Here is a 54,417-nt window from a genome sequence, read left to right on the forward strand (position 1 = left end):
CTTGCTTGTTCGGTGGTGTGAGGGGCTTAGATTAATATCTAGTAATAGAAAAACGATCTAATTCTATCTCGATGTGAATAGTATTATTGATACAGAAAATACTGAAACTTTAGAAAAAACAATTCTTTTTAATTTAATGAAAAATTTAGCATATATTCATATGCCTAATGTTTTTTCCTTTGAACATTCTTCTCTTCATAATAAAAGAATAAAACCTAATAAAGAAGTTAAATTCAACGTTTCTTTAAATAAAAATCATAAAACAAAAGGTTTTTTGCTTAAGATACAAAACGATGAACAGCAACATTCAAATTTATTTATTTATGAAATTTTTAAAAATGAACAAAATCCAGATGATCCAGAACAATTCGAGTTAATTGGAAAAATTTTAATTTCTGAAAAAGATAAAATAAATCCAAATTTATTCAATCATTTCAGTATTAGTGTTTTACAAAAAAAGAGAATATTTATTCAAAAAACTTCTTTTTTTGGAGCTATAAATAGAATAAATCCATTAGTTTAAAATTTAATTAGATATAATTTAACTTTAAATTAATTTTTTATTCTTAAATTTTAATATATAAAAAATTAATTTTAATAATATAAATTGATCATTATGTTATAATAATCTTACTTAAAATTAAATAAAAAATATTAAAAAATAAAAAATATTAAAAAATAAAAAATATTAAAAAATAAAAAATATTATAAAAAAATATGGAATAATATTAATTATTTCCGTATTTTTTTTAATATTTAAATTTTTACTTATAATAAATTTCTTAAAAAAATAGAAAAGTGAATTGGAAAAAAAATGAATTTATTAAAAAATTTAAGTTCAAAAAGAATTAATAAAAAAAAATTTATTGTTTGTGTTGAAATTCCTAAAGGAAGTAAAAAAAAATATGAATTGGATAAGGAAACAGGTTTTTTAATATTAGATCGTTTTTTAACAACGTCTTTTTGTTATCCTGCTAATTATGGTTTTATTCCTTTTACTTATTGTGAAGATAAAGATCCTTTAGATGTTTTTATTTTAAGTCAAGAAGTTTTAGATCCTATGGTTTTGGTAGAATGTAGAGCTATTGCAGTTATTCAGATGATTGATAATAATGAATTAGATGAAAAAATAATTGCTGTTCCTATTGCAGATTTATCTACTATAAATTATAATAATGTGAAAGATATTCCTTCTTATTTGATTTCTGAAATAAAACATTTTTTATTACATTATAAAGATTTAGAAAATAAAAAAGTTGTAATAAAAAAAATAGATTCCGCAGAAGAAGCAGAATTAACAATTGAAAGATCTTTAATAAAATATAAAGAATTACATTCCCATTCTTGATTTACTTACTAAAGTAAAATAATAAGGAATTTTTTTAAAATTATTGAAATAATAAATAATTATAAATTATGTTAATTATTTATTATTAATTATTTCAATAAATTAAATTAATTTTTATTATTTTTTTATTATTATTAATAAATATCAATGGGAAAAAATTAAAATGCATAAAACTATTTTTAAAAATAAAAAAGTTTTTTATAATTATTTTCTAGACAAAAAATATTTATCAGGAATTCAATTATTTGGAAATGAAGTTAAATCTATTCGTTTAGGAAAAGTTAATTTAGAACATTCTTATATTCAAATTGAAGGTAGTGAAATTTTTATTTTAAATATGTTTATAGAAAAATATATTTTTTGTAATTTTTTTGATTTTGATGAAAAGAGAAAAAAAAAACTTTTATTAAAAAAAAAAGAAATTTTACAAATTAAAAATAATATTCAAAAAAAAGGTTTTAGTGTTGTTCCTACTAAAATTTTATCTGTTCGTAATTTACTAAAATTAGAAATTTATTTAGCAAAAGGAAAAAAGAAATATGATAAAAGAATGTCATTAAGAAAAAAAGAAGACGAAAGAAGAATAAAAAAAACTTTTTTCTAAATTTAAATTTTAACTTTTTTCTTTTATATATTTCTTATTATTTTTTGGATAAATTTTTTAAAATTAATTTATTTTTTTAAAATTTTTAAATTTTTTTATTTATTTCATATTTGTAGATTTATTGAATTTATATTTTATATTTTAAAGTAGTTTATATCTCTGTACATTATAAACATTATTAATTGATACCATTTATGAAGTATTTTATCTTGAAAACCTATTGAAATTCTGCTTTTTCTTTTGTCTCCTGATGAGGATGATGAAAAAAAACTATTTACTACTTGTCTACTTTCGTGATTGTTTTCATAAAGTTTTGCTTTTTTTGCTGCCATTTCAAATAATAAAGCACCTACAATTGCAAATGCTAAAGCTAATAAAATAAAAATTAATTTTTGTCTTAAAAAGTACATTAATTTTTTAAATATCCCTTCTGTAATGTTATGATAAATTATTATCTATATTTTATATGATAAAGTTTTTAAAAATTATATTAAAAAAAATAATCACTGTTTATTTTAACATATTTTTATTAAAAGTTGGTTTTTAGTATATATTTTTTAATTTTTTTAATATAATTTGTGTTAACAATTTTATTATTTTTTATTTTTTTATTAATTGTTGATTGTTAAGTTAAATTAAAATTTTATTTTATTTATATTAATTTTTTATATTTATGTAATATTATGTTAATATAAGTAAAGTATAATTGTAATAAAGTATAATTGTAATGTAAATGATACAAAAAGTAATAAATTATTAAATAAATAAAAAAAGAATTTGTTTTAAATTTTTAAAATAAAAAAAATAAAAAAATAATTAATTCAAAAAATAAACTGGACACATAGAATATTATAATAAATTAAAATTTATATTTTGGGTTTTTTTATATTTTTTTTAATGCAAAAAAATATTTTTTCGTTGAATAAAAAAAGAAATATATTTATTATATAATAAAGTTTTTTTTATTAAAATTTAAATTTATTATTTTGAATTTATTTTTAAAAAATTTGATTTTTTTTTTGATATATAATAAAAATTATTATATATTTGTTATGTTATTTTTGAAAATAAATTTTTCTTTAGTATCGCTAAATTATTATTTACAATGATTAATTATTATTTAATTAATTATCTTGAATTATTAAAATAAAAATAAAATTATTAAATTATATTAATTATTTATCAATTTAAAAAAAATTTAAAAAAATTTTTTAGAATATTTATTTATTTTATGATTTTTGATTGATTAATTATTAATTGATATTAATTTTAGAAGGAAATTAAAAATGAGTATTTTATTTAAAGAATTAAATTTATTGCCTCAAACGCAACAAGCCCTAAGTGAATTAGAATTGACTAGTCCTACGCCTATTCAGTCTTTGGTTATTCCGGAGATGATTAAAGGAAATGATATTATAGCGCAATCACAAACAGGAACTGGTAAAACTTTTTCTTTTAGTATTCCTATAATTGAGAAAATAGATCATAAAATATCTAGCATTCAATCTTTAGTTTTATGCCCTACTAGAGAGTTGGCTTTGCAAGTTTTTTTAGAGATTAAAAAATTATTAAAATTTCATCCAGAAATCAGAATAGCAGTTATTTATGGTGGAGAATCTTATATTAAACAATTTCAAGCTTTAGACAAAAAACCTCATATTATTATAGCTACTCCTGGTAGAGTTATAGATTTACTAGAAAGAAAAAAAATAGATTTAAGTAAAATTTATAATTTAACTTTAGATGAAGCAGATGAGATGTTAAAAATGGGTTTTCAAGAATCTTTAGAAACTATTTTGCAAAATATACCAGAAAAAAGACAAACGGTTTTATTTTCAGCTACCTTGCCTTTTTCTATTAAGCAAATTGCAACTAAATATCAAAAAAATCCTAAAGTTATAAAAGTAAAAAGTAAGAATCTTGCTGTTAAATCAATAGATCAATTTTATTTCATGGTAAAAGAATTTGATAAAAATAAACTTTTAGTTCGTTTATTAGATTTTAAAAATCCTGATTCGGTAATTATTTTCGCTAATACTAAAAAAGATGTAGATGCTATTTGTAATTATTTATTGGAAAGAGGATTTTCTGCAGATGCAATTCACGGAGATTTAAAACAAAACCAAAGACAATGTGTTATGAATAGTTTTAGAACTAAAAATACTAAAATTTTAATTGCTACTGATGTAGCGGCAAGAGGTATAGATATTTCTGATATTACTATGATTATTAATTATGATTTACCTCACGAAACTGAAGTTTATGTACACAGAATTGGTAGAACAGGACGCGCAGGAAAGGCTGGAATAGCTTTTAGTTTTGTTAGTGTAAAGCAAATGGTTCAATTGAAAAGATTAGAACAATACTTAAAAGATAAGATCACTTTAATTTCGATACCTTCAGTAGAAGAAGTTCAAAAAGAACAAAATAATTTTTTCAAAAATAAAATTATTTCTTTATTGGAGCAAGAAAAGTATAAAAATTCTTCTGAAGATACGAATTTAAATGATATTATTGCTATTTTATTAGAAAAATTTGAGGCTAAAGATATAATTAAAAGTTTATTATCATATTTAATGCCTAAGAAAAAGAATTATGAATATATTTCTGAAGTAAAAACTTTTAATTCTCGTTTTAATAATAAATCAAATTATTATAACAATAGTTATACTACTAGCGGTAGTTATTCTAAGGGAAGAAATAATAGTTATAGTAGCAGTTATAGTAATAAATATAGTAATTATAATAATTCAAATAACAATAGAAAATCAATGACTCAATTAAGTATTAATATAGGTAAAGATGATGGTATTAATCCTTCATTATTTTTGAAGTTATTAAATGAAAAATATAATATTTATAGCAAAAATATAGGAAATATTAAACATTTTTATAAAAAGACAGTTTTTGAAATTTCTAGTAATTTAGTGAAACTAATTCAATCAAAAAATAATATTTATTATGAAAAAAAATTATTACATATAGAAGAGATAAAATAATTTTTTTAATTTTTTAAAATTTTTAATACTTTTTTAAATTTTTGTTATTTTATTATTGAAAGTTAATTTTTTATAATGGAATTTTGTTATATTTCATTAATAATTATGTTCTATTTGATATTTTATTTTTTTATTTTTGTAATATTAAAAAGTAGTTATTATCGACAAAATTCTTTTATTTTTTATTAATTTTTTTAATAAATAAATATGGAAGGATTATAATAAATATAATAAATTATGTTAACTAAGCCAGAAATTCAAAGTATTTTAAAAAAATCTTTAAATAGTTGTTCTATTGATTTTGCAGAATTATTTTTTGAAAATAGTTGGACTAATAATTTTAAAGTTATTGATAAAGAGGTTGTTGCATGTCAAAAACAAAATGTTTATGGTGTTGGTATTCGTTTATTAAAAAAGGATAAAGAATTTTATATTTATACTAATAAAGTAACTTACGAAAATATTCTTAATTTAATTAAAGAACAACAACAAATTTTTGAAAAAGAAAAAGATAGTACTCCTTTGGTTCCTTTAGGTATTTCTAAAAATTTTCAAAGTAATATTAAAAAATCTTTCGATAGTTTAACTATAGAAGAAAAAATTAAAAAAATGATTGATTTATCTCAAATTATGAAAAATTTTGATAAAAAAATAATTCAAACTATTGTTAATTGGGAAGAAAAACAACAAGAAGTATTAATTGCCAATTCTAAAGGAGTTTTTCAAAAAGATTTTCGCCCTTACATTAGAATTAGTTTTATGTCAGTAGCGCAAGAAGGAAACAATGTGCAAGAGTTTGTTGATAGTTTTGGTTTTTCTCGTGGATTAGAAATATTTGATAATATTGATTTTAAAGAAAAAGCTATAAATGTTGCTGAAAATGCTTTAATTTTGCTTCAAGCTGATGAATTAAAACCTCAGAAAATGCCAGTGGTTTTAAATAATGGCGTTGGAGGAGTTATTTTTCATGAGGCTTGTGGACATTCTTTAGAAGCTACTTCTGTTGCTAAAGGTTTATCTCCTTTTTGTGGAAAATTAAATCAGAAAATTGCTTCCGATATAGTTACTGCTTATGATGATGGAACAATTAAAGGATCTTGGGGAAGTCTTAATTTTGATGACGAAGGACAACCTACTCAAAAAAATATTTTAATAGAAAAAGGTATTTTGAAAAATTATTTAATAGATTTTCGTAATAGTCTTAAAATGAATATGTTACCAACAGGTTCCGCTCGAAGACAATCTTATAAATATTCTCCCACTTCTAGAATGAATTCTACTTATATTGCGACTGGTAAAGATACTTTTGAACAAATTATTAAAGATACTAAATATGGTTTTTATGCTCAAAATTTAGGCGGCGGTACTGTTCAACCTACTACTGGAGAATTTAATTTTATGGTTAATCTTGGTTATTTAATTGAAAATGGAAAATTAACAAAACCTATTAAAGGAATGATGTTGATTGGTAGTGGACAAGATATTCTATTAAAAATTGATAGAATTGCTAATGATTTATCTTTAAGTCAAGGTTATTGCGGTTCTGTTTCTGGTTATGTACCTGTAGATTTAGGCCAACCAACTATTAGAGTGAAAGAAATTATTGTTGGGGGAAGTAAAAAATAATGCAAACTATTATTAATTTTCAAAATAAAAACAAAAATTTAATTAATTATAAAAAATGGTTTTCCAAAAGTTTAGAAAAAAAAATAGACGCTTTAGAAATTTTATTTAATGAGAATAAAAATTTAAATATTATTTTAGAAGAAAATAAAATAAATGAATATGTAAAAAGTGATTTATTTTCTTTTATTGTTAGAGGTTTATATAAAAATAAAAAAACATCTATTTATTTGGAAAAAATTAGCGATGAAATGATTGATGAAGTTTTAGAAACTCTTAAAAAACAAATTGAAATTTTAAGTTTAAAAGAAAAAGATTTTATTTTTGATGGTTCTTCTGCTTCTTATACTTTTGTGGAACCAATTTTGTTTGATTTTGCTAAGATACCTATACAAGAAAAATACAATTTATTGTTTGATTTTAAGAAAAAATTATTCGAAAAAAGTCGTTTTTTAACGAAAATAGAAAGTATTTCTTATGAAGAAAATATTTTTCACAAAAAAATAGTTAATTCTAAAGGAGTTGATTTAGAAGAAAAAGAAAGTTATGCTTGTTTGGTAGCTGTATGTATTTTTCAAAAAGATAAAAATATAGAAGAAATAGTAAAATATTTTCCAGTTAAAAAATTTTCTTCTTTTGATATTGAAAAATATGTTGAAGAGATAATTTCTTTAGGGGAAAGGAAACTTGGTGCTTTATCATTAAAATCTGGTTCTTATCCTGTAGTTTTTTCTAATGAAATGTTTTCTAAATTATTAAGTAGTTTTTCTGATATTTTTAGTGGAAATCAAGCTTATCGAAAATTGTCGAAATTATTAGGAAAAGAAAAACAAAAAATAGCTTCTTCTAAAGTGACTATAATTGATGATCCTTTTTTTTCGGAATCATTTTTTCCAAGTGCATTCGATGATGAAGGTGTTCCTTGTCAAAATAAATATATTATTAAAGAAGGAGTTTTTCAACAGTTTATTCATAATTTAAAAACTTCTAATATTTTTAAAACTAAACCTACTGGAAATTTTTTTGATGGTTCTATTTCTATGAATAATTGTTATTTAAATAAAGGGGAAAAAACTTTTAAAGAAATGATTTCGCCTATTGATAAAGGAGTTTATATAGATTATTTAATAGGATTACATGCAGGAGTTAATTCTATTAGCGGAGATTTTAGCGTTCAAGCTAGTGGTTTTAAAATAGAAAAAGGTAAATTAACTTCTCCAATTAAAATGATTGTTGTTTCTGGTAATTTTTTTGATATTTTAACAAATTTAAAAGAAATAGCTAATGATTTTGTTTTTAAAATTTCTGGTTTTGGAAGTGCTAGTGTTTATGTTGGAGATTTGACTATCGCAGGAGAAAAATAAAATTTTTGTTTCTAAAAATTATTTTTTATTTTTTGAATATTTTTTTAAAAAATATCTTTATGTGAAATTATTTTAAATATGATAAAATATTTGTGTTTGAATTTTATTATACTATTTTCGATTAAATTTTACTTTTTATTTTTTTTTATTTATATCTTTTATAAACACTACTTTTTCGTTTTCTTTTTATAAAGTTATTAATAAATATAAAAGGATTTATTAAAAAAATATGTCTCATATAGCACTATACCGTAAATATAGACCTCAAAATTTTAATAGTATTATCGCGCATAAGATAGTTATTCGAATTTTAAAAAATTCTGTTAAATATAACAAAATACACCATTGTTATTTATTTAGCGGAGAAAAAGGAGTTGGAAAAACTACTTTAGCTAGGATTTTAGCTAAGACTATTAATTGCTTGAAATTAAATACAGAAGAATACGAATGTTGTAATAATTGTGATTCTTGTTTATCTATTAATAAAAAGAATAATTTAGATATTATAGAAATTGATGGTGCTTTTTGCAATGGTGTGGATGATATAAGAGAATTAAAAGATAAATCTTATTATAAAAGTCATTTTTTAAAATATAAAATTTATATTATTGATGAAATTCATGTTTTTTCTCATAATGCTTTTAACGCTTTATTAAAATTATTAGAAGAACCCCCTGTAAATGTAATTTTTATTTTAATTACTAGTGAAATTAGAAAAATTCCGAAAACTATCATTTCTAGAGTTCAACATTTTCATTTATTTAATATTTTGCCTGAAGAAATACAAACAAGATTAAGATATATTTCTGAAAGGGAAAAAATTTTAATTTCTGATGAATCTTTAAAAAAAATATCTTTACATTCCAATGGTAGTTTAAGAGATTCTTTAAATTTATTAGACCAAATAAGTTCTTATAAATTGGATAAAATTGAGTTAGAAGATATTGAAGATATGTTAGGTGTTGTTTCTCAACAAAAAATAAAAAATATATTTGAATTATTGTTTCAACCAGATATTAATTTGTTACTTTCATTTTTAGAAAAAAATTTAACATTTAATATTGATTTTAATGTTTTTATTAATGATTTTATTGATTTTTTTCATAATTTATTTATTAATCATTTTAAAGAAGAAAAAAAACATTTTTCTGATATTATTGATAAATTAACGTATTCTCAAAGAACAAAATTTCTTCAAATATTGTTAGAAACGCAATACCATTTGTCAAATACTAAGCACAAAAAAACATTTTTTATTATAAATTTAATACAAATTCATCAATTTATTTTTCCCTTTGGAAAAATAATAAAAAAAAACACAAAAAAACCAAAAAAAGAATCGAATATAAAAATAAAAAATAATAATGAAAATAACTTTATTCAAGCAATAAAAAGAATATTAATTGCTTCAGATGAAAATACTAGTCAAATTTTGAATCAATCATGGCATAAATTAAATAATTATCCAAACAAAGAATTATCTCTTTCTGCAAGTTTGTTATATAGATCTAGATTAGTAATGATTAGTTCTGATAAAGAAATGATTTTATCTTGTGAAAATTCTAATCATTATACAGATTTATTACATAATAATATAAGGAATGATATTAAGAAAATTTTAAATTTTAAAAAACAGTTAGTTAAAGAATATTTTGTTATTTTGCATAAAGATTGGGAAGAAATTGTTTATCCTTCTTATAAAAAATTTCTCAAAACTAAACAAATCAAAGATTTGGATTTATCTTGCTTTAGTAATAAATTTTATGAGCAAAATTCTCCTTTAATTATAGAACAAAATAAATCTGAAGTTATTAAATTAGCTAGATTTTTGTTTGGTTTTGAAAAAGTAGAAGTTTGCCGAAATTCACAAGAAGAAAATTAATTTAAAATTTGAACAAAAAGGAGCCTTATATGAATGAAGAAATGATAAAAAAAATAAAAAAAATTCGAGAAAATATCGATAAAGCTCAAAAAGAAATAGAGACTAAAGAATTTACTTCTCGAAAAGATAATGTTTTTATAGCTATGAAAGGAACTAGAAAAGTTGTCAAAATTATCATTGATGAAAAAAAAGAATTTATTAATAAATTAGAATTAATTCAAGAAAATCTTTTAATAGCTATGAATGATCTTTTGCAACAAATCGAAAATGCTTCAAAAGAATTATTTCTTAAAGCGTCAGAAAATTAATTATTTAAAATTATTTTAATTTTGATATTAATTTATTTTTATTTTATTTATTAATAAAATTGTTAATGAATAAAAACCGTTATTTTTTTAATATTTTTAGAAATTTTAACTAAAAAAAAGAAAAGAGTTATTAGTTTATTGTATGAAAAAACAAGAACATAAAAATAATTTTTCAGATGAATCAATGATAGATGTTTGTTATGACATTTTAAAAGAAAATAAATTAATTCCTATGCCTATTAAAACGCTAATACAAAAAGTTTTTCATATTAAGAAAATAGATATTAAGAATCATGAAAAATTTTCTCAATTATATTTGGATATTGTTTCTAGTGGTCGTTTTATATTTTATGGAAATGATCTTTGGGGAATCAAAAAAAATAATTTATTTTTATTGGATCAAAATAATTTTGTTACAGAAGAAAAAGAATCAGAACAAAAAATATTTCCTAATAAAGAAGATATTATTGATTTTGATGAATTTGATTTAGATAAAACAAGCGATTTAGAAGATGATTCTATTTCTAAAGATGATAAAGAAGAAAATCATTCTTCTTCTGAAGAGGAAGAGTTAGATGTTGTTATTACTTCAGATGATTTGAAAAATAATGATATTGATAGTGATGATGATTCTTTAGAATCTAATATCGATGATATTGATGATAGTGAAACTATTGAAAATTAAATTTAATAATTTTCAATATTTTTAATATTGAATTATATTTTTTTAATAAAAAAAATATTATGCATTATGATTTAATTATTCATTTAAATTGAATAAAAATATTTGTAGTTTAAATTTGTTTATTTTATTTAGATGATAAGGGGTTTTTCATTATAATGTTTATAGGATTGTATAATTATACTACTTACTTAACTTACTTGAATTTAATCTTTGGATTTTTAGGAATTACTCTTAGTTTTTATAAATATTTAATTTATGCTTCTATTTGTTTATTGATGTCAGGTATTTTTGATATGTTTGATGGTTTTGTTAGTCGTTTTAAGAAAGACAGAACTTTAAAAGAAAAAAATTATGGAATTCAAATAGATTCTTTGGCAGATATGATTAGTTTTGGTGTTTTACCAGTATTTATAGGTTTAAATTTAATGAATAATATTGATAATATAAAAATTTTTAATATTTTTTTATCTTTAAATCAATTAAAATTTATTTATTTTATTTTTGGATCATTTTATGTTCTTGCTTCTCTTATAAGATTAGCTTATTTTAATGTTTGTTCTTTTGAAAATATTAATTTAAAAACAAATGTTAGTTTTTTTGTAGGTGTTCCTGTTACTGTTTCTTCTATTGTTTTCCCTTTTATAATTTTAATAAAATTTCTATTAGGTAAAATTTTTATTGAGAGTAATTATTATATTATTGTTTGTAATTTTTTAATATATTTATTTTTTATTATTTTGTTATCTTTTTTATTTGTTTTTGAAAAAATTAAATTTAGCAAACCTAAAAATATTGTTTTTTTCTTTTTAATAACTTTTTTTTCTATTTCTTTAATATTTAGTTTATTATTTTTAAATTGAAATAATTTAAATTAGTAAGAGGATGTTATGGGTAAAAAAAAAGATTATAAAAGTAAAAATTTTTCTAATAATAATCATCAAAAAATTACTAGTTTGAAGCAATTTTTTCTATATTCGCGTTTAGAAAAAAGTTTTTTAAAAAGATTTTTATTAAAAATTTTAACATCAAGGATTTTTACTTTTATAGTTGGAATTTATTTAAAATCTTGTTTTTCTAAAATACACATAAAAAAAACTATTAAATCTAATAAAATAAATTTAAATTTATTTGAAAAAAATAATTTTAAGTCTTATAATGATTTTTTTATTCGTAAATATAAAAAAATATTTTTTTCTAAAAATACTTATGATTTTATTAGTCCAGGAGAAGGAGAAATAAGTATTTATTCTATTTCTTCTGATAGTGTTTATACAATTAAAAATACTAAATATCATTTAAGTGATATTTTAAAAAACGATTCATTAGCTTCTTCTTATAAAAATGGAAATTTAATTATTTTGAGATTAAAACCCTCAGATTATCATAGATATATTTTTGTTGACGATGGAATAATAGAATATAACGTTAAAATAAAAGGAAAATTTCATACTGTAAACCCTATCGCTTTTAAATATTTTAATGTTTTTAAAGAAAATACTCGTGAATATTCTATTTTAAAAACTAAAAACTTTTCTGAAATTATTCAGGTTGAAATAGGTGCTTTAATGGTAGGAAAAATTCATAATCATCCAATTAATAATTTTTTAAAAGGACAAGAAAAAGGTTTTTTTTCTTTTGGAGGGTCAACTATTCTTTTATTAGTTAAGAAAAATATGGTTTCGTTTGATCAAAAAATTTATAACAATACTTTAAAAAATATAGAAACTAAAGTTGATATAGGGCAAACAATAGGTAAAAAAATTTTTTATAAATCTTCTAGAAAGAACAATAAATAAAATAAATATGAATAAAAACACAAAACAAAAAAAATTTATTTTTGTTACTGGAGGAGTAGTTTCTGGTTTAGGAAAAGGAATTATCGCTGCAGCTATAGGACAAATTTTAAAAAAACGTGGATTAAAAGTTTTTATGCAAAAATTTGATCCTTATATTAATTTGGATTGTGGCACTATGAATCCTAATCAACACGGTGAAGTTTTTGTTACTTGCGACGGAGCAGAAACTGATTTAGATTTAGGTCATTATGAAAGATTTTTAGATGAAAATTTAACTAAAAAATCTAATGTTACTACTGGACAAATTTACCAAACTGTTATAAATCAAGAAAGAAAAGGAAAATTTTTAGGAAAAACTATTCAAATAATTCCTCATATAACTAATGAAATTAAAAATAATATTTTAGAAACAATGAAATATTTTGATTATGATATAGCTATTATTGAAATTGGTGGAACTGTCGGAGATATAGAATCTTTACCGTTTTTAGAATCTATTAGGCAAATTCGTCATGATTTAGGAATTCAAAATATTCTTTATATTCATAATACTTTGATACCTTATTTAAAAAATTCTAATGAAATGAAAACTAAACCTACCCAACATAGTATAAAAGAATTAAGAACATTAGGTATACAACCTCAAATTTTAATTTTAAGAAGTGAAAAACCAGTTTCTTTGGAGATGAAGAAAAAAATTTCTATTTTATGTGATGTTAAAAAAAATGCTATTTTTGAAAATATAGATGTAAATGTTTTATATAAAATTATTATTAATTTACATAAACAAAAGATAGATGATTTTATTTTAGATTATTTTCAAATTAAACAGTTACCTTTATTCGATTCAACTCAATGGAAAGATTTAATTTATAAAATTGAAAATTTAAAAAAAGAAAAAATTATTATTTCTTTAGTAGGGAAATATGTTGATTCTTGTGATGCTTATTTATCTGTGACAGAAGCTCTTAAACATTCTTCATATTATAATGATGTCCCTATAAAAATTAATTATATAGACTCAGAAAAAATAAATTCTTATAACGTGGAAAAATATTTAAAAAATTCTGATGGTATATTAGTTCCTGGTGGATTTGGAGATAGAGGAATTGAGGGAAAAATAGAAACTATTAAATTTGCTAGAACAAACAATATACCTTATTTTGGTATTTGTTTAGGAATGCAATTGGCAGTTATTGAATATGCACGTAATGTTTTGAATTTAAAACAAGCTAATTCTACAGAATTTGATCCTAATACTTCTGATCCTGTTATTGTAAAAAAAATAAAAAATAAACTTTTAGGAGGTACTTTAAGATTAGGTTTATATGAATGTCAGATAAGTAAAAATAGTAAAAGTTATGAAATTTTTAAAAAAGAATTTATTTACGAAAGACATCGTCATCGTTATGAAGTTAATCCGGAATATGTTTCTGTTTTTTCTGAAGATAATAATTTTATTTTTTCAGGAATAAATCCAGAAGAAAAATTAGTTGAAATTATAGAATTAAAAAAACATTTTTGGTTTGTAGCGGTTCAATTCCATTCGGAGTTTGAATCAAGACCTTTAAAACCACACCCTTTATTTAGAGATTTTATTTTGTATGCTCACAAATATCATCTATTAAAAAAATAATAAAAAATAAAAAAAGATATTCAGTTTTTAATTGAATATCTTTTTTATTTTTTATTAGTGATATTTTAAAATTTTTTATAAAATTATTTATATAATTTTTTTAATTAATTAATTTATTTTTTATAATTTAAGATCAGTTTTTACTAAAGTAAATACTTCTTTAATATCTGCTTCTTTTAATTTGCTATAACTAGTTTTGAAAGCAGTTTGTGCTGCAACATCATAAGTGGAAACTTCTGAATTAGTTTTAATTTCTTCAATTATTTTTTTTAAATTTTCAATTTTGTTTTTTGTAGCTTCTTTAATTAATTCAGATTGTTTTTTTGTAAGATTTTCTATTGTATTGTTGAATTTGTCAAAATTTTCTTTTACTTTTTTAACAACTTCTTTTACTTTAGTTTGATCTTTTAAATCTTCATCTGAAATTGTAACAACTTTAAGATTTTCTTCTAATTTTTTAAGCTTTTCTAAGTCTAAAGTTTTAGAAAAAGGCCACATTTCAAAAGTCCAAAGCAAAACAACTGTTAAAATCACTAAAGCTATAGCGCTGCTAGAACCAATAATAATTTTGCCTTGTTTAGAATTTAAAAAATTTTCTTTGTTCATTAAATTTTTTTCTCCTTTGGTAAAAGTTTATTAAATCTTTCATTTGCAAAGACTCAATACTATGATTATAACACAGAAATATATATTTTAATCAAAACACATTATTCTATTATTTAATTTTTTTAAAAATTTTGTGAAGAATTTTATCTGCCTTTTCGTTTGTTTCTAATTTGATCATTTTATTTTTGTTTAAAATTCTTTCTACAAAGAAAATGGATTCTTTTTTATTAATTTTTGCGTTTTCAATAGCTTCTAAAATTTCTTTATGAGTGAAATTAGAATTTGAATACCAACTTTTAACTATGTCGAATTCATATTCTGTTAAAATTTTATTTTTTAGATTTTCTAATTTTTCCATGGTTTCAGAAATTAAATGTTTTTTTTCTTTTTCTTTTTTAATTTTATTTTTTTTTTCATATATTTCTTCTATTTTTTCAAAAGTGGGATCTAAATTAAAAGTTTCTATGATTTTATTATCTTTATTTTTTGAAGATAACGAAAAAAATTTTTTTTGCATTAATTTTTCTAAAATTAATTCTATTTCATTTTTAGACAAATTAGTTTTTTTAGCTAAAATTAATGAAGAAAAAGTTTTTTTTTCGTAACAATCTAATAAAAACAGTAGAATATTTAATTCTGATAAATTTAAATTTAATTTTGAATATTCTTTAATTAAAATTTTTTCAATATTAATAAAACCTTTTTCATAAAGAATTTTTATCATTTTCATTCCTTTCTTGTGATAATGAAATTTTATTTAAAGCTTTTTGCGCTGCTCTTTGTTCAGCTGATTTTTTTGTTTTTCCTGTTCCGCTGCCTAATAATTTATTGTTTAGATAAACCTCAGCTATAAATTCTTTTTCGTGCGCTAATCCTGTTTCTTCAATTATTTTATAGTGGATAGTTTGTTTTTCAGCTTGAACTATTTCTTGTAGTTGAGTTTTGTAATCTATAATTTTTATAATTTTATTTAAACAAGGTAACACAACATAATAAAAAGTTTTTTTAACTTGTTCATAACCTAAATCTAAATAAATGGCTCCAAATAAAGCTTCGAAAGCATCTGCTATAATAGAATAGTTATGTATATATCTTTTTTGTTCTCCTTTTCCTAATAAAATATATTCTTTTAAATCTATTTCATTTGCGTAAATTAATAAAGAATCTATACATACAGCTTGTGCTCTTTTTTTTGTCATAGAACCTTCATCGTATTTATTTTTCCTATATAAATAATTTGCCATTAAAAAATTAATAACAGCATCTCCTAGAAATTCTAATCTTTCGTTATCATTATTTTGAAAAGGACTTTCATTAGCATAAGAACTATGTGTTAAAGCATTAATATATAAAGAAATATTTTTTGGTTCAATTTTTAATCTTTGAAATAATTTTTGTAAAGGCATAATTAATTTTTATTTGATTGTAGATTTTTCATAATTTTGTGTAAAAAATTTTTTTCGATTAGTGTTTTGCCTTGTAAAATAGCTTTATAGAAAGCATATTCTTTAGAATCACCATGCGCTTTAATCACAATTTTATTTAAACCTAAAAGCATAGCACCTCCAATTTCTTTGCTATCTAAATTTTTATTTAATGTTTTTAATTTTTTAGCAAATAAAAATTTGCTTATTATTTTACTTAATAAATTATTATTCATAATTTTTTTAATATATAACATATTTTGTTTTATAGCTCCTTTATAGCTTTTTAAAACCATATTACAAGTAAAAGCATCGCTTAACAAAATATCTGCTTCTGAAGTTAAAATATTTTGCGGTTCTTCGTTTCCTTTAAAATTAATACGTTTATCTTTTTCCAATAAATTATATAATTCTAATTCTTTTTGTCTACCTTTGTTTTTTTCTTTTCCTATATTTAATAATTTTACTATTGGATTTTTAATATCAAGCAATTCTTTTGCCGCTATAGAAGCACAAATAGCAAAATTTAACAAATTTTCACTTTTTACATCAATATTAGCTCCTGCGTCTAATAAAATTCTTTTTCTTTTATCTGGTGAATTAAAAATAGGAGCTAAAGCTAACCTATTCATTCCTTCTAATTTTTGTAACATTAAAAAACTAGCTAATACTAAAGCTTGAGTAGGTCCTGCAGAAATTACTCCATCTACTTTATTTTTTTGCGCTGCTTGAATAGCTAAAAACATAGAATTATTTATATTATCTCTTATTTCTTCTCTAATATTTGTTATATTTGCATCAATAAAAAAAGGTGTATGAATTATATGGAATTGTTTGTTTATTTTTGTATATATTTTTTTATTTATTTTTTCATTAAAAATTTTTTCAATTTTTTTTTTATCTCCAAATAAAAAAATATATAAGTCTTTTTCTTCAAATAAAGCTTTACAAACACCCTTTATAATAACTTCAGGAGCAAAATCTCCTCCCATGGCGTCTACAGCTAATTTAATCATTTTGATAACCATTCTTTCTTATTAAAATTAAAATATTTTTTTTCTTTTTAAAATTATAAAATTAAATTTAATTATTAACTCAATTATATTATATAATTTTTTTCAAGATCTTTTTTTACTTGTAAAATTATTTTATAGTCATACAATATATTTAAAAAATGATATTTTAAAAAACCGCTTTGTTCTTTTCTTAAAAAACTACCTGGTCCTCTTATTTTTAAATCAAATTCACTTAATTTAAAACCATTATTTTCCTTTTGAAAAATTTTAAAACGTTCATTATCTTTTTCTGATACTATAAAACAATAATTTTCTTTATTATTTCTTCCTATCCTTCCTCTTAATTGATGCAATTGGCTTAAACCAAAATATTCTGCCCCTAAAATAATAATTGTAGTTACATTTTCAATATCAATTCCTACTTCAATAATTGAAGTTGCTATCAAAATCCCCTTATTATTATTAGTAAAATTATACATAATTTTTTCTTGTTCTTCGAATTTTTTTTTACCATGCAATGAATAAAGATTTTTAATTTTGTTATTTTCTAAAAAAGAAGTTATTTTTTCGATATTGTAAATTTTTTTGCTATCTTTAATAGCTGGTACTACTATATATGTTTGTTCTTTTTTATATTGATTTTTGTTTAAAATATTGATAATTTCATTAAAATCAATTTTTTGAGTTATTATTTTACTTTGTTTTATATTTGGTTTTTCTATTAATAAAGAAGTCGATAAGAAACCTAGATAAATTGAAGCTAAAGTTTTAGGTATTGGTGTAGCTGTTAAGTATAAAATATCTGATGGAATATTTTTTGCAGTTATTTTTTTTTTAATTTCCGTTCCGAATTTATGTGTTTCATCTATAATTATTAGGCCTAAATTCGGTATATCTAAATTTGATAATATGTGTGTTCCGAAAATAATTTGTATATTATTTTTTTGAATTTCTTGTTTTATTTTTTTTAAATTTTTAGTTTTAGAACTTAAACAAAATGATTTTATTTCAGGAAAAAAATTTTTAAAATTAGAATAATGTTGTTTGGATAAAATTTCAGTTGGCGCCATCATAACAACTTGTTTTTTTTTCGCTATAACTGCTATGGCTGAAATAAAAGAAATAATTGTTTTTCCTGAACCTACATCTCCTTGTATTAATCTTTGTGTATAATGTTGTTTTTGAAAATCATCAAAAATATCATCTATTATTTCTTTTTGATTTTTAGTTAATTCAAAAGTAATTTTTTTTATTATTTTGTTTATAAATTTTTCTTTATTATTAAATATTAAAGGAATTTTAGAAATAAGATGATGTTTTTCTTCCATCCATTTTTTATTTATTTTTAAAGCTTCTTCAAATTTAAATCTAATTAAAGCTTGATTTAATGATTGTTTATTTTGGGGAATATGTAAATTTTCAAAGGCTTTTTTTCTACTTATTAAATTATATTTTTTTAAAAAATTATTATTTAAATTTTCTTTAATAATTAAGCGAGGAGAATGAAAAATTTTTTTTAAAAAATTACTTATTTTTTTATCGGGAATTTTTTTTAATTTATAAATAGGTTGTATTTGATTAGCAATATTAGTATTTAATGAAACAAAAGAAGCTATTACGCAATTTTCGTATAAATAATATTTTCCTTTTATAAAAATATTTGTTCCTAATTTTAAAAAGTTAAAAAAGAAACTATTAAAAATTAATATTTTGACTATTTTTTTATTTACTAAGATTGAAATTTTTAAATAATTTTTTTTTTCTGATTTATTTTTTAAAAATATAGGTTGATTTATTATTTTTCCTAATAAATTAACTTCTTCTTTGTGAAAAACTTTGTTTATGTCATTTAAAATAAAATTTTTGTATTTTTTAGGTTTAGTTAAAATTAATTCTTTTATATTATGTATATTGTTTTGAATTAATTTTTTATTTAAATCACAATTATTAAACATTTTATGAATTTAATTTCATTTCTTTGATATTTTAAAATTTATTTTTAATAAATATATTTATATGAAAATATAATAATTATTTTGAAATTATTTGATTTTAAAATTAAATCTAATTTTTTATTAAAACGAAATAATAAAAATTATAACACATTATTTGAAAATATTTTTTAAAATTATTTTTTTTAAAATAAAAAATTTTAATTATTTTAATTATAAAAATATATTTGATTTCCTTTTTTAATTATTAATATAATTAATATATTATTGATATAATATTGTTATATAATAATATCAATAGAACAAATTTATTTTCTTATATTTTTATTTTATAATTTATAATTAATTTTTTGCATGATAAATTTTTATTTTTTATTGTTTTTGAAAAATAAGAATAGAATATTATTGATTATCATTCTTTAAATTTTTTATTATTTAATAATTTAATTTATTTTTTTCAATATATTGATTTTTTGATTTTTTAAATTAAAAATTTATATTATTCGTTTTTAAATATTTTAAAGAGAGTGAATTTTTAATAAAAAAATATGTGTTTATTTTATTCTGTGAAAAAAATTAATTGTAAATATGATTATTTACAAAATACAAAAAAAACAATTTGCGTAAATGGTTGGATTAAAAATTGTCGTTTTCAAAAAGAAATATTTTTTATTGATTTGAATGATGGTTCCTTTATAGAAGATTTACAAGTTGTTTATAAAAATAATTCTAAAAATAATATTGATTTAAAAAAAATAAAAGAAAATTTACAAATTGGTGCAGCTGTTTGCGTAGAAGGAATTTTGGTACCTAATTTTAAAATTAAAAGTAATTTTGAATTATTATCTTCTAAAATAATTTTTTTAGAAAAAAATGTTAATGACTATCCTATTCAACCAAAAAATCATTCTAAGATTTTTTTGCGTCAAATAGCTCATTTAAGACTAAGAACAAAATTATTTGGTGCCGTTTTTAGAATAAGAAACTCAGTTTCTTTCTTTATTCATGAATTTTTTCAAAAAGAAGGTTTTTTGTATGCTCATACACCTATTATTACTACTAGCGATGGAGAAGGAGCGGGAGAATTATTTAAAGTAACTTCTTTGGATTTGGCTAAAATAAATTTAAATGAAGAAAAAAAAATTGATTATAAAAAGGATTTTTTTGCTCAACCTACTTTTTTAACTGTAACTGGACAATTAGAAGGCGAGGCTTTTGCTATGGCTTTTAGTAAAATTTATACTTTTGGTCCTACTTTTAGAGCTGAAAATTCTAATACTCCGAGACATATTTCTGAATTTTGGATGATAGAACCTGAGATGGCCTTTTGTGATTTGCAACAAAATATAATTGTTGCTCAAAATTTAATACAATATGTTATTAAATGTTGTTTAAAAAATAATAAAAAAGATTTGGAATTTTTAGAAAATACACAAGAAAATAATTTAATCAAAAAATTAGAAGAAACAGCTTATTTACCAAAATTTTTACAAATAAAATATAAAAAAGCTATTCAAATTTTATTAGATAGTAAAATTAATTTTGAAAAAAAACCTGTTTATGGTGAAGATTTATCGTTAGAACATGAAAAATTTTTAACAGAAATTTTCTTTAAACAACCAATTTTTGTTATTGATTGGCCTAAAAAAATAAAAGCTTTTTATATGAAAAATAATTTAGACAATGAAACAGTAGCTGCTATGGATTTATTATTTCCCAAGGTTGGTGAATTAATTGGCGGATCACAAAGAGAAGAAAAGTTAGAAGTTTTAGAAGAAAAAATGAAAGAATTTAATATTTCTTTTAAAGAATTACAATGGTATTTAGATCTTCGTCGTTTTGGTAGTTGTATTCATTCTGGTTTTGGTATGGGATTAGAAAGGTTTTTAGTTTATTTAACAGGGTTAGATAATATTAGAGATGTTATTGCTTTTCCTAGGACTCCTAAAAATGCTCTTTTTTAATTTCATTTTAACTAAACTTTAAGTAAAATAATTAAGGAATTTATTATGGCTATTAAGTTAAAGAATGTTTCAAAAATTTTTATCAATGGTAAGAATAAACAAAAATATTATGCTGCAAATAAAATTAATTTAGATATACCCACAGGTAAATTAGTTACTCTTTTAGGTCCTTCTGGTTGTGGAAAATCAACTATTCTTTATATGATTGCAGGATTGATGAATGTTTCTGAAGGAAAAATTTTTTTCGATGATAAAGATGTAACTAATATACCTCCTGAAAAAAGAGGAATTGGATTAGTTTTTCAAAATTATTCTTTATATCCTCATATGACAGTAAGACAAAACATTATGTTTCCTTTACAAAATATGAAAATTCCTATTTCTGATATCCAAAAAGAAGTCGAAAGAATTTCTATTTTATGCTCTATTGAAGAATATTTAGATAAAAAGCCTTCTGAAATTTCAGGAGGACAACAACAAAGAGTTGCTTTAGCAAGAGCTTTAATTAAGAAATCTAAAATATTATTATTAGATGAACCTTTATCTAATTTAGATACTAGACTTCGTTTAAAAATGAGAGAAGAAATTAGAAGAATTCAACAAAAAACTAAGATAACAGCTATTTTAGTAACTCATGATCATGAAGAAGCTATGTCTATTAGTGATCATATTTATGTAATGAATAAAGGGTGCATACAACAAAATAATGTTCCTAAAAAAATTTACGATGATCCTAAAAATTTATTTGTAGCTTCTTTCTTAGGTGTTCCTTTTATTTCTGTTTTTAATGGTAAAATAGCCAATGGTAAAATATACATTGGAGATAGTGTTATTTTTGCTAATAAAAAATTTAAAAATTCGGAATTTAATAATAAATATTGTATAAAAGAAGTGTATGTAGCAATTAGGCCTGAAGGATATTTTTTAAAAGAAAATGGAGTTTTTGAAGTAGAAGGAATAACTATAGAAAATATTGGCAGAGAATTAATTTTATTAGCTAAAAATATTAATTCTGTTTATAAAAATTTTCAAATTATTATTCCTAATAACATTACTTCTTTATTAAAATTGGAAAGCGTTAATAAAATTAAATTTAGATTTAATATTTTAGAGAATAAATTTTTTATTTTTGATAAAATTAGTGGTAATAGGATTGTTTAAAAATGTTTGAGATTATAGGTTCTAAAAATAATAAACATTGGCTTTATCTAGCTCCTGCTTTAATCATTTTATTTGTTTTTACTTTTTATCCTTTAACTAAAACGATTATTATTTCTTTTAATAGTCATTATGATAAATTTAATGATATTTTTGGTTTAGGAATAAGAAATTTGTTTAGTTTTATAAATTATAAAAATGTTTTTAACGATTATGAATTTAGGTTCGCTTTAGTAAACACTTTAATATTGGCTTTATTTTCGGTTCCTATTTCTTTGGCGTTAGCTTTGTTAATAGCTTTATCTTTAAATAGTTTAAAAAATATTTTTTTAAAAAATATATTTAAAACCGTATTTTTTTTACCTTTTTTATCTAATGCTGTTGTTATGGGAATGGTTTTTAGTGTTTTTTTTTATTATAATTTTACTTTTATTTCTAATAAACCTGATGGTTTGTTTAATAGTTTTTTATCTTTATTTGGTATTAAATCTCAAAATTGGGTAAATGCTTCTGCTTCATATAGTAATAAAATGTTTGCTTTAATTTTTTATAATGTTTGGACTAGATTATCTTTTAAAGTTTTTGTTTTTATTTTAGCTTTACAAGATATTAATAAATCTTATTATAATTCCGCCAAAATAGATGGAACTTCTAAGTGGCGTATTTTTTCCAAAATTACTTTACCTTTGATAATGCCTATTATTTTTTATCAATTTATTATAGAGATGTTATCTATTTTTAAAGAATATGAATCTGTAGTCGGTTTGTTTGGTAAGCAATCAAATTATAAAATACAAACTATTGTAGGTTATATTTATACTCAATTATATAGTTCAAGTGTTGATTCTTATTCTAAAGGAGCAGCTGCAGCTGTAATATTGTTATTGATTTCTATTTTATGTACGACTATCAGTTTTTATTTTTCGAAAAAAAGAATTGATTATTAAGGTATTAAAAAAATGAACAAAAATAAATTATTTTTTATAAAAAAATTTTTTTATAATTTTAAAATGAAAATTAAAATATTTAATTATTTGAAATTTTTTCAATATTTATTGTTAATTTTTTTTGCTGTATTTTTTATTTTCCCTTTTTATTTGATGATTGTGACATCTTTTAAAAGTATAGATGATATTGCGCAAAACAATGCATTATCTTTGCCTAAGTATGGTTGGCATTTTTCTAATTATAAAAAATCCTTCTTTGATTCTTTTCATTTTTTGAAATATTTTATTAATACTTTTAGAATGTCTTTTTTTTCTAGTTTATTAGGAACTTTATGTTGTATTTTAACTTCATTTGCTTTAAATATTTTAAATTTTAAATATAAAAAAGTTATTATTATGCTTTTGTTTTTATGTTTAATGATGACTAGTGAAACTTTAGTTTTACCTAATTATAGGACTGTGTCAAGTTTGAATTGGATTGATACAGGTAAAAGTAATAATATTATTTTTGGTACAGATTATGCTATGATTTTCCCCTATTTAGTTAATGTTGTTCATATTTTTTTATTGATGAAAAGTTTTGAACGTGTTCCAAAAGAATTATATTATACTTCTAAATTAGATGGTATAACAGAGTGGCAATATTTATGGAAAATTTTAGTACCTTTAACTAAACCTACTATTATTTTAATTTTTATTTTTAGAATAGTATCGGCGTGGACTGCTTATGCTTGGCCAGAATTAGTAGGAGCTAAATTGTTGACTAATATGATGAGAAAAGTATTTGATTCTGAAACTGGGATTGATGCTGTTAATATTCAAATGGCTGCTTCTGTTTTAATTAATTTACCTTTATTTTTTATTTTTATTTATTTTAAAAAATATATTGTCTCCGGGGATCAAAGAAGTGGTATTAAAGGATAATAAAAGAAATATTTTTATTGTTTTTTTGTTTTTTATTGTAACTATTATTATTGTTATTTTTTTTAATTTTTTAAGAATATCTAAAACTGTTAATTTTTTTGAGCAATATAATGAATTAGAAAATTATGTTGCCAAAAATTTCAATAATAAACAAAAACAAAAACAATATTTTGAAAATAAAAATAAAAAAACGAAGATTGTTTTTTGGCATAATTTTTCTGTTAAAGAACACCAAATTTTAAAAAAAATAATTGATCAATTTGAACAAGATTTTCCTAATATCGAAGTTGTAGATTCAGAAAAAGGCAATTGGGGACAAATTTATAAAAATGTTTCAAATTCTTTGTCTGTAGATAAACAACCTCATTTAGTTTGTTCTTATCCCGATCATGTAGAGTTTTATTCTAAATCCAATAAAGTAATTCCTTTAAATATTTTTATGAATCATGATCAGGATTACATTTCTTCTTTTAAAGAACAATTTTTTCCTTTTGCTTTAAATTCTATGAATTTAAAAGGAACTCAATATGAAGGTGAAAATTTTTATTATGTTCCTTTTTTAAAATCAATTGATGTACTTTTTTATAATAGTGATATTATGAAGAAAATTAAATCAGAATTGCATAATGATGATGAATTAAATGCATTAATAGATGAAAATGGAATTATTGCTTTTAATTCTGGATTTACTTGGGACAAAATGGAAAAAATTTGTCAAAAAATGAAAAATATTAAAAAAGATCAAGATTTTGTTCCTCTTTTAGTGGATAGTGAAGCAAATTTATTTTTTGCTTCTAATGAATCTAAAAATGTCAAATATCCTTCCGATAGAACAGAAATAGAAAGTTATTTTAAAAATCAACAAAATAAAAATATTATTGAATATTTTAAAACTAATTTTTTTGATAAAGGATATATGGTTACTTCTAGTTTAAGTGGTGAAAAAAATAGTAGAGATTTATTTGTGGAACAAAAAGTTGGTTTTTTTATTACTTCTACCAGAAGAATAGATTCAGTTTATAGTCCAAATTTCAATATAGAGATGACTTTTATGCCAAAGTTTAATTCTGAAACATATTTTAAAAACCTTTTACAGGGTTCAAATGTCAATTTATTTTATTCTAAAGATAAAGATGAAATGTTGGCTTCTTGGTTGTTTTTGAAACATTTAATGTCTGAAGAAACTTATATCAAATTAATCCAAGAAAAAGGTGGTTTGATTATAGTTCGAAAAGATGTAGTTAATTTTTTTAATAAACAAAAAGAAGAAATAAAATCTTATATAAAACAGTTAAAAGAAGAAATTAATAAAAACTTAACTGATAAAGAAAAAGTAAACGAATTGGGAATTGAATTATTAAAAAATAAATTTCTTATAAATTTTGCTTTACCAGTTGCAAATGCTCAAGATTATATTGTTTTTTTTACTAATCCTGTTTTTGAAAATTCTAGTTTTTTTAGAAATGTTATAAACGAATTATTTTTAGAAATTTTAACTCTTGATTTGAAAGAGAATGAGTTATCAAAAAGAATAGATTATTTATTTCATGAGGCTTATAGGAGAATGATAACTAATTAATGAATTTATTTATTTTTTGAATTTTTTTTATTTTTTTGATACAAACAAAATTAAAAAAAATAATTTTAATTCTAAAGAAAGAAAAGATTAAAAAATAAAATGAAATTTATTAGAAAATATATTGAATTATTTGACACTATTATAATTCATAGTCATAGAAATCCTGATGGAGATAGTTATGGTTCTCAATTGGGATTAAAAAATATAATAGAAACCAATTTTCCTTACAAAAAAGTTTATGTAGTAGGTGAGGTAAATAATAATTTATCGTTTTTAGGTAAAATGGATATAATTCATGATGATGTTTATAAAAATGCTTTAGTTTTCGTTGTAGATTGTGGTCAAAGTAATGTTATTAGTGATTTAAGATATAAATTAGGAAAAAAAATTATTAGAATAGATCATCATTTATTGATTGAAAATATTGGAGATTATCAATGGGTTGATAGTTCTTTTGCTTCTTGTTCTGAAATGGTTTTCTCTTTTAAAGAAAAAAATAATTTTAAAATAACTCGAGAAGGAGCGTTACCTTTATATGTTGGAATAGTTACTGATACTGGTAATTTTCGATTTGAAAGAGTTAATGAAAACACTTTAAGAATAGCTTCTGAATTATTAAGTTATAAAATAAATATTTTTGAAATAGATAAAAAAATTAATATCCAAAATTTAAATCTTTTAAGATTTCAAGGATTTGTTTTAAATAATTTTATAGCTGAAAAAGGATTTATTTATTTTCAAACTACTATTACTGAGGTAGAAAAATTTAATTTAACTATTGAAAAAGCTTTTTCGATAGTGAATATTTTAAATAATGTTGAAAATTATCCTGTTTGGGCCTTTATTATCAAATTATCTAATGGTAATTGGAAATTAAGTATTCGTTCTTTAGGACCGAAAATAGATGATATAGTTAATAAATTTGGTGGTGGAGGACATTTTAGAGCTTGCGGAGTAATTGTTAAAACAAAAGAAGAAGTTGAAAAAATTATAATATTATTACAAAAGTCTATAAGCGATTATATGGAAAAAAAATAATAAATAAATTTTTGAGGTAAAAAAATGTTTTTAGAGGACACTATTGCAGCTATTTCAACTCCTTTAGGTACTGGAAGTATTTCTATTATAAGGATTAGCGGACCGGAAGCTATTGAAAAAATCGGCAAAATATTTAAATTTAAAAATAGTAAAAAAAAAAATAATTTATTAAAAGAATTATCTCATACTATTCATAATGGTTTTATTTTAGACGACAAAGGAGAAATTTTAGATGATGTTTTAATTTCTATTTTTAGAAAGCCAAATTCTTTTACTGGAGAAGATACTATAGAAATTAATGCTCATGGAGGAATTTTGATAACTCAATTATTATTGGAAAGAGTTTTATCTTTGGGTATAAGAATGGCTTGTCCTGGTGAATTTAGTAAAAGAGCTTTTTTAAATAATAAAATAGATCTTACTCAAGCAGAATCTATAATGGATTTAATTCATGCTCAAAATGAAAAAGCTTTAAAATTAGCTCAGTTTGGGCTACAAAAAAATACTTTTAAATTGGTTTCTGAATTACAACAAGATATTTTAACTTTATTAGGCGAAATAGAAGTTAATATTGATTATCCTGAATATGATGATATTCCAAATATTACTAATCAAAATATTCTGTTTCGAACGAAAATTTTAATTGATAAAATTCAAAATATTTTAAATTGTTCTATTAAAAATACTTTTATTAAAAACGGAATTAAAACATTAATTATTGGAAAGCCTAATGTTGGCAAATCCAGCTTATTAAATGTTTTATTAAACGAAGAAAGATCTATTGTTTCTGATATAGCTGGTACAACAAGGGATTTTGTTTCAGAAAATATAAATATTAACGGTATTAATTTGAATTTAATTGATACAGCTGGGATTAGAGAAACTCAAGATGATTTAGAAAAAATAGGAATTCAAAAAGCTAAGAAAATTTTAAAGGATGCAGAATTAGTTTTGTTAATATTAGATCAAAGTAACGTTTTAGAAAGAGAAGATGAATTTTTATTAAAATTGACTGAAAATCATTTTAGAATTTTAATTGGTAGTAAATCAGATTTACCTAATAAGTTAAATATTTCTTCTTTAAAAGAAAATGTTATTTTTATTTCTAATATTACAAAAAAAGGCATTAACTCTTTAAAAGAGAATATTTTAAAAATGTTTAAATTAAATAAAGTTAAAAGCAAAGATTTTAATTATTTTTCTAATGCTAGGCACATTAAACAATTAAAAATAGCTTTAAATTCTTTAATAATGATGAAGAAAACAATTACAAAACAATTAATGCCTATCGATATATATACTATTTATTTAAAAGAAGCTTATGAATCTTTAGGTGAAATTTTAGGTTCTAATGTTAAAGAATCTTTAATTAACGAATTATTTTCTAAATTTTGTTTAGGAAAATAATTTTTATTTAAAGAATTTGTATGATTAATTTTGAAAATAAATAATTTTAAAAAAAATTTAATTATTATAATTGAAAAGGTTAATATAAAAAAAGATAATATTATGATTAATATTAAATTAAATAAAAATTTAATTCAATCGTTTCCTTGTAAAATTACTCCTATAGAGATAATAAGACAAAATTATTTTAATTTGGATTCTAAACCTATAGCAGCTTTATTTAATAATGAATTGATAGAATTGAATAGAGAAATAGATCAAAATGGTTGTTTAGAAATTATGACTATTAAAGATCAAAGAAGTATAGAAATTTTAAATCATAGCACTGCCCATTTATTAGCTCAAGCAGTTAAAAGGATTTTTCCTAAATCTCTATTAAATATCGGACCTACTATAAAAGAAGGTTTTTATTATGATATTGATTTTTTAGATTATCATATTTCTGAAAATTCTTTAATCGAAATAGAAAAAATGATGCATTTGATTTCTAAAGAAAAATTAGATATTATTCGTAAAGAAATAAATATAAAAGAAGCTTATGAATTGTTTTCAAATAATCCTTACAAAATACAATTATTAGAAGAAATCCAAGAATCAAAAGTTAGCGTTTATTTTCAAGGAGAATTTTTTGATCTTTGTCGCGGAATTCATCTTATTAATACTAATATTATTCAAAATTTTAAACTTTTAAAAATATCTGGTTCTTATTTAAAAGGAAATTCATTAAATAAAAAATTAACTAGAATTTATGGAATTTCTTTTTTTCATCCTAAGGAATTAAAAAATTATTTAAAATTATTAGAAGAAAGAAAGCAAAAAGATCATAAAAATATAAACAAAGAACAAGAATTTTTTATGTTAACTCCAGATGTTGGTTTAGGATTTCCTTTGTGGTTGCCTAAAGGAGCTACTATTAGACGTATTATAGAAAGATATATTGTTAATAAAGAATTAGAATATGATTATCAACACGTTTACACTCCTGTTTTAGCCAATATTGAATTATATCAAACATCAGGTCATTTAAAATTATATAAAGAAAATATGTTCCCTATTATGAAATTGCAAAATGATGAAAAAATAGTTTTAAGACCTATGAATTGTCCTCATCATATGATGATTTTTAAGAAAAAATTACGTAGTTATAAAGATTTACCATTTAAAATAGCTGAATTAGGTATGATGCATCGTTATGAACATTCAGGCGCTGTTTCGGGTTTACAAAGAACTAGAGCAATGACTTTAAATGATGCTCATATTTTTATTACAGAAAATCAAATTGAAAATGAAATTATTAAAATTATTAATTTTATTTTTGAAGTATATAAAGATTTTAATATTACTGAGTATTATTTTAATTTAAGCACTAGAGATGTTAATAATAAAAAAAAGTATTTTGAAAATGAATTAATTTGGCAAAGATCTGAATTTATTTTAAAAAATATTTTAACAGAATTAAAAATCCCTTTTAAGGAAAGTGTAGGGGATGCTGCTTTTTACGGCCCAAAGATAGATATTCAAGTTTTAACAGCTTTAAATAATGAAGAAACTTTATCTACTGTTCAATTAGATTTTTTGTTGCCTAAAAAATTTAATTTAACTTATGTTGGTTCAGATAATAAAGAGCATAATCCTATTTTAATTCATAGAGCTATTATTTCTACTTTAGAAAGGTTTGTTGCTTTTTTAATAGAAAAAAACAAAGGATTTTTCCCTTTATGGCTAGCTCCTGTCCAAGTAGTCTTAATTCCTATTAATAATATTAAATATTTAAAATATACTCAAAAAATTAACAAAATATTTAAGAAGAATAATTTTCGTTCAGAAATAAACGATAAAGACAACAGTTTAAGTTATAAAATAAGAGAATCTCAAAAAAACAAAATACCTTATCAAATTGTTATAGGAGAAAAAGAGTTGTTAAATAGTACTTTAACTTTTAGAGAATACCGAAGCAACTTATCTCAAACTGTTTCAATTGAAGAATTTATTGATATTTTTAATAAAAAGATTAAAGAAAAAAAATAAAAAAAATCATAAAAAATTAAATTTTTTATGATTTTTTTATTAAATTTAAATAGTTTTTTATTTTTTTTTATTATTTTGTTGGTACAGTAGTAGCGTCAGTATCAATATCAGTTACCGTTCCAGCTCCTACAGTTTTACCGCCTTCTCGAACAGCAAATTTAGTACCTTTTTCTAAAGCTATTGGATGTATTAGAGTAACATTTATTTCTACTAATTCTCCAGGCATTACTACTTTAATCTTAGGATTTTTTATTTGTATAACACCTGTTACATCAGTTGTTCTCACATAAAATTGAGGTCTATAATTATTTGTGAAAGAGGTTGTTCTACCACCTTCTTCAGCTTTAAGAACATACATTTGAGCTGTAAATTTCAAATAAGGTTTAATAGAGCCTACTTTTACTAAAACTTGCCCTCTTTCCATTTGTTCGCGCGAAATACCACGTAATAAAACACCTATATTGTCGCCCGCTAAAGCACCTGTAGAATCTAAGCTTTTACGAAACATTTCTAATCCTGTAACAACAGCTTGTTTAGTTGGTTTTATTCCTACTATTTCTACTGTATCTCCAACTTTGACTTGTCCTCTTTCAACACGTCCTGTAGCTACTGTTCCTCTACCTGTAATAGTGAAAACATCTTCTATAGGTAATAAAAAAGGTTTTTTCATTTCTCTAATTGGTTCTTTAATATAATCGTCTAAAGCTTTAATTAATTTTTCTATGCTTTTAGTATATTTACTATCACCTTGAATAGCTTTTAAAGCTGAACCTCTAATAATTGGCACATTTTCATAATCAAATTTATTTGCTTTTAAAACATCTTTGATGTCCATTTCTATTAAATTTAAAAGTTCGTCATCATCTACTAAATCACATTTGTTCAAAAAAACTAATATTTTAGGCACTCCTACTTGTTTTGCTAGTAAGATATGTTCTTTTGTTTGTGGCATAACACCATCAGATGCAGAAACAACTAAAATACTTGAATCCATTTGTGCTGCACCAGTAATCATATTTTTTATAAATTCAGAATGTCCAGGACAATCTACGTGAGCATAATGTCTGTTTTCCGTTTCATATTCAACATGAGTAGCGTTAATAGTTATACCACGTTTTTTTTCTTCTGGAGCTTTATCTATTTGCTCATAATCTTGTTTTTGTGCTAAACCTTTTAATGATAAATAATGCGTTATTGCTGAAGTTAATGTAGTTTTTCCATGATCTACATGTCCTATTGTTCCTATATTGATATGTGGTTTATTTCTTTTAAATACAACAGCCATTTTAAGGCCTCCTTTGATTATTTGTGTTTTTTTATTTATTGTTTGAATTTTAATTTATGAAAAATATTAAAAATAAATAAAATTAAAATTATAAAAAAATAATAAAATTATTTTTAAATCTTTAATTTCGTTCTTTAATTATTTTTTCAGTAATGTTTTTAGGTGTTTTTTCATAATTTAAGAATTGCATTATAAAACTTGCTCTACCTTGTGTGTTAGATCTTAAATTTGTAGCATACCCAAACATTTCAGACAAAGGCACTAAAGATTTAATATAAAAACTATTATTACGATTTTCTTGATTTTCAATTCTTCCTCTTCTAGAAATTAAATCACCAATAACGTTACCTACATAATCATCAGGTGTTATTATTTCTACATTCATTATTGGTTCTAAAATAACAACACCGCCACTGTTTTTCGTTTCTTTTAAAGCTAAAGAAGCAGCTATTTTAAATGCTATTTCAGAAGAATCTACATCGTGATAAGAACCATCTAATAAAGTTGCTTTTACATCTATTAAAGGGTAACCAGCAATAATACCATTGGCTAAGGATTCTTCAAGACCTTTTTTAACTGCAGGAATGTATTCCCTTGGAACAACACCACCTACAATTTTGTTTATAAATTCAAAACCCTTTCCTTCGTTAGGTTCAAAACGAATATTAACATGTCCATATTGACCTCTACCACCTGATTGTCTTATAAATTTTCCTTCTGTTTCCGTAACTTTCGTTAAAGTTTCTCTATAAGATACTTGAGGTTCGGCTACGTTGGCTTGTACTTTAAATTCTCTTTTTAAACGGTCCATTATTATATCTAAATGTAATTCTCCCATTCCAGCTATAATGGTTTGACCAGTCTCATGATTTATATGTACTTTAAATGTAGGGTCTTCTTCAGATAATTTACCTAAAGCAACAGATATTTTGTCTTGATCGTTTTTAGTTTTTGGTTCTACTGCTATTTCTATAACTGGTTCTGGAAAATTCATAGATTCTAAAACTATAAAATCATTTTCTAAAGTTAAAGTATTTCCTGTGTTTGTGTTTTTTAAACCAATAATTGCAACTATATCTCCTGCGTTAGCTTCTTTTATTTCTTTTCTTGTATTTGCATGCATTTGCAATATACGTCCAACTCGTTCTCTAATGTTTTTAGTTGTATTTTTTACATAAGTGCCTGTTTTTATATTTCCTGAGTAAATTCTTAAAAAAGTTAATCTACCTACAAAAGGATCTGTCATAATTTTAAAAGCTAAAGCTGTAAAATTTGGATCCAAAGGATTACGAATTAATTTTTGATTATTTTCATCTAAACCTTCTATTGGTGGAATATCCATAGGTGAAGGTAAGTAATCTATCATTGCGTCTAGAATTTTTAGAACTCCTTTGTTTTTAAAAGAAGATCCGCATAATACAGGAAAAAAATTAACATCAATTGTTGCTTTTCTGATAACTTTTTTTAATATATCTGAATTTATTTCTTTATTTTCTAAAAATAAATTTGTTAAATTGTCATCAAATTCAGATAATACTTCAATTAATTCTTTTCTTTTTTTTAAAGTTATTTCTTTTAAATTTTCAGGAATATTTATTTCTTTATTATTTTCGTTAGGTGAACCGTCATATTCATAAGCTTTCATTTCTAAAAGATCAATAATACCATTAAAATTATTTTCTTTTCCTATAGGCCATTGAATAGCAGCAACTTTAACTCCTAATCTGTCTTTTAAAGTTTTTATAGCGTAATCAAAATCTGCACCTATTTTATCCATTTTATTAACAAAAACAATTCTTGGAACTTTATATTCTGTAGCTTGTCTCCAAACAGTTTCAGTTTGTGGTTCTACTCCTGCTTGTGCATCAATAATTGCTATGGCAGAATCTAATACTCTTAAAGAACGAGAAACTTCAACTGTGAAGTCTACATGCCCTGGAGTATCTATAATATTAATTTGATGTTTTTTCCAAAAAATAGTTGTAGCAGCAGATGTGATTGTTATTCCTCTTTCTTGTTCTTGTTCCATCCAATCCATTTGCGAATCACCGTCATGAGTTTCTCCGATTTTATGAATCTTACCTGCATGAAATAAAATTCTTTCTGTTGTAGTTGTTTTACCAGCATCAATATGAGCCATAATGCCAATATTACGTATTTTTTCTAATTGTTTTTCTCGTCCCATAATAATAATAAAATCTCCTTGTTAATGTAGTTAATAGATGTGTAATCAAATTTATTAAATTAAGAATAACGATGATATGCAAAAGCTTTGTTAGCTTCAGCCATACGATGCATATCTTCTTTTTTCTTGATTGCTAATCCAGTTCCTAAAGAAGCATCTATAATCTCTTTAGCGAGTTTTTCTGTCATAGTTTTTTCATTACGTTTTTTAGCACATTCAACTAACCATCTTAATCCTAATGATTGTCTTCTTTTAGGAATAACTTCGGAAGGTATTTGATAATTTTGACTTCCTATAGCACGATTACGTACTTCTAAAATTGGCATAATGTTATTTAAAGCTTTGTTAAAAACATCTATAGGTTCTTGTTGTGTTACTTTTTTTACTTTTTCAAGAGCATTATATAAAATGGTTGTAGCAGTACTTTTTTTACCATCTTTCATGATAGTATTTATCATTTTCGATATTATTTGAGAATTATAAACAGTATCTGAAGATATATCTCTTTTATAAACATTTTTTTTACGAGACATAAAATTTTACCTTATTTTAACTTTCTTTTAGAATTGTAATTTTTTTGTTATTTAATAGTAATTATTTAAAATAATTACCTATTAAATAACAATTTTTTATTTTTTATTAGTGTTTGTTTTTTTAGCACCATATCTGGAACGACTTTGTTTTCTATTATTTACTCCAGTTGCGTCACGAGCACCTCTTATTATTTGGTATCTTACTCCTGGTAAATCTTTTGTTCTTCCGCCTCTTACTAAAACAACGCTGTGTTCTTGTAAAGAATGGCCTATTCCAGGAATGTAAGCAGTTACTTCGGTTCTATTGCTTAATCTTACTCTAGCTACTTTTCTTAAAGCAGAGTTAGGTTTTTTTGGAGTTAAAGTAGAAACTTTAATACAAACGCCAGCTTTTTGAGGAGAATTATATTGTTTGTTTTTCTTTTTTAAGCTATTAAAACTGTATCTTAAAGCTGGTGATTTTGATTTAAAGTTTTTAGCAGTTCTTTTTTTTCTTGTTAATTGGGAAATAGTAGGCATTTAATAAACCTCTTTTATAGATTATTTTGATAATTATTTTTGAATTTTAGTATAAAATTGTAGACAACTAATTATATCTTTTTTTGTTATAAAAATCAATGTTTTGTATATTATTTCAATATAAATATGAATAAAATTTATTTAATTTTTGTAAATTTAAATTTTATTTTTTTTTGTTTTTTTAGGATATTTAAAAAGAATAGAATCTAAAATACCTGTTCCAGCTGGAATTAATCCACCTACAATTACATTTTCTTTTAATCCATATAAAGGATCTGTTTGACCTTTTATAGCTGCATCTATTAAAATTTTAGTAGTTTCTTGAAACGAAGCTGCTGATAAAAAAGAATCACTTTTTAAAGAAGCTCTAGTGATTCCTAATAAAATAGGTTTTCCTACAGCTAGATTTTTGTTTTTTTGAATCATTACATCATTAGCTTTTTTAAATTCTTTTGTAGAAATTTCTAAACCAGGTAAAAGATTAGTATCTCCGCTAGAAATAACCATTATTTGTTTAAACATTTGTCGAACAATTATTTCTATATGTTTATCACTTATTGTTACACTTTGGGATTGATATACTTTTTGTACTTCTTCTAAAATATATTTTTGAGTTTCTTGTGTATTGCTTGTTCTTAATAATTCTTTTATATCTATAGAACCGTTAGTTAATTTTTGTCCTGATTTAACATGCATATTTTCTTTTACTAAAATTTCTGTATTAGGATAAGTTATATAGCTTATTTCTTTTGTTATGTCTGTATCTGGAGAAATAAAAATTTCAAATGAATTTCCGTTAATATTTTTTATTTTAGTTATAATTCCGTCATATTCACTTATTATTGCTTGTCCTTTTGGTTTTCTTGCTTCTAATAATTCTTGAATTCTAGGTAATCCTTGAGTAATATCTGAAACTGATAAAACTCCTCCAGTATGAAAAGTTCTCATAGTTAACTGTGTTCCTGGTTCTCCTATAGATTGAGCTGCTATAACTCCAACCGCTTCTCCTATTTCTACATCTTTATTTGTAGCTAAGTTTAAACCGTAACATTTAACACAAATACCATGTTCACAATTACAAGTCAAAACACTTCTTATTTTTACTTTAGTAATTAATGAATCGCAAATTTTTTTACTAATTGATCTAGTAATTAATTGATTTTTTTCAATTATAAGATCTTGCGTAATAGGATTAAATATATTTTCAGCAGAGTAACGACCAAAAATACGCTGTTCTAAAGTTATAATTTCTTTATCATCTCTTTTAATTGTTTCTACTGTAAAATATTTATCACTGAAACAATCTTCTTTTGTAATAATATTATCTTGCGCTACATCTACTAATCTTCTTGTTAAGTATCCTGATTCTGCTGTTTTTAATGCTAAATCTATAGACACTTTACGAGTTCCATGAACAGAAAGGAAAAATTCAGCTACTGTTAGACCTTCTTTAAAAGAACTTTTTACTGGTATTTCTAAAATTTCTCCTTTAGGACTGTTCATTAAACCTCTCATTCCAGATAACTGAGAAAAATTTGAAGCATTTCCTCTCGAACCACTGTCACTTATCATAAATAGATTGTTATCTTTATCAAATTCTTTAATTAATCCTTCTTGTATTTCATCTCTAACATTTTTCCATTCTTGAATCACTAATCCTTTTTTTTCTGAACTTGTTAAAAAACCAGAATCATACCATTTGTCTATTTCTAAAATTTTATTTTCTACTAATTCTAATAATTCTTCTTTTTTAGAATAAATATTGATATCACTGTATGAAATAGTTATTCCAGACATTGTAGAATATTTAAAACCTAAATCTTTAATATTATCTAAAATTTCTGCTGTTTTTGTGTTATTATTTTTTTTAAAAACACGAGTTATAATCATAGAAAGAAATTTCTTTTTAAAAGGTTCTATATATTCTGCTTTATCTAATTTTTCTCTAGGGTGAGTACCTTTAGAAATAAAATAAATATCTGGAGTTTTATTTTCTAAATTAAAAGCAGTGGGTTCTTGGATATAAGGAAAATCAGAAGGTAAAATTTGATTAAAAATTAATTTTCCTAGCGTAGTAATTAAATATTTTTCTTTTTGTTCTTCTGTAAAATAAGAATTAATATTTTTTGGTTGCACTAATATTCTAGTGTGTAATGCAATTTCTTTGTTAAAGAATGCTAATTCAGCTTCTTTTAAATCTGAAAAAATTTTTCCTTCATTTCTATGTTTTTGTTTATGAATTTTATTTTTTTCTTCAGCATTAAAACCTGTTAAAACACGGTCTCTTTTTTCTTCTATAGTTAAATAATAATTTCCTAAAACCATATCTTGAGAAGGCGTTAACACAGGGTTACCATTTTTAGGATCTAAAATATTGTTTGAAGATAACATTAATAAACGAGCTTCTGCTTGCGCTTCCAATGAAAGAGGTAAATAAACGGCCATTTGATCGCCATCAAAATCTGCATTAAAAGCTGGAGTTACTAAAGGATGTAATTTTATTGATTTTCCTTGCACTACTTTAATACTAAAACATTGCATTCCTAAACGATGCAAAGTTGGTGCTCTATTTAATAAAATAGGATGTTCTTTAACAACTTCTTCTAAAACAGTCCAAACGTAATCGTTCATTTTTTCATATAAAAGTATTGCACTTTTTTTATCTATTCCTTTTACTTTTTGTAACTTATTTAAAATAAAAGGTTTAAATAAAATAACAGCCATTTCTTTCGGAATACCACATTCGTGTATTTTTAATTCTGGTCCTACAATAATAACTGATCTAGCAGAATAATCTACTCTTTTTCCTAAAAGATTTTGACGAAAACGACCTTGCTTTCCTCTTAACATTTCTGATAAAGATTTTAATGGTCTATTTCTTTCTAAATTAGAATTATTTTTTTTATTCATTTTGACATTATCAAATAATGAATCGACAGCTTCTTGCAACATTCTTTTTTCATTTTTGATGATTAATCTTGGAGCTTTTTGTTTGATTTGTTTTTTTAATCTATTATTACGATTTAAAATTCTTCTATATAAATCATTAATATCAGTAGTAGCAAAACGTCCGCCATCTAAAGGAACAATAGGTCTTAAATCTGCAGGTAATACAGGAATAACATCCATTACCATCCATTCAGGTTTATTATCAGATTTGTTAAATGATTCTATAATTTCTAATCTTCTAATGACATTGATTCTCTTTTGTTTTGAAACATTATTCAAGAGATGTCTTAATTCTTTAATAGTTTTATTTAAATCTAAATCTTCTAATAATTTTTTAATTGCCTCAGCACCTGTAAGAGCGATAAAATTATCTCCATATTTTTCTAAGTAATAACTATATTCTAATTCAGATATTATTTGTCTTTTTTTTAAATTAGTATGTCCTTGTTGCATTACTATATAAGAAGCATAATAAATTATTTCTGTTAATTCTTTAGCTTTAATTCCTAAGAGAATAGCTATTCTACTTGGAGAGCTATTTGCATACCAACTATGCACAATAGGAGAGCATAGTTCAATATGACCCATTCTTTCTCTTCTTACTTTTTGCTCTGTTAATTCTACTTCACATTTTGGGCAAATTGTATTTTTTTGTAATGTTTGTTTTTTTGTGCAAAAACATTGCAAGTCTTTTGTAGGGCCAAAAATCTTAGGACAAAAAAGTCCTCCTATTTCTGGTTTCGCTGTTCGATAGTTTATAGTTTCGTAATTAATTACTTCACCATAAGACCACTGTCTTATTTCATGAGGAGAAGCTAACCTAATTTTAAAATAATCATATTCACGACTACCGTATTCTTTTGTAGATTCGTATTTTTTTTCTTCTGAAGTTGTTTTATTTTTTTTTAAATTATTTTCTTTGTTTTTTGATGATTTATCATTATACAATGTTAATATATTTTTTATTTGTTCGTAATGATTATTATTATTTTTAAATAAATTAAATAAAATATTAGGTTCGGTTTTCAAAAAAGAAAAACTATCTGTAATTCCTTTTTGTTGTAATATTTCTTTTATTTCTTGATCAAAACCTAAATTTTCTAAAGAATTCGGTAAAAAATATTTTTTTAAAATAGGAATTATTTTAAAAAAAGTTTTTTTCGTTAATAAAGAATTTAAGTCTGTTAAATTGTAATAATTAAAATCTTTTAAAGAATTTATGCCGATTAATTTTAATTCTTCAATTTGATTTTTTGAAATAAAAAAATCTTCAATTTTTTGATTTAAATTCATGATTAATTATTATTGCTCCTTATTCGTTTGAACCAAAGAAAAATGAACTTTATTTTCTTTAGTATTGGATTTTATTAATTCTACATGCAATCCTAGAGCTTGTAATTCTTTTGAAAATACTCTAAAACTTTCAGGTATTGAAGGTTTTGGTAAACATAATCCATTAACAATAGCATTGTAAGTTTTATTTCTTCCTATAATATCATCGCTTTTAATTGTTAGTAATTCTTGTAATATATTAGCAGCTCCAAATGCATATAATCCCCAAACTTCCATTTCTCCAGTTCTTTGTCCTCCAGGTCCGCTTTGCCCTTGTCCTCTAGTTGCTTGATTTGTTATCAAAGTGTAAGGACCTACGTTTCTAGCGTGTAATTTATCATCTACCATATGTGATAATTTACTTATATAAAGAACACCTACAGAAATTTTATTGTCATATGGTTCTCCTGTTCTTCCGTCATATAAAGTTACTTTTCCATCTAAAGGTAAATTAGCTTCTTTCATGATTTCTTTTAAGTCTTCGTTATCAACTCCATCAAAAACGGGAGTTGCTACTTTAATGTTTAATTTTTTAGCAGCAAGTCCTAAATGCATTTCTAATATTTGTCCGATATTCATTCTACTTGGAACTCCTAAAGGATTTAAAATTATATCTATAGGAGTACCATCTTCCATATATGGTAAGTCTTCTTTAGGTAGCACTAGCGAAATAACTCCTTTATTTCCGTGTCTTCCTGCTATTTTATCTCCTGCTTTAATTTTTCTTTTTTTAGCTATATAAACTTTAATACATTCTTTTATTCCAGGATTAGATAAAACATCTCCTTTTTTAACTGAAAAATATTCAACGCTTTGCACAATACCTTCTTCTCCAAATGGGACTCTCAAAGAAGCATCTTTATAATCTCTTGCTTTTTCGCCTATAATTGTTTGAATTAATTTTTCATAAGGGGTTGGTTCAAAGAATCCTTGTGGTATAATTTTTCCTACTAAAATATCACCCTCTTTTACTTCAGATCCAGGTATAATGATTCCTCTTTCGTCTAAATTTTTTATCATATCGGCGTTTACATTAGGAATTTCTCTTGTTATTTCTTCTTTTCCTGAACCTTTTTTTAATTCTCTTGTATGTATTTCGTATTTATTTATATGTATTGAAGTATAAATATCTTCTTGTACAAGTCTTTCAGATATACCAATAGAATCTTCATAATTATATCCATGCCATGTCATGAAAGCTACTAAAACATTTTTCCCTAAAGCTAATTCTCCTTTTTCAGTAGCGTGACCGTCTGCTATAATATCTCCTTCTTTGATAAATTCGTTTTTTTGTACTATAGGTTTTTGTAAAATTAAATTATTTTGGTTAGATTTTAAAAAATTATTTAATTCATAAACTTGTTCTTCTTTTTTGTTGTTGACAATAATGATTTTAGTTGCATCTACATAAGAAACATAACCATCTTCTTTTGCAATAACTAAACAACCTGAGTCTTTAGCTATTCTGTATTCTATCCCAGTTGCTACTATAGGAGATTCAGGAATCAAAAGTGGTAAAGCTTGTCTTTGCATATTAGTACCCATAAGAGCTCTAGATGCATCGTTATGTTCTAAGAAAGGTATTGAAGAAGTTGCTACAGAAACTATTTGTTTTGGGGAAACATCTATGTAATCTATTTTTTTTACGTCATAAACCCCTGTTTCTCCATTTCTTCGAGCTATAATTTTTTTTTCTAAAAGAACATTATTTTCATCTAATTTTAGAAGAGAATCAGCTGATGCAATAATTTTGTCTTCACTTTGAATTGAAGTTAAATATTCATATTCATGAGATACTTTACTTTCTTTATTTGAATGAATTACTTTTAAAAAAGGTGTTTTTAAAAAACCATATTGATCTACTTTAGCATATGTAGATAATGAAGAAATTAAACCTATAGAAGGACCTTCAGGTGTTTCAATAGCACAAAACATTCCATAATAAGAATTTTGAACGTCTCTTACTTCTATCCCTGCACGATCACGATCTATTCCTCCTGCACCTAATGCTGAAATTCTTCTTTTTTGTGTTAATTCTGCTAATGGATTTATTTGATCCATAAAATGAGACAACCTAGAACTACCAAAAAAATTTTTAATAACCATGGAAAGTGAAGAAAAATTAACTAATTCTCCTGGTGTTGTTGAATCGAATTTGCTAATAGACATTCTGTCTTTGATGTTTTTTTCAGATCGAGTTAAACCTATACGAAATTGATTTTTTAAAAGTTCTCCTATTAGTCTTAATCTTCTATTACCTAAATAATCTATATCATCTGTATGACCTACATTGTCATAAAGATTTAAATAATAACTAATACTAGCTATAATATCAGATAAAACAATATTTTTTTTATTTTCTTCTTGATTATTTCCTAATATTTTTATTTTTTTCTGATTATTATCTTCATCTGTAATATAAACTTCTAATACTTCATTTAAAACACTTTTATTGTTTTTAGATTCTTTATTTTGATATTTTTTATAATTTAAAAGAAATTTTACGATTTTTGTTTTTATAAAATTTTTATTTTCTTTTAAAATATTTATTACTTTATTATCTAATAATGTATCAGCGGGTATTAAAATTTCTCCTGTTTGTAAATTAAAGATGTTATTTTTTATATAAACTTCATCATTAGAATTATTTTTTTTATAAATTAAATTTATATTATTTTTATTATTTTCATTTTCTAGATTAATTTCACTATTAATTGTTTCTACTTTAAAACAATGACGATAATTTTTTAATTTTTCTATAATATCTTTATTTACTAAAGTGTTTTTTTTCACAATAATATTTTGTGTTTCTGGATCTATTATATCTTGAGCTAAAATAGTATTTTCAATTCTGTTCAAAACATCTAATTTTTTGTTTATTTTATATCTTCCGACAGACGATAAATCATATTTTTTTCTATCGAATAATCTAGTTCTTATGAAATCTTTAGCTGAATTAATTGAAACTTTTTCTCCTTGGTGTAATTTTGAATAAAGTTCCATTATAGAATCATTAGTATTAGAAACATTGTCTTTTTGAAAACTTATATTTAAAAGATCATTTTTTCCGAAAACTTTTTCTATTTCTTCTTGATTATTTAAACCTAAAACATGAATAAATTTAGTTAAAGGAATTTTTTTAGAACAATCTAATTTAGCGTAAAGAACATCTTTATTACTTTGTTCATATTCTATCCAAGCTCCTCTTGTAGGAATAATTTGCGCTTCATAACGTTTTTTATTTGTTTTAATATCTAATTTTTCAGAAAAATAAATACCTGAAGAACGTATTATTTGTGCTATTACTACTCTTTCAGTTCCATTAAACACAAAAGTACCAGAAGGAGTCATTAAAGGTAAATCTGTCATTAATACGCGGCTTTTTTTAACTTGTTCTGTTAATACATTTTCCAATGTTACTTCTGCAAATAGTTCTGAACAGTAACTGAAATCTCTTTTTTTAGATTCTTTAACATTTAATTTAGGTTGTTCTAAAAAAAAATCATCAAAATATAATTTTAAATCTCCATTATAACTTTCTATAGGAGAAATTTCATTTAAAGATTCACGAATTCCCTCTTTTAAAAATGACTCAAAAGAGTCTTTTTGTATTTTAATTAGATTTGGCAAATCTACATCAAAATTAATTTTTGAATAATTACGACGTTCTACTTTAGTACCATATTTGACGTTACGATATTTTTTCATTTATAAAATGCTCCCAATGTTTTTTGAAATTTTTTTCTGAATTATAAATATATATAGATAAAAATTAATAAAAATTATTAAGTTTTTTGAAACCAAATAGATAATAAAAACCTAAGATATATTTCACCTTAGGTTTTTAAAAAAAAATATTATTTTAATTCTACTGTAGCGCCTAATAATTCTAATTGTTTTTTGATTTGTTCAGCGTCTTGTTTGCTAACATTTTCTTTAATTATTGAATCAGGAGTTTCAGTTAAATTTTTAGAATCTGATAATCCTAAATTAGTTATATCTCTAACTGCTTTAATTACTGCAATTTTATTGCTTGGTTGGCCGAAAGTTTTAAGTATAACTTGGAATTCTGTTTTTTCGTCTTGTTCAGATTTTTGTTCTGAATCTTTTTGACTTGTTGTGGATAAAATAGCAGAAGGGTCAATTCCAAATTCTTCTTTTATTCCATCTACTAATTCTTTTATTTCTAATAAAGTCATGCTTTTTAATGATTCTATGAATTTTTCTTTATTTAATTTTAATTTAGACATTTTTTAAATCCTTCTTTTACATTTATTTATATATTTTTTATACTAAAAATATTTAAAATTTCAATATTAAAAATAAATTAAATTTTAAATTATTTATTTTTAAAATTATCTTTTTTTATTAATAAATCTAATGATATTGCTAATTCTTTTAAAGTTATTAACATACTTGATGATAACATTGCTAATAATACTTCTTTTGATGGTAAATTTGCTATTTCTTTAATCATTTTTTCTGTATAAAATTTATCTTCAAAAATTCCTGCAATAATTTTCAAAAATTTATTAGTTTTAGTAAAATCATACAAAATTTTAATAGGTTCTACTGAATCTTGATTATTTATTAATAAAGATTTAGAATACTTTGTTAATTCTGATATTTCTTTTTTGTTTGCAATTTTAAAAGCTCTTTTTATTATATTGTTTGGATATAATTTAATTTTACTATCGAATTCTCTTATTTTTCTTCTTAAATTAGTGATATTACTTACTTTTAATCCTTGACTTTCGAATAAAACTATTGATTTTGAATTGTTAATGTCTTGAACTAATAAATTTACTTCTTCTTTTTTTTTAATAATAGAATTTGACATGATTTAATTATCATTTCCTTCTTTAATTTATTTTTTAAAACAATAAATATTTCAAATTAAACAACTAAAAAATATTTAAACAAAATAATTGTTTAAAAATAAATAAAAAATATATTTTTTAAAAATGATTTGTTTAATTATATTTTATTTACTTAATGTTAAATATTTTTTATTGTATAGATAAATGATCTATTTTAATTCCAGGAGCCATTGTAGAAGAAATAGTTACAGATTTAAAAAAATTACCTTTTACTGTTTTAGGTTTATTTAATGATAAATGTGAATATAAAAATTTCAAATTTTCTGTTAATTGTTCTTTTGAAAATGAAATTTTTCCTATAATTGTATGTATATTTCCTGATTTATCTACTCTGTATTCTATTCTTCCTTTGTTTATGTCTTTTATTGTTTGTTCAATATTTTCTGTTACAGTACCTAATTTAGGATTAGGCATTAAACCTTTTGGTCCTAAAATACGACCTAATTTTGATATAGACGGCATTAAATCTGGAGTACAAATTAAAACATCAAAATCTAAAATTTTTTTAGAAATTCTATCTATTAAATCTTGATTTCCTGCATAATGAATATTTAATTCTTTTGCTTTTTCTAGTTGCAAACCTTTAGCTAAAACAGCTATTTTTAGATTTTTACCACTTCCATTAGGTAAAACTAATGAACTTCTTAAATTTTGTTCAACTTTTTTAGGATCTAATTTAAGACAAAAATTACATTCTACTGTAGCATCAAAATTAGCTATTTTAGTTTTTTTTACTAATTCTAAAGCTTCAGGTAAATTATATAATTTATTGCAATCTATTAATTCTTTTGCTGCTAAATATTTTTTACTTTTTTTCATAAATAATTTATTTTATTTTTAAATTTTTTCTATATAAATTTTATAAATATAGAAAAAATTAAATCCTTTCTTGAGGAGAATATAACTTAATTTCAAACAAACCAAAATATAAAATATTAAATTATTCTTCTATTACAAATCCCATATTAAGAGCAGTACCTTTTATTATTTTACATGCATTTTCTAAAGAATAAGCGTTTAAATCGGATAATTTTATTTTAGCTATTTCTTCTATTTGTTTTTTCGTTAAAGTTGCTATTTTATTTTTTTTCGCGTTAGAAGAACCTTTTTCTATTTTTGCTATTTTTTTTAAAAGATCACTAGCTGGTGGTGTTTTAGTTACAAAAGAAAAAGTTCTATCTTGAAAAACTGTAATAATAACAGGTATTATAAAACCTTCTTGATCTTTCGTAGCTTCGTTAAATTGAGAACAAAAAGATGGAATATTGACTTGAGCTTGACCTAAAGCCGGACCTACTGGAGGAGCTGGATTTGCTTTTTTAGCTGGTATTTGTAATTTAATAGTTTTTATAATTTTTTTAGCCATTATTTTGTAAAACCTCTTTCAAAAAAAATAATTATAAATAACAAAAATTTCTTTTTTATATATTAAAAATTTATTTAAAAAATTATCAAAATTTAAAAAAATAATTCTCTAAAAAATAATTATAACATAGTTATAACTTAAAATAAATATAAAAAAATCATTTAAAATATAATGAAATTCTAGTATTAATTAATTTCCTTGAAGCAAGCAAAAGAAATTTCAATAGGTGTGTTTCTTCCGAATAAATCTATTTCTACTATAATTTTATCTTTTGAATGTTCAACAAAAGCTACTTTACCTTTTTGACCTGCAAAAGAACCATGAGTTATTTCTACTCTTTTATTTATTAAATGATCATAGTTCGGTTTTTTTATTATTCCCATTTTTATTAATATAGGATTAATTTCTTTTTCACTTAAAGGAACAGGTTTCGCATCACTTCCTTTAATAGAACCTAAAAAGCCAGTCACTTTTGGTATATTTCTTACTACAAACCAAGATTGTTCAGTAACAATCATTTTAATAAATATATAACCAGAAAACATTTTTTTTTCTTTTTCTTGTTTAGAACCATCTGCTTTAAATTTAAAATATTTTTCTTTTGGACAAATAACTTGGAATATTAAATTTGATACACCTACGCCGCTATTTGCTAATTTTAATAAGTCTTCTTTAACAGAATTTTCATATCCAGAGTAAGTTTGTATAATATACCATTTTGGTTTTTGATTGTTTTCTGAATTTGTTATTTTTTTATTTTCTTCGAATTCATTAATTATTTTTTTTTTATTTTTCATTTAAAAGAACCTTATTTTTGGATTTTTTGAATAATTATTCATTAATATTAAAATTAAAAAGATTTTTAACTTCTTTGAAAGGATCGATATAGTTATTGTAAACATTTTGAAATAAATCCATTATTAATACAAAAATCAAAGTAAAACATACAACTTGTATCAAATTAATTAAAATTTTCCCAAAAGAAGGCCATTTTATTAAAAATAAAATTTCCTTTGTTTTGAATATAAATACCAAAGTACTGTATAAAAAAATAACAAGAGAAAAATTAAATACAATATTGTAAAAATTTTCTAAATTTTTATATTCGTGTTTCAAAGTTCTAGATAAACCCATTAAAAAAATAGACAAAAAAACAAGAAAAATATTCTGAAAATTATATTTTTTTTTAATGATATCAAATAATATATTTGATAATTGACTTTGTTGTTCGTCTGGATTTTTAAATACCATAAAAACTCCTTATTTTATTATTTATTATTTTGTTTCTTCATGTAAAACATGTTTTTTGCATTTAGGACAAAATTTTTTTAAAATTAAACGACTGTTACTGTTATGAATTTTAATTTTATAATTACGGCTAAAACAATCACTACATATTAAAATATTTTTTTTCTTTTTCATATTTAATAAAAATTTTCCTTTTTATAATTTTTGTAATTAAATATAAAGAAACAAGAAAAAAAATTAAATTTTATAAAAAAATAATTAGTTTAAAATGATAATACTAATAATTATAAAACATTTTCTTTATTTTAACACTAATTTAATGAAAAATAAATTAAAAATTATCTTTTATTTTTGCGTGGAATACAAAATTATAGCAGCTGCCACGCTTACATTTAGAGAATTTATTTTACCCTTCATAGGAATTTGAATTAATAAATCACAATTTTTTTTTATGAGATAACGCATTCCTTTTCCTTCATTTCCTAAAACAATAGCTATAGATTTATTCAAAGGTATTTTATTTAAATCAAGACTAGCATTTGAATCAGTACCTACTATAAGAAATTGGTTTTTTTTTAATTCTAAAATTGTTGTATATAAATTATTTACTAAAAAAATATTTACATATTCTAATGCTCCGCTAGCTGATTTCGCTACTGTTCCGTTCAATAAAATTTGATTTTTTTTTCCTATAATTACTCCATCAAAGTCTGTTGCTTCTAAAGTTCTTAAAATAGCTCCAAAATTTTGAGGATCTTGTATTGAATCTAAAATCAAAAATTTTTTTATTTTATTAGAATTTAACGAATTTTTCAAGTTTTTATAACAATAATCCTCTACTTCTGCTACAACTCCTTTATGAGAATTATTTTTAACTTTTTCGTTCAATTGATGTTTATTTAATAATTTAATTTTTATATTATTTTTTTTTAAAAAATTTAAAAATTTTAAATCTTTCATTTTTTCATCTATAAATAAATTATAAATTAATCTTTTTGCTTTTATTGCTTCTTTAATTATATTTTTTCCATAAATTATCATTTAACTACATTATAATATAATTTTTTTATATTTTATATATATATTGTTATTTATTCTTTTTTTAAAAGAATTGATAATAAATATAATATTTTATTTTTTTATATTAAAGTATTTTTTTATATTGAATTTTTTATTTACTAAAAATAAAAAAATAATATTTATTATAGCTAATTTTATATAAGAAGGATAACTTTGAATTACATTTTCCCATAAAGAGAAAAAATTATTTTTATTTAATAACAAAAAATACTCGAAAAATAAAAAACTTAATAACATTGAAATTATCAATAATGATTTAAATTTTTTTAAAGGCATAGAACTTTTTATTAAAAGAACTAAAAAAATAATAGCAGTTATAAAATTTAATACAATGGATAATTGTTCTTGTATAAAATTTTTTGCAAAAATAAATTTTAATAAGTAAAAATAATTAAAACCTATTATGAACGCAAAAGGTAGTGAATTTTGAAAAATAATTTTAAGAAAATTTGTTTTTATTTTTTTGTCACTAGGTTCTAAAGCTAAAAAAAATGAAGGTATTCCGATAAAAAAAGTATCTATCAAATTCAAATGTAAGGGGTTGAAAGGGAATGTTATTATTATTTTTGAAAATATATTGTTTGCAATTGTTATTATTGCTAAAACAAAAGAAGAAATAGTTTTAACTAAAAATAAAACAGAAAGTTTAGTTAGATTATTTATTACTCTTTTTCCTTCTGTTATTACTTGAGTTAAAGAATTGAATTTAGAATCTATTAGTATCAAATTAGCAACATTTTGAGCTGTTTTATTTCCTGAAGCCATAGCTATTGATAAATCTGATTCTTTAAAAGCTAAAATATCATTAATTCCATCACCTATCATAGCAACTTTATGATTATTTTTTTTAATTTCGTTAATTATTATTTTTTTTTGTTCTGGAGTAGCTCTTCCGAAAAAATCATTTTTAATAGAAATATTTTTTATTTCTTCTTCAGATAAATTAGCTAAGTTAATGACTTTTTGATTAGAATCGTTTATTCCTACACGATTTATTATATAGTTAATAGTTTCTGGATTATCTCCTGAAATAATTTTTATTTTGATATTGTTTTTTTTAAAAAAATTAATAGTTTTAGGAGCATCTTTTTTGATCGTATCTTCTAACATTATTAAAGAAATTATTTTATATTCAGTATTTTTATTAATTTTATTTATTTTTTCATCTGTTTGTGCTAATAATAAAACTCTAAATCCTTTTTTTGTTTGATCTTTTACGTCGTTTTCAATAATAGAAAATTTTTGTTTTAGTATAAAATCAGGCGCACCTAAAACAAAAGTGCCTAATTTTTCGAATTCTACCATACTATATTTTAACAAACTAGAAAAATTTTGTACTTTTGTGATTTTTTGATTATTTGGAATATTTTCCCATTTTTTAGTACAAAATTTTTGTTTTAAAGCATTTTGAGTAGCGCTGTTGTTATTAAATGAATTTATAATTTCAGAAAATAATTTTTCAGTTATAGGATAATTTGGATAATTTAAAATTTCTTTTACTTCCATTTTTCCATCCGTAATAGTTCCTGTTTTATCTAAGCATAAAATATCTATTTGCGCTAACATTTCTATTCCAAAAAGATCTTTTATATATGCTTTTTTTTTTGCTAATTTTACAAAACCTATAGCTAAAGTTACATTAGTTAAAAGAAAAAGTCCTGAAGGCATTGTACCTAACATAAATCCACATAAACTTAAAATATAATTATCATTTGAAATATTTTTGAAAGAAAAAGATAGTAATATAGCAATAGGAATTAATAAAAAAGTTATAAAAAAAACTAAAAAAGAAAAATTTTTTGTTAGAGGAGTTTTAATTTTTTTATATTTTTTTGCTGTTTGAGATAATTTAGAAATATACATATCCTTACCAACAGCTTGAACTTCTGCGCATGCTTGTCCATCTATTACATAACTTCCAGAATATAAAAAATCACCTTTTTTTTTGATTATAGGTTTAGATTCTCCTGTTAAAAGAGATTCATCTATTGTTAAAAATCCTTTTAATACTTTCGCATCTACTATAATTTGTTCATTATTTTCTAAAAGAATAATATCGTTTTTAATTATATCTTTTGAAGAAATAGAAATTAGTTTTCCTTCTCTAATTACTTTAGAATTTATACAAGTTATTAAAGAAATTTTATCTAAAGTTTTTTTAGCTTTTATTTCTTGAGTAATGTTTATAATTAGGTTTAAAGAGTTAATGAATAAGAAAAACAATTGTTCGTAATGTTTTGTGTTTAATATTACAATTGTCATAAAAAATAATAATAAATTAAAAAAGGTAAATACATTGCTAAAAATAATATCTTTTATAGTTTTATTATTATCTATTATATTTGTATTGTTTTTTTTTTCTTGTATTTTCGCTTTTACAATTTCTTTCGATAATCCTTCAAATTCTGACCAAATTTCTTTTTTAATATTTGATTTTTTTTCTTTTTTTATTATATTCTTTATCATAAAAAGTTAAGTATACCATGCTTTTCTAATTTAAATAATTTCTTTTTTTAATAAAATTTGTCTAATAGAATCTGCTTCTTTAAAATTTTTATTTTTTTTATATTTTTGCCATAAATTATATAATTTTATGTCTTTTATGTCTATTTTTTTTAAAATAATTTTTATATTTATATTTTTTAATACAAAAATTAATGTATTTTGTAATTGTGCTAAAATTTTCAAATTTTTATTTTTGTTTAATTCTTTTAGAATTTCTTCTATTATAGTTATTAAATTAGGAGTATTGAAGTCATTTTTCATAATTTTATGAAATTTATCGACATAATCAGAAATAATTTCAAAATTATTAATTTTTTTTAAATTTAATTTAAAATTATTTTTATTTAAAATTTTTAATAAATTTGAATATTCTGTTTGGGTTTTTTCTATTAATTTTTGATTAAAATTTATTGGTTGTAAATAGTGATATTTTAAAAAAAATAGTTTTAAAACATTTGGTTCAAATTTTTTTAATAAATCTTTAACTAAAATGATATTTCCTGTGGATTTGCTCATTTTTTTGTTGTCATATTCTACGTGTCCTACATGTACAAAAAAATTAGCTAAAGGTTTATTTTCACTAGCTAAAAATTGAGCTTGTTCGTTTTCGTGGTGTGGAAATTTTAAATCAATACCTCCTCCATGTATATCTATGGTATTATTTTGAAAAATTTCTTTTATCATTACAACACATTCAGTATGCCAACCTGGTCTTCCCATAAACCATGGACTTGAAAATTTAATTCCTATATCTGTTTTTTTCCATAGAATGAAATCTTCATGATTTTCTTTTTCTTCAAAATTATCAATTTTTTTTCTTTGGTTTATTTTTAATTTTTTTAAATTTTGACCACTTAAAATTCCATAGTTTTTTATTTTATTAATTCTGAAATATATTCCTTTGTCCGTTATGTAAGCGTACTTTTTTTTAATTAATTCATCTATAAATGAAACAATTTTTTCAATATAATTAGTTACCATTGGAATTTCATTTATATTTTTTATTTCTAATGTTTTTAATAATTTTAAAAAAGCTAAAGTATATTTTGAAGATATTTCTTTTTCTGATTTATTTTTTTCGCTTGCTATTTTGATAATTTTATCATCTATATCAGTAATATTTACAACTAAATATGTTTTAATTCCTATTAGTTTTAAATATTTTTTCATCATGTTAAAGAAAATTAAAGACCTTATATTTCCTATATGCAAATGACTATATACTGTCGGTCCACACAAGTAAATATTTATTTTAGATTTATTTGAATTTATTAAATATTCTTTTTTCTTTGTTAAAGAATTATAAATTTTTAACATAAGATAGACTCAATTCTTTTTTTATAAAGAAATATTTTTTTAAAAAAATATTCTACTTAATTATATTTTAATATAAAATATAAATTTTTTATATAAATTAATTATAAAAAATGAAAAAATAATAAAATTATTTTTCTAATTCAATTAATTTTATTATTTTATTTATATTGTTTATTATTTGTTTTTTTCCTAATAGTTTTAGGAAAATATATAAATCAGGGCCATGTGTTTTGCCTGAACAAGAAATTCTTATAATTTGAAATAAATTTTTACCTTTTAATTTTGTTTTTTCGCTAAATTCTTTTATTAATTTTTTGATTGAATTAACATCGAATGATTCGATTTTTATTATCATGTTGTATAAATTTTTTATATTATTTAAAGTATTTTTGTCTTTTAAAAAATATAATTCTTCTGAATTCAAGTCCAAAATTAATTTTTCTTTTTCTGAAAAAAAATTATTATATAAAGTTACAGTTTCTTGAATATTATTTAATCTATTTTTAAATAAATCAATAAAATTAGTTATCCATTCTTGATTTTTGTTTATTTCATTTTTATTAAAAAAATATTTAGTTTGTTCTACTAATTTTTGTGAATCCATTTTTTTTAAATATTGTGAATTAATAAAATTTAATTTTTCAATATCAAATATAGCAGGAGATTTAATTAATTTTTTTACATCAAATAAATCTATTAATTCTTTTTGCGAAAGAATAGTTTTATTATTAGAAGGAGAAAATCCCAAAAGAGACAAGTAGTTAAATAAAGCTTCAGGTAAATAACCGCAATTCATATATTTTTCTATAAATTGCATTTCATTGTTATCTCTTTTGCTTAATTTTTTTTTATTTTTATTTAAAATTATTGACAAATGAGCGAATAAAGGAATATCCCAACCAAAAGATTGATATAACATTATTTGTTTAGGAGTGTTAGTTATATGTTCTTCTCCTCTTAAAATATGAGAAATACCCATTAAGTGATCGTCTATTGCTGCAGCAAAGTTATAAGTGGGAAAGCCATTTTCTTTAATTATAATCCAATCTTCTATATCTTTGCTTTGAAAAGATAATTTTCCTCTTATTAAATCATTAAATTCAAATTTAGTGTTTGAAGGAATTTTAAAACGAATAAAAAAATTATTTTTTTGCGTTTTATCTTTATATTCTTTATAAGCTAATTTTTTTTTTATTAAAATATTTGCATATTTTTGATAAATTTCTATTCTTTCGGATTGTCTATAAGGTCCAAATTTACCTCCAATATCAGGTCCTTCTGACCATGTTAATCCTAACCATTTTAGCTGTTGTAATTGTGTTTTTTCGCTTTGATCTATGTTTCTTGTTAAATCTGTATCTTCTATTCTAATAATAAAATTTCCTTTTAAATGGCAAGCAAATAAAAAATTAAATAAAGCGGTTCTAGCGTTTCCTATATGTAAAAAACCAGTAGGACTTGGAGCATAACGAACTCTTATTTTATTCATAAACACCTCTTTAGCTTAATTTTAATTAAAAGTTGATTAAAATAATTTTTATTTATTCAAAAAAATAAAAAAAGAACCTAATCTTTTTAAATTTTTTTAAAAAAAGATTGTAGGTTCTCGAAATTTTTTTTAAAAATATAATAATAAAAAAATTAACGTTTAGAAAATTGTGGAGCACGACGAGCTTTTTTTAAACCATATTTTTTACGTTCTACACAACGAGAATCTCTAGTTAATAATTTATCTTTTTTTAAAATAATTTTTAAATCAGGATTAGCTTTTATTAAACATCTAGAAATTCCTAAACGAATTGCTCCTGCTTGTGATGTGATTCCACCTCCACAAACATTTACAAAAATATCATATTCATCTATTTTTTTAGTTAGTTTTAAAGGTTTTACAGTTTCATTACGAGTTTCTTCTGAAGGTATGTAATCTTGAAATTTTCTTTTGTTAATAGTAATATTTCCGGAACCTAATTTTAAAATAACTCTAGCTATTGAACTTTTTCTTCTTCCTGTTCCTAAAAATTGATTTTTATTAATTTCCATTTTAATTTTATACCTCTATAATTATAGGTTTTTGAGATTCATGTTTATGATTTTTGTCAGAATAAACAAATAATTTTTTGCGCATTTTATCGCCTAATTTAGTTTTAGGCAACATTCCGAAAATAGATTTTTCTACTATTCTATTTGGTAATTTATTTTTTAACTCCAACGCTGTTATTTGTTTAATTCCGCCTGGAAAACCTGAATGTCTATAATATTTTTTTTGTTTCCATTTTTTTCCTGTTAAAACAATTTTACTAGCATTTATAACTGCCACATAATCTCCATTATCAATATTATGTGTAAAATTATTTTTATTTTTCCCTTTTAAAATAGAAGCTACTTTAGTTGAAAGTCTGCCTAAAATTTTATTTTTCGCATCAACTAAAAACCATTTTCGGCTTATTTTTTTTTCATTAATTGATAAAGTTTGATTATTTTTATCATTATTATTTATTTTTTGATTTTCTTTGTTTTGTTGTTTTAATGAAATTATTTTTGATTCTTTTTTGTTCATATGAAATAATATTACCTTAACATTTGATAATTTATATAAAAAAAAATATAACTAATAAATAAAAATAAAATAAATTTTTGATTTTAATATTTTTATTAAATTTAATTTACAAAAATATATTTAATTTAAAATTAATTACAATAGGTATAAATTAAATTTAATAAAAAATTTTTTTCAAAATAATCAAAAATTTAAATCAAATATAAAATATTAAATTTTTAATAATTGTAAAAATAGTATACTGAAATAATTAAAAAATGTCAAACAAAATAAATTATAAAATTATTAATAAAAATAATCTATTTTTTGGAGCGAATGATGGATCGAGATAGAATTAGACCGTTTTTCTATTACTAGATATTAATCTAAGCCC

The 54,417-nt window shown here is 21.9% G+C and carries 45 protein-coding genes; 20 read left to right on the plus strand and 25 right to left on the minus strand.

Going from position 1 to position 54,417, the window contains the following annotated elements; translation table 11 throughout:
* Positions 1-73 precede the first annotated feature (73 nt).
* The 3 genes from ACHMP6_RS00390 to smpB all read left to right on the plus strand — a co-directional run bounded on the left by ACHMP6_RS00390 (position 74) and on the right by smpB (position 1,952).
* The gene (locus tag ACHMP6_RS00390; RefSeq protein ID WP_412097553.1) at positions 74-523 is read left to right on the plus strand and encodes a hypothetical protein; all 450 of its coding nucleotides are present in this window, start codon (positions 74-76) and stop codon (positions 521-523) included.
* Positions 524-814: 291 nt separating this feature from the next.
* Positions 815-1,348 carry an inorganic diphosphatase gene (locus ACHMP6_RS00395; protein ID WP_412097554.1) on the plus strand — a complete coding sequence of 178 codons (534 nt, stop codon included), beginning with the start codon at positions 815-817 and terminating at the stop codon, positions 1,346-1,348.
* 163 nt (positions 1,349-1,511) lie between these two features.
* On the plus strand, positions 1,512-1,952 hold the full coding sequence (gene smpB / locus ACHMP6_RS00400) for an SsrA-binding protein SmpB (protein WP_412097555.1): 441 nt from the start codon (positions 1,512-1,514) through the stop codon (positions 1,950-1,952).
* Positions 1,953-2,086: 134 nt separating this feature from the next.
* On the opposite strand, the gene ACHMP6_RS00405 is transcribed toward smpB, so the two are convergent.
* Complete coding sequence (locus ACHMP6_RS00405) at positions 2,087-2,362, minus strand: hypothetical protein (protein ID WP_412097556.1); 276 nt, start codon at positions 2,360-2,362, stop codon at positions 2,087-2,089.
* 876 nt (positions 2,363-3,238) lie between these two features.
* Between ACHMP6_RS00405 and ACHMP6_RS00410 the strand changes: the two genes are divergently transcribed.
* From ACHMP6_RS00410 to ACHMP6_RS00450, 9 genes are all read left to right on the plus strand, one after another.
* Complete coding sequence (locus tag ACHMP6_RS00410; protein WP_412097557.1) at positions 3,239-4,951, plus strand: DEAD/DEAH box helicase; 1,713 nt, start codon at positions 3,239-3,241, stop codon at positions 4,949-4,951.
* Between the two features lie 237 nt (positions 4,952-5,188).
* Positions 5,189-6,577 (plus strand): TldD/PmbA family protein, encoded by a 1,389-nt coding sequence (locus tag ACHMP6_RS00415; RefSeq protein ID WP_412097558.1) that lies wholly within the window; start codon positions 5,189-5,191, stop codon positions 6,575-6,577.
* Positions 6,577-7,938 carry a TldD/PmbA family protein gene (locus tag ACHMP6_RS00420; protein ID WP_412097559.1) on the plus strand — a complete coding sequence of 454 codons (1,362 nt, stop codon included), beginning with the start codon at positions 6,577-6,579 and terminating at the stop codon, positions 7,936-7,938. Before ACHMP6_RS00415 ends, ACHMP6_RS00420 begins: the two co-directional genes overlap by 1 nt.
* A gap of 229 nt (positions 7,939-8,167) precedes the next feature.
* Complete coding sequence (dnaX, locus tag ACHMP6_RS00425; RefSeq protein ID WP_412097560.1) at positions 8,168-9,820, plus strand: DNA polymerase III subunit gamma/tau; 1,653 nt, start codon at positions 8,168-8,170, stop codon at positions 9,818-9,820.
* Between the two features lie 29 nt (positions 9,821-9,849).
* Positions 9,850-10,128 (plus strand): YbaB/EbfC family nucleoid-associated protein, encoded by a 279-nt coding sequence (locus ACHMP6_RS00430; protein WP_412097561.1) that lies wholly within the window; start codon positions 9,850-9,852, stop codon positions 10,126-10,128.
* A 142-nt stretch (positions 10,129-10,270) separates the two neighbouring features.
* Entirely contained in the window at positions 10,271-10,813 is a 543-nt protein-coding gene (rpoE, locus tag ACHMP6_RS00435) for a DNA-directed RNA polymerase subunit delta (protein WP_412097562.1), read from the plus strand.
* Between the two features lie 155 nt (positions 10,814-10,968).
* The gene (locus ACHMP6_RS00440) at positions 10,969-11,673 is read left to right on the plus strand and encodes a CDP-alcohol phosphatidyltransferase family protein (RefSeq protein WP_412097563.1); all 705 of its coding nucleotides are present in this window, start codon (positions 10,969-10,971) and stop codon (positions 11,671-11,673) included.
* A gap of 27 nt (positions 11,674-11,700) precedes the next feature.
* Positions 11,701-12,609, plus strand: a complete 909-nt coding sequence (locus tag ACHMP6_RS00445; protein ID WP_412097564.1) for a phosphatidylserine decarboxylase — start codon at positions 11,701-11,703, stop codon at positions 12,607-12,609.
* A 7-nt stretch (positions 12,610-12,616) separates the two neighbouring features.
* Positions 12,617-14,245 carry a CTP synthase gene (locus tag ACHMP6_RS00450; protein WP_412097565.1) on the plus strand — a complete coding sequence of 543 codons (1,629 nt, stop codon included), beginning with the start codon at positions 12,617-12,619 and terminating at the stop codon, positions 14,243-14,245.
* A 120-nt stretch (positions 14,246-14,365) separates the two neighbouring features.
* Here ACHMP6_RS00450 and ACHMP6_RS00455 read toward each other — a convergent pair whose 3' ends face one another.
* The 5 genes from ACHMP6_RS00455 to ACHMP6_RS00475 all read right to left on the minus strand — a co-directional run bounded on the left by ACHMP6_RS00455 (position 14,366) and on the right by ACHMP6_RS00475 (position 19,246).
* Positions 14,366-14,851: a hypothetical protein gene (locus tag ACHMP6_RS00455; protein ID WP_412097566.1), complete on the minus strand. Its 486-nt coding sequence runs from the start codon at positions 14,849-14,851 to the stop codon at positions 14,366-14,368.
* Positions 14,852-14,960: 109 nt separating this feature from the next.
* Positions 14,961-15,581, minus strand: a complete 621-nt coding sequence (locus ACHMP6_RS00460; protein WP_412097567.1) for a DnaD domain protein — start codon at positions 15,579-15,581, stop codon at positions 14,961-14,963.
* The gene (gene rnc / locus ACHMP6_RS00465; RefSeq protein WP_412097568.1) at positions 15,556-16,257 is read right to left on the minus strand and encodes a ribonuclease III; all 702 of its coding nucleotides are present in this window, start codon (positions 16,255-16,257) and stop codon (positions 15,556-15,558) included. Before rnc ends, ACHMP6_RS00460 begins: the two co-directional genes overlap by 26 nt.
* Before the next feature lie 2 nt (positions 16,258-16,259).
* On the minus strand, positions 16,260-17,291 hold the full coding sequence (gene plsX / locus ACHMP6_RS00470; RefSeq protein ID WP_412097569.1) for a phosphate acyltransferase PlsX: 1,032 nt from the start codon (positions 17,289-17,291) through the stop codon (positions 16,260-16,262).
* Positions 17,292-17,374: 83 nt separating this feature from the next.
* Positions 17,375-19,246, minus strand: a complete 1,872-nt coding sequence (locus ACHMP6_RS00475) for a DEAD/DEAH box helicase (protein ID WP_412097570.1) — start codon at positions 19,244-19,246, stop codon at positions 17,375-17,377.
* Positions 19,247-19,791: 545 nt separating this feature from the next.
* Between ACHMP6_RS00475 and asnS the strand changes: the two genes are divergently transcribed.
* The 8 genes from asnS to thrS all read left to right on the plus strand — a co-directional run bounded on the left by asnS (position 19,792) and on the right by thrS (position 30,288).
* A complete protein-coding gene (asnS, locus tag ACHMP6_RS00480; RefSeq protein ID WP_412097571.1) occupies positions 19,792-21,207 on the plus strand; it encodes an asparagine--tRNA ligase in 1,416 nt (471 codons plus the stop codon).
* A 45-nt stretch (positions 21,208-21,252) separates the two neighbouring features.
* Complete coding sequence (locus ACHMP6_RS00485; protein ID WP_412097572.1) at positions 21,253-22,368, plus strand: ABC transporter ATP-binding protein; 1,116 nt, start codon at positions 21,253-21,255, stop codon at positions 22,366-22,368.
* Between the two features lie 2 nt (positions 22,369-22,370).
* On the plus strand, positions 22,371-23,312 hold the full coding sequence (locus ACHMP6_RS00490; protein ID WP_412097573.1) for a carbohydrate ABC transporter permease: 942 nt from the start codon (positions 22,371-22,373) through the stop codon (positions 23,310-23,312).
* Between the two features lie 12 nt (positions 23,313-23,324).
* Positions 23,325-24,236 carry a carbohydrate ABC transporter permease gene (locus ACHMP6_RS00495; protein WP_412097574.1) on the plus strand — a complete coding sequence of 304 codons (912 nt, stop codon included), beginning with the start codon at positions 23,325-23,327 and terminating at the stop codon, positions 24,234-24,236.
* Complete coding sequence (locus tag ACHMP6_RS00500) at positions 24,199-25,815, plus strand: extracellular solute-binding protein (RefSeq protein ID WP_412097575.1); 1,617 nt, start codon at positions 24,199-24,201, stop codon at positions 25,813-25,815. Before ACHMP6_RS00495 ends, ACHMP6_RS00500 begins: the two co-directional genes overlap by 38 nt.
* 99 nt (positions 25,816-25,914) lie before the next feature.
* Positions 25,915-26,853: a DHH family phosphoesterase gene (locus tag ACHMP6_RS00505; RefSeq protein ID WP_412097576.1), complete on the plus strand. Its 939-nt coding sequence runs from the start codon at positions 25,915-25,917 to the stop codon at positions 26,851-26,853.
* Positions 26,854-26,877: 24 nt separating this feature from the next.
* Positions 26,878-28,260: a tRNA uridine-5-carboxymethylaminomethyl(34) synthesis GTPase MnmE gene (mnmE, locus tag ACHMP6_RS00510; RefSeq protein ID WP_412097577.1), complete on the plus strand. Its 1,383-nt coding sequence runs from the start codon at positions 26,878-26,880 to the stop codon at positions 28,258-28,260.
* Positions 28,261-28,362: 102 nt separating this feature from the next.
* A complete protein-coding gene (gene thrS / locus ACHMP6_RS00515; protein ID WP_412097578.1) occupies positions 28,363-30,288 on the plus strand; it encodes a threonine--tRNA ligase in 1,926 nt (641 codons plus the stop codon).
* Positions 30,289-30,358: 70 nt separating this feature from the next.
* Here the strand turns inward: thrS and tuf are convergent, their stop codons facing one another.
* The 19 genes from tuf to rplM all read right to left on the minus strand — a co-directional run bounded on the left by tuf (position 30,359) and on the right by rplM (position 54,044).
* A complete protein-coding gene (gene tuf / locus ACHMP6_RS00520) occupies positions 30,359-31,573 on the minus strand; it encodes an elongation factor Tu (protein ID WP_412097579.1) in 1,215 nt (404 codons plus the stop codon).
* Between the two features lie 121 nt (positions 31,574-31,694).
* On the minus strand, positions 31,695-33,758 hold the full coding sequence (fusA, locus tag ACHMP6_RS00525) for an elongation factor G (protein ID WP_412097580.1): 2,064 nt from the start codon (positions 33,756-33,758) through the stop codon (positions 31,695-31,697).
* 59 nt (positions 33,759-33,817) lie between these two features.
* On the minus strand, positions 33,818-34,291 hold the full coding sequence (rpsG, locus tag ACHMP6_RS00530; protein ID WP_412097581.1) for a 30S ribosomal protein S7: 474 nt from the start codon (positions 34,289-34,291) through the stop codon (positions 33,818-33,820).
* A 96-nt stretch (positions 34,292-34,387) separates the two neighbouring features.
* Complete coding sequence (gene rpsL, locus ACHMP6_RS00535; protein ID WP_412097582.1) at positions 34,388-34,810, minus strand: 30S ribosomal protein S12; 423 nt, start codon at positions 34,808-34,810, stop codon at positions 34,388-34,390.
* 156 nt (positions 34,811-34,966) lie between these two features.
* Positions 34,967-39,052 carry a DNA-directed RNA polymerase subunit beta' gene (gene rpoC / locus ACHMP6_RS00540; RefSeq protein WP_412097583.1) on the minus strand — a complete coding sequence of 1,362 codons (4,086 nt, stop codon included), beginning with the start codon at positions 39,050-39,052 and terminating at the stop codon, positions 34,967-34,969.
* A 9-nt stretch (positions 39,053-39,061) separates the two neighbouring features.
* Positions 39,062-42,799: a DNA-directed RNA polymerase subunit beta gene (rpoB, locus tag ACHMP6_RS00545; protein WP_412097584.1), complete on the minus strand. Its 3,738-nt coding sequence runs from the start codon at positions 42,797-42,799 to the stop codon at positions 39,062-39,064.
* Between the two features lie 149 nt (positions 42,800-42,948).
* Complete coding sequence (gene rplL / locus ACHMP6_RS00550; protein WP_412097585.1) at positions 42,949-43,341, minus strand: 50S ribosomal protein L7/L12; 393 nt, start codon at positions 43,339-43,341, stop codon at positions 42,949-42,951.
* A gap of 89 nt (positions 43,342-43,430) precedes the next feature.
* Positions 43,431-43,931, minus strand: coding sequence for a 50S ribosomal protein L10 (rplJ, locus tag ACHMP6_RS00555; RefSeq protein WP_412097586.1), 501 nt, complete (start codon positions 43,929-43,931; stop codon positions 43,431-43,433).
* A gap of 169 nt (positions 43,932-44,100) precedes the next feature.
* The gene (gene rplA / locus ACHMP6_RS00560) at positions 44,101-44,790 is read right to left on the minus strand and encodes a 50S ribosomal protein L1 (RefSeq protein WP_412097587.1); all 690 of its coding nucleotides are present in this window, start codon (positions 44,788-44,790) and stop codon (positions 44,101-44,103) included.
* Between the two features lie 121 nt (positions 44,791-44,911).
* Entirely contained in the window at positions 44,912-45,337 is a 426-nt protein-coding gene (gene rplK / locus ACHMP6_RS00565; protein ID WP_412097588.1) for a 50S ribosomal protein L11, read from the minus strand.
* A 185-nt stretch (positions 45,338-45,522) separates the two neighbouring features.
* A complete protein-coding gene (gene nusG, locus ACHMP6_RS00570; RefSeq protein WP_412097589.1) occupies positions 45,523-46,134 on the minus strand; it encodes a transcription termination/antitermination protein NusG in 612 nt (203 codons plus the stop codon).
* 34 nt (positions 46,135-46,168) lie between these two features.
* Positions 46,169-46,588 carry a hypothetical protein gene (locus tag ACHMP6_RS00575; RefSeq protein WP_412097590.1) on the minus strand — a complete coding sequence of 140 codons (420 nt, stop codon included), beginning with the start codon at positions 46,586-46,588 and terminating at the stop codon, positions 46,169-46,171.
* Positions 46,589-46,612: 24 nt separating this feature from the next.
* The gene (gene rpmG / locus ACHMP6_RS00580; RefSeq protein ID WP_412097591.1) at positions 46,613-46,759 is read right to left on the minus strand and encodes a 50S ribosomal protein L33; all 147 of its coding nucleotides are present in this window, start codon (positions 46,757-46,759) and stop codon (positions 46,613-46,615) included.
* A 171-nt stretch (positions 46,760-46,930) separates the two neighbouring features.
* Positions 46,931-47,626: a 23S rRNA (guanosine(2251)-2'-O)-methyltransferase RlmB gene (gene rlmB, locus ACHMP6_RS00585; RefSeq protein ID WP_412097592.1), complete on the minus strand. Its 696-nt coding sequence runs from the start codon at positions 47,624-47,626 to the stop codon at positions 46,931-46,933.
* Between the two features lie 90 nt (positions 47,627-47,716).
* Positions 47,717-50,131 (minus strand): HAD-IC family P-type ATPase, encoded by a 2,415-nt coding sequence (locus tag ACHMP6_RS00590; protein ID WP_412097593.1) that lies wholly within the window; start codon positions 50,129-50,131, stop codon positions 47,717-47,719.
* 30 nt (positions 50,132-50,161) lie between these two features.
* Positions 50,162-51,487 carry a cysteine--tRNA ligase gene (cysS, locus tag ACHMP6_RS00595; protein ID WP_412097594.1) on the minus strand — a complete coding sequence of 442 codons (1,326 nt, stop codon included), beginning with the start codon at positions 51,485-51,487 and terminating at the stop codon, positions 50,162-50,164.
* A gap of 127 nt (positions 51,488-51,614) precedes the next feature.
* Positions 51,615-52,976, minus strand: a complete 1,362-nt coding sequence (gltX, locus tag ACHMP6_RS00600; protein ID WP_412097595.1) for a glutamate--tRNA ligase — start codon at positions 52,974-52,976, stop codon at positions 51,615-51,617.
* Between the two features lie 152 nt (positions 52,977-53,128).
* Positions 53,129-53,521, minus strand: coding sequence for a 30S ribosomal protein S9 (gene rpsI / locus ACHMP6_RS00605; RefSeq protein ID WP_412097597.1), 393 nt, complete (start codon positions 53,519-53,521; stop codon positions 53,129-53,131).
* Positions 53,522-53,534: 13 nt separating this feature from the next.
* Positions 53,535-54,044: a 50S ribosomal protein L13 gene (gene rplM, locus ACHMP6_RS00610; RefSeq protein ID WP_412097596.1), complete on the minus strand. Its 510-nt coding sequence runs from the start codon at positions 54,042-54,044 to the stop codon at positions 53,535-53,537.
* Between the last annotated feature and the right edge of the window lie 373 nt (positions 54,045-54,417).

Source organism: Candidatus Phytoplasma palmae (genome assembly GCF_046896035.1).
GTDB classification, from domain to species: Bacteria; Bacillota_I; Bacilli_A; order Acholeplasmatales; family Acholeplasmataceae; genus Phytoplasma; species Phytoplasma palmae.

Excerpts from the sequence above, each read along its gene's own strand:
- ACHMP6_RS00460 (WP_412097567.1), bottom strand. The coding sequence starts at position 15,581 with ATGAAAATGATAAAAATTCTTTATGAAAAAGGTTTTATTAATATTGAA.
- thrS (WP_412097578.1), top strand. The coding sequence starts at position 28,363 with ATGATTAATATTAAATTAAATAAAAATTTAATTCAATCGTTTCCTTGT.
- dnaX (WP_412097560.1), top strand. The coding sequence starts at position 8,168 with ATGTCTCATATAGCACTATACCGTAAATATAGACCTCAAAATTTTAAT.
- ACHMP6_RS00495 (WP_412097574.1), top strand. The coding sequence starts at position 23,325 with ATGAACAAAAATAAATTATTTTTTATAAAAAAATTTTTTTATAATTTT.
- rplJ (WP_412097586.1), bottom strand. The coding sequence starts at position 43,931 with ATGTCAAATTCTATTATTAAAAAAAAAGAAGAAGTAAATTTATTAGTT.
- ACHMP6_RS00505 (WP_412097576.1), top strand. The coding sequence starts at position 25,915 with ATGAAATTTATTAGAAAATATATTGAATTATTTGACACTATTATAATT.
- rnc (WP_412097568.1), bottom strand. The coding sequence starts at position 16,257 with ATGCCTTTACAAAAATTATTTCAAAGATTAAAAATTGAACCAAAAAAT.
- ACHMP6_RS00455 (WP_412097566.1), bottom strand. The coding sequence starts at position 14,851 with ATGAACAAAGAAAATTTTTTAAATTCTAAACAAGGCAAAATTATTATT.
- ACHMP6_RS00410 (WP_412097557.1), top strand. The coding sequence starts at position 3,239 with ATGAGTATTTTATTTAAAGAATTAAATTTATTGCCTCAAACGCAACAA.
- tuf (WP_412097579.1), bottom strand. The coding sequence starts at position 31,573 with ATGGCTGTTGTATTTAAAAGAAATAAACCACATATCAATATAGGAACA.
- rpoC (WP_412097583.1), bottom strand. The coding sequence starts at position 39,052 with ATGAATTTAAATCAAAAAATTGAAGATTTTTTTATTTCAAAAAATCAA.
- mnmE (WP_412097577.1), top strand. The coding sequence starts at position 26,878 with ATGTTTTTAGAGGACACTATTGCAGCTATTTCAACTCCTTTAGGTACT.
- rpsG (WP_412097581.1), bottom strand. The coding sequence starts at position 34,291 with ATGTCTCGTAAAAAAAATGTTTATAAAAGAGATATATCTTCAGATACT.
- ACHMP6_RS00395 (WP_412097554.1), top strand. The coding sequence starts at position 815 with ATGAATTTATTAAAAAATTTAAGTTCAAAAAGAATTAATAAAAAAAAA.
- ACHMP6_RS00405 (WP_412097556.1), bottom strand. The coding sequence starts at position 2,362 with ATGTACTTTTTAAGACAAAAATTAATTTTTATTTTATTAGCTTTAGCA.
- rpoB (WP_412097584.1), bottom strand. The coding sequence starts at position 42,799 with ATGAAAAAATATCGTAACGTCAAATATGGTACTAAAGTAGAACGTCGT.
- ACHMP6_RS00415 (WP_412097558.1), top strand. The coding sequence starts at position 5,189 with ATGTTAACTAAGCCAGAAATTCAAAGTATTTTAAAAAAATCTTTAAAT.
- plsX (WP_412097569.1), bottom strand. The coding sequence starts at position 17,291 with ATGATTAAATTAGCTGTAGACGCCATGGGAGGAGATTTTGCTCCTGAA.
- ACHMP6_RS00475 (WP_412097570.1), bottom strand. The coding sequence starts at position 19,246 with ATGTTTAATAATTGTGATTTAAATAAAAAATTAATTCAAAACAATATA.
- ACHMP6_RS00490 (WP_412097573.1), top strand. The coding sequence starts at position 22,371 with ATGTTTGAGATTATAGGTTCTAAAAATAATAAACATTGGCTTTATCTA.
- rplM (WP_412097596.1), bottom strand. The coding sequence starts at position 54,044 with ATGAACAAAAAAGAATCAAAAATAATTTCATTAAAACAACAAAACAAA.
- nusG (WP_412097589.1), bottom strand. The coding sequence starts at position 46,134 with ATGAAAAATAAAAAAAAAATAATTAATGAATTCGAAGAAAATAAAAAA.
- ACHMP6_RS00430 (WP_412097561.1), top strand. The coding sequence starts at position 9,850 with ATGAATGAAGAAATGATAAAAAAAATAAAAAAAATTCGAGAAAATATC.
- rplA (WP_412097587.1), bottom strand. The coding sequence starts at position 44,790 with ATGAAAAAAAGTAAAAAATATTTAGCAGCAAAAGAATTAATAGATTGC.
- smpB (WP_412097555.1), top strand. The coding sequence starts at position 1,512 with ATGCATAAAACTATTTTTAAAAATAAAAAAGTTTTTTATAATTATTTT.
- rpoE (WP_412097562.1), top strand. The coding sequence starts at position 10,271 with ATGAAAAAACAAGAACATAAAAATAATTTTTCAGATGAATCAATGATA.
- ACHMP6_RS00590 (WP_412097593.1), bottom strand. The coding sequence starts at position 50,131 with ATGATAAAGAATATAATAAAAAAAGAAAAAAAATCAAATATTAAAAAA.
- rpsL (WP_412097582.1), bottom strand. The coding sequence starts at position 34,810 with ATGCCTACTATTTCCCAATTAACAAGAAAAAAAAGAACTGCTAAAAAC.
- rplL (WP_412097585.1), bottom strand. The coding sequence starts at position 43,341 with ATGTCTAAATTAAAATTAAATAAAGAAAAATTCATAGAATCATTAAAA.
- gltX (WP_412097595.1), bottom strand. The coding sequence starts at position 52,976 with ATGAATAAAATAAGAGTTCGTTATGCTCCAAGTCCTACTGGTTTTTTA.
- rplK (WP_412097588.1), bottom strand. The coding sequence starts at position 45,337 with ATGGCTAAAAAAATTATAAAAACTATTAAATTACAAATACCAGCTAAA.
- ACHMP6_RS00450 (WP_412097565.1), top strand. The coding sequence starts at position 12,617 with ATGAATAAAAACACAAAACAAAAAAAATTTATTTTTGTTACTGGAGGA.
- rlmB (WP_412097592.1), bottom strand. The coding sequence starts at position 47,626 with ATGATAATTTATGGAAAAAATATAATTAAAGAAGCAATAAAAGCAAAA.
- fusA (WP_412097580.1), bottom strand. The coding sequence starts at position 33,758 with ATGGGACGAGAAAAACAATTAGAAAAAATACGTAATATTGGCATTATG.
- ACHMP6_RS00440 (WP_412097563.1), top strand. The coding sequence starts at position 10,969 with ATGTTTATAGGATTGTATAATTATACTACTTACTTAACTTACTTGAAT.
- ACHMP6_RS00485 (WP_412097572.1), top strand. The coding sequence starts at position 21,253 with ATGGCTATTAAGTTAAAGAATGTTTCAAAAATTTTTATCAATGGTAAG.
- ACHMP6_RS00420 (WP_412097559.1), top strand. The coding sequence starts at position 6,577 with ATGCAAACTATTATTAATTTTCAAAATAAAAACAAAAATTTAATTAAT.
- ACHMP6_RS00445 (WP_412097564.1), top strand. The coding sequence starts at position 11,701 with ATGGGTAAAAAAAAAGATTATAAAAGTAAAAATTTTTCTAATAATAAT.
- rpmG (WP_412097591.1), bottom strand. The coding sequence starts at position 46,759 with ATGAAAAAGAAAAAAAATATTTTAATATGTAGTGATTGTTTTAGCCGT.
- asnS (WP_412097571.1), top strand. The coding sequence starts at position 19,792 with ATGTGTTTATTTTATTCTGTGAAAAAAATTAATTGTAAATATGATTAT.
- cysS (WP_412097594.1), bottom strand. The coding sequence starts at position 51,487 with ATGTTAAAAATTTATAATTCTTTAACAAAGAAAAAAGAATATTTAATA.
- ACHMP6_RS00575 (WP_412097590.1), bottom strand. The coding sequence starts at position 46,588 with ATGGTATTTAAAAATCCAGACGAACAACAAAGTCAATTATCAAATATA.